This window comes from Bradyrhizobium sp. IC4060, assembly GCF_020193715.1.
GTDB classification, from domain to species: Bacteria; Pseudomonadota; Alphaproteobacteria; order Rhizobiales; family Xanthobacteraceae; genus Bradyrhizobium; species Bradyrhizobium yuanmingense.
The window spans coordinates 568322-620966 of sequence record NZ_JADYVJ010000002.1 but is presented as its reverse complement, the minus strand read 5'-3'; the positions used below and the strand labels follow the sequence as shown (position 1 = coordinate 620966).

Genomic DNA, 52645 nt, shown 5'->3' with positions numbered 1-52645 from the left:
TTACAGAGATTCGATGTAGACCGTGTGACATCATCATTTTGTCATGTGACGATGTGCAGCGGCGCGATGACGCACGAAAGACGCGTAAGCTCACGCCGCCTTGGCGACGTCGACCTTGCGGAAGCGCACCAGCGAGAAGTGTCCCAGCGGCGGAATCAAGCGGCGCTCGGCAAGCTCGATGCCGTGCGCGCCGGCGAGCCATTTGGCGTAGCGCGACCAGGCGAACTCGGCGGTGCGGAAGCCGAGCGGACGCACCACCGGCTGCAGCTTCTGCTCGATGAAGCGGCGCATGCCGGTGTCGGCGCTGACGCGGGTGAGGATGATCAATTCGCCGCCCGGACGCAGCACGCGGGCGAATTCGTCGAGCGCCTTCTCCGGGTTCGGCACGGCGGTGACGACGTATTGCGCCATCACGACGTCGAAGGAATTATCGGGGAATTCGAGCTTCTCGGCGTCCATCACCGCGAGGCCCTCGACGTTCTTCAGCTTCTGCTCCGTCACGCGGCGGCGCGCCTTGTCCAGCATCGCTTCCGAGATGTCGGTGCCGAAGATGCGCAGGTTCGGCGCGTAGAGCGGCAGCGAGATGCCGGTGCCGACGCCGACCTCGAGCACGCGGCCGCCGATCTTGTTGGTGGCCGCGATCGCGGCCTGCCGGCCCTTGGCGAACACGCCGCCGAACACGAGATCGTAGACCGGCGCCCAGCGGTCATAGGCCTGCTCGACCGTGCCGCGCGTGAGGTCGAGCTGCTGGGTGCCGTCAAGGTTCATGATCTTAGCCATCGATGAGGTTCTCGCTGTGGTTCGAATAAACGGTCAGCCGCGCACCGGCCGCCGCGCCATGCGAGGCGAGGCGCGCAAGGAGCGGCTGGGCTGCAGTGAGGTGAGGTTGCCGACGAACTGGCGCGCGCTGTTCTCCCAGGAGCGCTCCAGCGCGAAGTTGCGGCAGGTCTCGCGTGACATCGTGAGCGCGCGCAGGCAGGCGGTGCGCAGATCGTGGTCGATCGCGCCGATCGGGTGATCGGCAATGACGTCCTTCGGGCCCGTGACCGGAAACGCCGCAACCGGCGTGCCGCAGGCGAGCGCCTCGAGCTGCACCACGCCGAAGGTGTCGGTCAGGCTCGGAAACACGAATACGTCGGCCGCGGCGAGATGCGCGGTGAGATCCGCCCCCTTCTTCTCGCCGAGGAAGACTGCGTCCGGATATTTCTTCTCCAGCGCCGCCTTCTGCGGGCCGTCGCCGACCACGACCTTGGTGCCGGGCAGGTCGAGCGAGAGGAACGCTTCGAGATTCTTCTCCACCGCCACGCGCCCCATCGTCATGAAGATCGGGCGCGGCAGGTCGAGCTGTGCCGGAGCGTCGGGATGAAACAGCCCGGTGTCGACGCCGCGCGTCCAGAAGCCGAGCCGCTTGAAGCCGCGCTCGGACAGCTCCTGCCGCAGCGAGGGCGTCGCAACCATGGTCATGGCGGCGGCATCGTGGAAGTGGCGCAGCACCGCATAGCCGACGCCCGCCGGGATGCCGGTCCGCACCGAGACGTATTCCGGAAAACGCGTCGTGTAGGAGGTGGTGAAGGCGAGCCGGTTGCGGCGGCAATAGGCGCGCGCCGCCCAGCCGATCGGGCCCTCGGTCGCGATATGCAGCGCCTCCGGCGCGGCCTTCTCGATCCGCCGCGCGATCTCCTTCGCCGAAGGCAGCGCAAAGCGCAGGCCCGGATAGGTCGGCAGCGGCCAGGACGGAAAGCCGTCGGGGGTGAGGAAGTCGATCTCGACGTCGAGGGTCTTGGCCGCATTCGCCAGGGAGGTCAGGGTGCGGACCACACCGTTGACCTGGGGATGCCAGGCGTCCGTCGCGATTAATACCCGCATGGGAAAATCCCGAGAGTTTGATGATTCTCAGGCATCGACCATCAACGAAGGATATTTCAGGCGTGTGACGTCACAGAAGTGTCGGCGCGCTGTTTTGTTCGTTAACGAGCCGGCGGGCCACGAAACTGTCATGAAACAATTCTTGCCGCCGTGAAACCGTTTTCGGTTTTCCGCGCAAATGTCCCGAAACGTTTTGCCGTTAGGAATTCAGGCAACGGAGCGCCGCAACGGTGCCGCGGTGAGCAAAACACCGAGCAAACAGGGGCGATCACATGTTCAATCTGGACACGTTCAAGACGTTTTCGCGCGCCGTTGCACTCAGTGCCGTCGCGGTCTCCGCAATCACGTTCGCTGGCGCAGCCAAGGCCGCGCCGGTGCAGATCTTCCCGTTCTTCCAGCCGCTGCCGCCGATGACCGCGCCGCAGCCGCTGCAGCCGTATCAGCCGTCGTATCAGCCCTATCAGGCGCCGACCTACCAGACCGAGCCCGAGGATCAGGACGCGGTCGAGCTGCCGGCCCGCTTCCGCCGCCAGACCGTCTCTTACGCGACGCGCGAAGCGCCGGGCACGATCATCATCGATACGCCCAACACCTATCTCTATTACGTGCTCGGCAATGGCCAGGCGTTGCGCTACGGCATCGGCGTCGGCCGCGACGGCTTCACCTGGTCCGGAATCCAGTCGGTGAGCCGCAAGGCCGAGTGGCCGGCCTGGACGCCGCCGCCGGAAATGATCGCCCGCCAGCCCTATCTGCCGCGCCACATGGCCGGCGGCCCCGGCAATCCGCTTGGCGCGCGCGCCATGTATCTCGGCGGCACCATCTACCGTATCCACGGCACCAACGCCCCCGAAACGATCGGCAAGCGCGTGTCCTCCGGCTGCATCCGCATGACCAACGAGGACGTCACCGACCTCTATTCCCGCGTCAACGTCGGCACCAAAGTGATCGTGCTGCCGATGACCGAGCGCCGCGCAGACCTCGGCGCCGCGAGCCGCTGAAGCGACAGGACAACGTAACGCGAACGGCCCCGGAACCCACCGGGGCCGTTTTCGTTTGCCCTGACATCCCGTTGCGCCTGTTGCGGCGCAATCCCCGATGGAGGCGCAAATGCGACCACGAAGGCAACCCTCGTCAAGCCCATGGCTGCACGCCCTCGCCGGCGCCGGAGCACTGACGCTGCTCGTGTCCGCGCCCGCCTCGCTCGCGCAGCAACCCGCGCCTGACGACGCCGGCAAGCAGGCTTTCAACAATTCCTGCCGCACCTGCCATTCCATGAAGGAAGGCGACAATCGCCTCGGTCCCAATCTCAACAAGATCGTCGGACGCAAGGCCGGCTCGCTGCCGGACTACAATTACTCCTCGTCCATGAAAGAAGCCGGCTTCGCCTGGGACCAGGACAAGCTCACCCGCTTCATGGTCAAGCCGGACGAGGTCGTGTCCGGCCACAAGATGCAGCCCTATGGCGGCATCTCGAAGGACGAAGCGGGTAAGGTGGTTGCGTATCTGCAAGCGGCGGGCGGAACGCAATAGAAGGCGCCACCGTGGGGCAATTGGCTTGCGAGGTGCGGCCATCCTTCGAGACGCCCGCCTCCGGCGGGCTCCTCAGGATGAGGGCTGCGTGCGCGGCCTCATCCTTGCAGCAAGCCTGGAACGTCAGTTAGCCTCTTCCTGAGGAGACCGCGAAGCGGTCGTCTCGAAGGACGAGGCGTTCACGATGACAGACGGCGCATACCTCTACATTCTCCAATGCGCGGACGGCAGGTACTACATCGGCACGACCCGCACCGAGCTCGAGATCAGAGTCGCGCAGCACAACGCCGGCACGTTCGAGGGCTACACAAAGTCTCGTCGACCCGTCACTCTGGTCTTCTCTCAATGGTTCGATCGCATCACCGACGCAATCGAATGCGAGCGCAAGCTCAAGAAATGGAGCCGCGCGAAGAAGGAAGCGTTTATGCGCGGCGACTTCGCCAGGCTGCATGAGCTGGCAAAGCGAGGATCACATCATCCTTCGAGACGCCCGCCTCCGGCGGGCCCTCAGGATGAGGCCTGAGTGCGGGGCAGCTCTCTAGCCGCGGCTCCGATGTCGATTAGCCTCATCCTGAGGAGACCGCGGAGCGGTCGTCTCGAAGGACGAGGCGTTCACACCGGCGGCGCGCTTACCGGCTGACCGCGCCCCGCCATCAGCCTCAGCCACGCCGCGGCGTGGAACGCGCTCATCAAGAGATACATCGGCACCATCCCGCCGAGCAGAGAGCCCTGCCCGGCGCCGCACAGCATCTCCGCGGGCCCACCCCCGGGCAAAGCCGTCAGTACGGCCATGATGGCGAAGGTCGGCGTGGCCGCCAGCGCCAGCCATCTGGCGAGGTGGCGCGCGGTCGCGACGCCGTCGGGGCTGGCGCCGGGGACCGCGCTGACCGGACCGGTCATTTCCGCTCCCCCGCGGCCTCCTCGCGGAAGGCTTTCTCGCCGGCGTCCGAGATCTCCACCCATCGCTTGTCGGGCGCGGCGCCTTCGGTGTAGCTGTCGTGCCAATTCCACCATTTGTAGGTCGGGGTCTGGGGGTAACCTTCCGGCGAATCTTCCCACACCTCCTGGCGGCCGAGCGGGGTGATGTCGAGATAGTTCCAGGTCCCGCCCATCTGCTCGTCACCGCGGCTCTTGACGAAATAGGTGCGGAAGATGCGCGTCCCGTCGCGGTAGAACACATTCGTCCCGTGCCATTCGTCGACGCCGAAATCGGCATCGAAGCTGTCGGTGATGGTGACCCAAGGCATGATCCAGCCCATCCGCTGCTTCAGCCTGACGATGTCGGCTTGCGGCGCGCGCGAGGCGAACACCAGCGTGGTGTCGCGGGCATTCAAATGCGAGACATGGGCGACCTGGTCGGCCACCATGGAGCAGCCGCGGCAGGCCTGATCGGGCCAGCCGAACACGCCGGGCTCGAAGAAGGCGCGATAGACGATCAGCTGCCGCCGGCCCTGGAACAGGTCGTGCAGACTGAGCTTGCCGCCGGGCCCCTCGAACGCATAGGTTTTGTCGACAGCCATCCACGGCATGCGGCGCCGCTCGGCGGCCAGGGCGTCGCGGGCACGGGTATGCGCCTTCTCCTTTACGAGCAGCTGCAGACGGGCCTCCTCCCAGTCCTGCGGCGACACCACCGGTGGGGTCTGCATGGCGGTGTGTCCGTTGGTTCCTGCTTTTTCTGCTGATGTCATCATGACTCTCCAAAGCTTTTGCTCGACGTCCTGCCAACGATTTCTGGCACCAAGCGGTTGCGCGGTGGGAGTAACAAGTGTGGCGGGATTGACATGGAATCGCTGATCACTGCCGCTGCGCGCGCCTTAGAGGCCGGTGATCCGCTCGGCGCCCTGAACCGCGTCGCGCTGCGCAACGATGCGCCGTCGCTGGCGCTGCGCGGCATCGCAATGGCGCAGCTCGGCGATCTCGCCAAGGCCAAGTTGCTGCTGCGCACCGCCGCGCGCGCCTTCGGTCCGCGCGAGGCGGTGGCACGCGCAAGATGCCTGGTGGCCGAAGCCGAGATCGCGCTGGTCTCGCGCGATCTGAACTGGCCGGTGAAGACGCTCGCCGCGGCACGCGCGACGCTCGAACAGCACGGCGATCTCGTCAATGCCGCCCATGCGGGCCATGTCGAGGCGCGCCGCCTGCTTCTGGTCGGTCGCCTCGACGAGGCCGAGCGCACGCTCGCCGAAGTCCGTCCCGCCATGCTCCCGCCCGCGTCGCAGGTCGTCCGGGAGCTCGTGCTCGCCGGCATCGCCATCAGGCGGCTCAGAACGAACGACGCGCGCACGGCGCTCGGCCGCGCGGCTCACGCAGCGCGCCTTGCAGACATTCCGGCGCTCGTGGCCGAGGTCGACAGCGCGAGCCTGATCCTCGACACGCCGGCAGCGCGCCTGATCGCCCGCGGCAGCGAACATCCGCTGTTGCTGGGAGAGGTCGAACGTCTGGCGACCTCGACGGCGCTGGTCGTTGATACCTTTCATCACGTCGTGCGCAGGCAAGGCGTCGCGGTGTCGCTCGGAACGCGTCCCGTGCTGTTCGCGCTCGCGCGTCTCCTGGCCCAGGCATGGCCTGCGGATGTCTCGCGCGAGACGCTGATATCCGGCGCCTTTCAAGCCAGGCACGCCGACGAATCGCACCGCGCGCGCCTGCGCGTCGAGATCGGACGGCTCCGCACCAAGCTCGCACCGCTGGCCGACATCAGCGCGACGAAGCAGGGCTTCGTGCTGGCGCCGCGGAAGACGCGCGACGTCCTCGTGCTGGCGCGGCCCGTTGAGGAGAAGCACGCCGCCGTCCTCGCCTTTCTTACCGACGGCGAGCCATGGTCGAGCTCGGCGCTCGCGCTTGCGCTTCGCATCAGTCCGCGCACCGTGCAGCGCGCGCTCGAGGAGCTGGCGCGGTCGGGCAAGGTGCAGTCGTTCGGACACGGACGGGCGCGCCGCTGGATGACGCCGCCCGTTCCGGGTTTCCCGACAGGCTTGTTACTCCCCACGCCGCTCCTGAAGACGTAGGATGCGCGTTAAGCACAGGGAGCAAGCACATGAAACGTTCAGCCGCCGAGATCGTCACGGAGTATGGACCCTTTCCAGGCGTCGAGGCCGTGCATGGCGTCACCTATGACGGCACGCGCGTCTGGTTCGCTTCCGGCGACAAGTTGAACGCGCTCGATCCGGCCGACGGCAGGATCGACCGCTCCATCGACGTCGCCGCGCATGCCGGAACGGCGTTCGACGGACGACACCTGTTCCAGATCGCCGAGGACCGCATCCAGAAGATCGATGCGGCTTCGGGCAAGGTGCTCGGCACCATTCCGGCGCCGGGCGGCGGCGGCGATTCCGGCCTTGCCTGGGCCGAGGGTTCGCTCTGGGTCGGACAATATCGCGAGCGCAAGATCCATCAGATCGATCCCGAAACGGGCAAGATCCTCCGCACCATCGAGAGCAAGCGCTTCGTGACCGGGGTGACCTGGGTGGACGGCGAGCTCTGGCACGGCACCTGGGAGAACGAACAGAGCGATTTGCGTCGGATCGATCCGGAAACGGGACAAGTGATCGAGCAGATCGACATGCCCGCCGGCACGATCGTGTCGGGCCTGGAATCGGACGGCGGTGACCGTTTCTTCTGCGGCGGCGGCAATCGCGGCAAGGTGAGAGCGGTCCGGCGCCCGCGGCAAAGCTAGAGCACGATCCGGAAAAGTGCGAAGCGGTTTTCCGAAAAGATCATGCGCAAACAACAACCTAAAGCGCGATGACGATTCATCCTAATCGCATCGCGCGTTAGTCCTTGCGCCTGGCGTGACGGCACGCCGACGGCGCGTTCACAATCCGTAACCTGTTCGCCCCAATTCCACCCAACGGGTGCGCTCTAGCGCCCTCCTCGACCGCCCTGTAGAATCCCCGTCGGGGCGACTTGGGGGATTGATGCGTCTGACGTGGAATCTGAAGACTATCCTGATCGGTGTCGCGGTGCTCGCGGCGTCGTTCTTCATCAGCCTGAAGGCGATGGACTGGCTGGCGCCGCGCGCGACGAATTCGGCGCCGCCGGTCGCACAGCTGCCGCCGCTGCCGCCGGCCTCGAAGAGCTCCATCGTGATCGCGCCGGTCGCCATCGCGCTGTCGGCCATCCGCGAGCAGGCCGAGAAGGCCGCGCCGCGCAATTTCGCCGGCAAGGCCGACAACCCGATCTCGCAGATCCTGGAGAATGCCGATATCGGCTGGTCCGCCGTCCGGGGCCCGATGGCGGCAGCCGGCGACAAGGACGTGCTGACGATCTCGACCCCGCTCACCGGCAAGCTCAACGTGACCGGCTCGCTGTCGTCGAAAGCCACGGGCGCGCTTGGCGATGCGCTCGGCAGCGTGCTCGGCGGCGACGCCGCGAAGCGGATCGGCGCGGTCAACATCAAGAACCTGAACGCGAGCGCGGAGATCAAGGGCAACGTCGTCGTCACCTCGCGCCCGAAGCTCGCCGCCGCCTGGTATCTGGAGCCCAATCTCGGCGCCCAGGTCAATCTCGGCGACACCAACCTCAACGTCGCCGGCGCCAAGGTCAACGTGCCCGCGCAGGTCAAGCCGCTGATCGACAAGACCGTCGGCGAGCAGATCAACGCCGTCTCCGAGCGCATCCGCAACGATCCCAGCCTGCGCGAGAATGCCAAGGCGCAATGGATCAAGGCCTGCCGCTCGATCCCGCTGCAAGGATCCAGCGCCTCGGCGGCGCTGCCGCCGCTCTGGCTCGAGATGAAGCCGGTGCGCGCGATCGCGGCACAGCCGCGCGTCGATGCGCAGGCCGTGACCTTGCTGCTCGGCCTCGAAGCCGAGACACGCGTGACCTCGACGCCGACCAAGCCGGACTGCCCGTTTCCCGACAAGATCTCGATCGTGCCGCCGACCGGCACAGGCGTGAATATCGGCGTGCCGATCGACGTGCCTTTCACCGAGATCAACAAGCTGATCGCAGCGCAGATGGTCGGCCGCACCTATCCGGAGGACGGCTCCGGCCCGGTCGACGTCACCGTCAAGAGCGCCAACGTCATCCCGTCGGGTGACCAGCTGCTGATCTCACTTCTGGTGCGCGCCAAGGAGAAGAGGAGCTGGTTCGGCCTCGGCGCCGAGGCGAATGTGCACATCTGGGGCCGGCCGGTGCTCGACCAGGCGCAACAGACGCTGCGGCTCACCGACATCCAGCTCGCGGTGGAATCCGAGGCCGCGTTCGGCCTGTTGGGCGCCGCTGCACGCGCAGTCGTCCCGCAGATGCAGCAGGCGCTGCTGCAGAGGGCAACCCTGGATCTGAAGCCGATCGCCGCCAACGCCCGCGAGAAGATCGCCGCCGCGATCGCCGATTACCAGAAGAGCGAGGACGGCCTCAAGGTCGAGGCCAGGATCGACAGCCTCACTCTCGCCGACCTCGCCTTCGATTCCAAGACCCTGCGCGTGGTCGCGGAAGCCGGCGGCTCGCTGAACGTATTCGTGACGAAGCTGTCGGGGATGTAGCGCGTCCCTGCGCATCGCAGGGCCGTCGCATGTGAGAGCTCTTCCCTGCGGCCATCCTTCGAGACGCCCGCTTGGGCGGGCTCCTCAGGATGAGGGCGGAGTGCGCGGCAGCTGTTGCAACGAGCACGGACGCCGATGAGCCTCATCCTGAGGAGGCGCGCAAGCGCCGTCTCGAAGGACGAGGCGTGCGTGCAGGCGCCGCCACCCGTCAGAGGCGGTTGTCCCGCCACTCGCCGGACCCGCACAATTCCTCGTCGCTTGCGCCGCTGGCATTCTCGCTGCAGGATGCTAATCTCGCACGCGCATTGTAGGGGACAACGCGAGGACAACATGGAAGCCGGCATGGTCACGCCTGCGCCGGCGCTGGTGCGTTTTTCCGGCATTCAAAAGACCTATGATGGCGAGCATCTCGTGGTGAAGAACCTCGACCTCGACATCAGGAAGGGCGAATTCATCACCCTGCTCGGCCCGTCGGGATCGGGCAAGACGACCACGCTGATGATGCTGGCCGGCTTCGAGGTGCCGACCCATGGCGAGATCTACCTCAGCGAGCGGCCGATCAAGAACGTGCCGCCGCACAGGCGCGACATCGGCATGGTGTTCCAGAACTACGCGCTGTTTCCGCACCTGACGATCGCGGAAAACATCGCCTTCCCGCTCTCGGTTCGCAAGTCGAGCAAGGCGGAGACGCAAGAGCGCGTCAGCGCGGCGCTGCGCATGATCAAGATGGAAACTTTTGCGCACCGGCGGCCCGGGCAATTGTCCGGCGGTCAGCAGCAACGCGTGGCGCTGGCCCGCGCGCTGGTGTTCAATCCGCAGCTCGTGCTGATGGACGAGCCCCTGGGCGCACTGGACAAGCGGCTGCGGGAGCAGATGCAGCTGGAGATCAAGCAGCTGCACGAGACGATGGGCATCACGATCGTCTATGTCACCCACGACCAGAGCGAAGCGCTCACGATGTCGGACCGCATCGCCGTATTCAACGACGGCATCGTGCAACAGATCGACCGCCCCGACGCGCTGTATGAGCATCCCGTGAACAGCTTCGTCGCCCACTTCATCGGTGAGAACAATGTGCTCGCCGGCACCGTGGAAACCGTGGAGAGGGATTATTGCCGCGTCGCGCTGGCCGGTGGCGGCACAGTCGCCGCACGGGCGGTCAACGTGTCAGGCGCAGGCGCATCGACCTCTCTGTCGGTGCGGCCGGAGCGTGTCGCAATAATTCCCAATGGCAATTCCAGTGAGGGACCGAACCGGCTGCCGGCAAAAGTGCAGAACACCATCTATCTCGGCGACCACGCGCTGGCCGTGCTGGATGTGGCCGGCAACGCCGAGTTCATGGTCAAGCTTCAGCCGGGAGCGCATCACGGCCTAAGACCTGGCGAAAGCGTGTTCATCACCTTCCGCCCGGAAGACTGCCTCGCCCTCGATCCCGTCTGATCTGCCGGCGACGAAACTGAAACAATCAATGTCAACGCAACTCACATGAAGAAGGAACGAAGACCATGCTGAAGCGCAAGATTGCTCTGGGTTTCGCCGCGGCATTGGGCGCCGGTGTCGCGCTGACCAATGTCGCAGAAGCGCGTGACCTCACTGTCGTCTCGTGGGGCGGCGCGTATCAGGAGGCCCAGAAGAAGGTCTATTTCGAGCCGTTCAAGAAAGCATCCGGCATCGCGATGAACGACGAATCCTGGGACGGCGGCGTCGGCGTGCTGCGCGCCAAGGTGCAGGGAGGCGCCGCCACCTGGGACGTCGTCCAGGTCGAGAGCGATGAGCTCGCGGTCGGCTGCGAGGAAGGCCTGTTCGAGAAACTGGACTATTCCAAGATCGGCGGCGAGGCCGCCTACATCCCGCCGTCGGTCAATCCTTGCGGCGTCGGCGCCATCCTCTACGATTTCGTCCTCGGCTACGACAAGGACAAGCTGAAGGAGGCCCCGAAAGGCTGGGCCGACTTCTTCGACACCAAGAAGATTCCGGGCAAGCGCGCGCTGCGCCAGGGCCCGAAGACCACGCTGGAGATCGCCCTCATGGCCGACGGCGTCGCACCGAAGGACGTCTACAAGGTGCTGGCGACCGACGAAGGCATCGAGCGCGCCTTCAAGAAGCTCGACACCATCAAGGGCGACCTCGTCTGGTGGAAGGCCGGCGCGCAGCCGCCGCAATTGCTCGCCTCCGGCGAGGTGGCGATGACCTCGGTCTACAATGGCCGCATCGACACCGCGAACAAGAACGAGAAGAAGAACTTCGGCATGGTGTGGGACGGCGCGCTCTTCACCCTCGACAGCTGGGTCATCCTGAAGGGGAGCCCGAACAAGGATGCGGCCTACAAGTTCCTGGACTTCGTCGGAAAGGCGGAGAACCAGTCCAAGCTGTCGGAGAACATTGCCTATGGCACTTCGAACAAGGATGCCGCCGGCCGGCTCGCGCCCGCCGTCCTGAAGGACCTGCCGACGGCGCCTGATAACATCAAGAACGCGGTCGAGATCAACGTGGCCTTCTGGCTCGAGAACATCGACCGCCTGACCGAGCGCTTCAACAAATGGGCCGCGAAATAGCGGGAGCAGCTAGAGGTGCGCGCGGACAACTCGCCCGTGGCGCATCCTTCGAGACGCCCGCCTATGGCGGGCCCTCAGGATGAGGTCTGAGTCTGTGGCAGCGACGTTACTGGCACCAATGTCAATGAGCCTCATCCTGAGGAGACCGCGAAGCGGTCGTCTCGAAGGACGAGGCGCTTGCTCAGGCTGCTCCAAGAGGCTTTCTCCATGACAGCAGCGCCCGCGCTCGGCGCCGATAACAAGACTGAGGTGCCGCTCAAACGCCGATTGAGGCGTGCGGAGCGGACACGCCAGGTCAAGGCATTGGCGCTGGTCCTGCCGCTTCTGCTGTTTCTGCTCTTCACCTTCGCAGGTCCCATCGCCGGCATGCTGTGGCGCTCGGTCGAGGACTGGGAGGTGCGTCGGGTCCTGCCGCAAACGGTCGCTGCTCTTGCCAGTTGGGACGGCAAGGACTTGCCGGATGAAAACGCCTATGCGGCGCTTGCAAGCGACATCCTGGCGGCGCGCGCCGCCGGCACCCTTGCGATTGCGGCCAAACGGCTCAACTACGCGCTGAACGGCTTCCGCACGATCCTGACCAGCACAGGACGCAATCTGAAGGCGGTGCCTGAGCCCGGTACGGCCAGGGAGACGCTGGGCAGGATCAACCCCGCCTGGCGCGAACGCGCCACCTGGACCACGATCAAGGACGCCGGCGGCCCGATCACCGGCTTCTACCTGCTCGCCGCGCTCGACCTGACGCGAAACGCCGACGGCGCGATCGTCGCCGCACCACCGGATCAGGCCATCTACCGCGACATTTTCCTCCGCACCTTCCTCATCAGCCTCGCTGTCACGGCCCTCTGCCTGATTCTCGGCTTTCCGGTCGCCTACCTCCTGGCGACGCTGCCGCCCGGCCGGTCGAACCTCTTGATGATCTTCGTGCTGCTGCCGTTCTGGACGTCGCTCCTGGTTCGCACCTGCGCCTGGATCGTCCTGTTGCAGAGCAAGGGCGTCGTGAACGATAGTCTGCTCTGGCTCGGCATCATCGACGCACCCTTGCGCCTGATCTACAACCGCTTCGGCGTCTGCGTTGCCATGACCCACGTTCTGCTGCCGTTCATGATCCTGCCGCTGTACAGCAGCATGAAGGCGATCTCGCCCGCCTACATGCGTGCCGCCGCTTCGCTCGGTGCACCGCCCCTCACCGCCTTCCTACGGATCTACCTGCCGCAGACCCTGCCTGGCATCGGCGCGGGAAGCCTGCTCGTCTTCATCCTGGCGCTCGGCTACTACATCACGCCGGCCCTCGTCGGCGGCGCCGCCGACCAGATGATCAGCTACTTCATCGCCCTCTACACGACCGAGACGGCCAATTGGGGCCTTGCTTCGGCGCTGGGCGCGGTGCTGCTGCTCGCCACCGTTCTGCTCGCTCTCGTCTACGGCAAGCTGGTGCAGGGCCAGCAGGTCACGGGAGGGATGAAGAATTGAGCGACAATTCCTCCTTGCGCACCCCCAGCCAGCGCATCGCGTGGACCGCGACTATCGTTGTCTCCACGCTGGTGTTCATCTTCCTGATCGCGCCGATCCTTGCGATCATGCCGCTGTCGTTCAGTTCCAGCTCGTACCTCACCTATCCGCTGCCGGGCCTTTCCTTGCGCTGGTACGACGACTTCGTCAATTCGCCGCGCTGGATGAACTCGCTCAAGAACAGCGTGATCATCGGCGTCGCCTCGACGCTGTTGTCCATGGTCCTCGGCACGCTGGCCGCGCTGGGGTTGGCGCAGTGGAAGAGCCGGTTCAAGCCGCTCGTGCTGGCCTTCGTGCTGTCGCCGGTGGTTGTGCCCGGGGTCATCACCGCGGTCGGCCTGTACTTCTTCTTCGCGCCGATCGGGCTGACCGGCAGCTATCTCGGCCTGATCCTGGCTCACACCGCGCTGGCGACGCCCTTCGTAGTGATCACGGTCGGGGCGACGCTGCAGAGCTTCGACACTAATCTGGCACGCGCGGCCGCCTCGCTCGGCGCCTCGCCAATCTACGCGTTCCGTCGCGTGATCCTGCCGCTGATCCTGCCGGGTCTGGCATCAGGCGCGCTGTTCGCGTTCGCAACCAGCTTCGACGAGGTGGTGATCGTGCTGTTCATGGCGGGTCCCGAGCAGCGCACCCTGCCGCGCGAGATGTTCAGCGGCATCCGCGAGAACATCAGCCCGACCATCACGGCAGCGGCCGTGATCTTGACGACCGTCTCGGTCATCTTGCTCGCCACCCTGGAAGCCCTGCGCCGACGCAATGAACGGCTCAAGGGCAGCGGGGGTTGAGGAAGTTAAAGACATGACAGCGCGCCCGGTGAAAACCAGGCGCGCTTCGTTCAGGCAGTTACGCGAGCCGCATTACTCCGCGTACTTGAACTGCGGCATGTTCTTCAGCTCGTCCTTGCTGGCATTGAACACGGCGTGGTCCGGGTACCATTTTGACGCGGACGACGTCGATGCGGTCGCGGCAGGCCTGTCGGTACCGGTCGCAGCGCCGGTCGTCGTGCCGGCGGGCCGGGCGCCGGTGTTCGCGCCGGTGCCGGTATAGGCGACGGGCTCGTTGACGAACTTCAGCTTCTCATAGGGCACGGCGACCAGATGCTCGCCCATGCCGAGGAAGCCGCCGACGCCGATCACGGCGATCTTGATGTCACCGTTCTTGTCCATCAGCAGGTCATTGATCGTGCCGATGTTCTCGTTGGCCTCGTTGTAGACCTTCAGGCCATCCATCTTCGAGGTGCGCCACTGGCCGGAAGCCGTCGTGGTCGTTGCGGTGGCCGCAGGGGCCGCCTTGTCGGTGGTGGCGGCGGGCGGCGTTTGCGCGATTGCGACGGTCGCAAGTAGCGCGGTACCGGCGAGGCCGGTGACGATCGATTTCATCAACATTGTTGTCCTCTCCTTCACAAAAAACTCGTGCGGAGAAAACCGCTCTGATCGGGCGCAGTTCCGTGCGTGCCGCAATTTCGTCGCGCCATGCGCGAACTGTTCCTGCGTCACTCAGGAACATTTTGCGATGCACGGTTCCCCGCCGAGGATCATGCGCATTGCGGCAAGGCAGGACCGCGGCGAGGACCGCGCCGACCCGGCGTCGCCGAGGTCAGCTCTTGTAGTCGATCAGGAGCGCGGCGAAGCTCGAATTGCCGGTTGAGCTGCCATTGGCACCGTAGGAGGATGCTGACGATTGCGATTGCTGCAGCGCCTGGAGGAATTGCTGGAGGATCTCGGCGGTGGTCTGGTCCGTCGAGCTGCTGCTCGTCGAATCCGTCGTCGTCGAATCCGAAGAGCCGTCGTCCGGCGGCGGACCGCCTAGTCCACGCGCGAAGGCGGACTGAAACACGCTTTTCAGCTCCTCGGCCTGTTCGGAGGTCAGCGTCCCGTTCGACACTTCGCTCGAGATGAGGTCCTCGATCTTCGACTGCATCTCGTCCTTGGAGGGAGGCGCGCCGCTCGACTGGCCGCTCGATCGGCTCTGCTGGAGCGCCGTGTCGATATCCGTCAGCGCCGTCGAGAGCGCGGACTGGTCCGACGACGAGATCGTGCCGGCGGAGACTTGCGACTGCAATTCCTGCTGAAGCCGTTGCAGTGGCGATTGATAGCTGCCGGCGGAGGCCGCCGAGATTGAGGTCATGATGGCTCCCTTGGTTTTGCGGGTTTCGCCGCGGACCACGCCACGGTATGGTTAACGGCCTTAACGAGAGCTTGCCGCTCGGCGGTGGGGCGATTGCCGTCCGTTGCTGACCGCGCGGTAGAAACAATTCGAAACAAAAATCTTCGCCTTTTGGCCGGAATTTTGGACAAACAAGGTCCATGGCCATTCCCAATCCCAACATCCTGGTCGTCGAGGACGACCGCGAAACCCGGACGCTGATTGCGAAATACCTGCGCAGCAACGCCTGCAACGTCACCGCCGTCGCCGACGGCCGCGAGATGTCGCGCGCTATGGCCGACCACCGCGTCGATCTCATCATCCTCGACGTCATGCTGCCTGGCGACGACGGCCTCAGCCTGTGCCGCAAGGTGCGCGCCGAAAACCAGACGCCGATCATCATGCTGACCGCGCGCGGCGAGGACGTCGACCGCATCGTCGGCCTCGAGATGGGCGCGGACGATTATCTGCCGAAGCCGTTCAACCCGCGCGAGCTGCTCGCCCGCATCAACGCGGTGCTGCGCCGCCAGGCGGCCGCGCAAGCGGCGAGCTCGGTCGACGGTGCCTCCGCGCTCACCTTCGAAGGCTGGCGCATCGATCTGCGCTTGCGCGAGCTCCGCAATCCCGCAGGCGCGCGCGTCGCGGTGACCAGCGCCGAGTTCGACCTGCTGCGCACGTTCTGCGAGCGGCCCGGCCGCGTGCTGTCGCGCGACAGCCTGCTCGACCTCACGCACGGGCGCAACACCGGCGCGTTCGAGCGGTCCATCGACGTCTTGGTCAGCCGCATCCGCCGCAAGATCGAGCCCAATCCGGCCGATCCCACCCTGATCAAGACGGTGCGCTCCGGCGGCTATCTGTTCACGCCACGAACCGAGGTCGCGAAAACCGAGGCAGCAAGCGCCGAAGCGACCGCAGTGCCCGTGAGCAGCTGAGGGGGACGACGATGAAGCCGTTCTCGTTCTTCCACCTCAAGGGTATCGGCGGGCAGATCGCCGCGCTGGTGCTGGCCTCGACAGTGGCGCTCCATCTCGTCATCACCACCGCCTTCCTGATTATCCGGCAGGACCGCCCTGATGCCCCGCCGGACCGGGCGCATCAACTGGCCGATGCCGCGCTGCTGCTCGAGGCGGCGGAGGCGAGCGAGCGTCCGCGCCTCGTCACCGATCTCGCGCGCGCCTTCCCCGGGCTCGGCATCGAGATGCTGGCGCCCGGCACGGCCAATCTCGCGGAGAGCGACAGCCTGCATCTGCGCTGGATGCGCCGCCATCTCGGCCGCGCCTACAAGACCGGACGGCTGGCTTCAGGCAGCATCGAGCCCCGTATCGGCGTGCAATTGCCCGACGGCACCGTGATCGCGGGCCATGTCGATGGCGCCCCGCGGCCGTTGTTCTCTGGCGCGCCCTGGCTGATGGCACTGATGAGCGCCTTCATCTGCGTCACCGTGCTCGGCCTGTGGGCGGCGCGCGCGCTGACGAGACCGCTGTCGTCCTTCGCCGCGGCGGCGGAGAATTTCAGCCTCGAGGGCGCCGCCGAGCCGCTGCCCGAGCGCGGCCCGGAGGAGATCCGCGCGGTGGCGCGCGCGCTCAACCGCATGCACGAGCGGATCGTGCGGCTGATGTCGGACCGCACGCGGATGCTGGCCGCGATCAGCCACGATTTGCGCACGCCGATCACGCGGCTGCGCCTGCGCGCCGAGTTCATCGAGGACGAAGCCAACCGCAAGCGCATGCTGATGGATCTCGACCAGATGCGCGCGATGCTGGAATCGGTGCTGTCGCTCTTGCGCGACGACCGCAAGGTCGAGGCGGTGACGCTGGTCGACATCGCCAGCACGCTCCAGCTCGTCGCCGATCAGTTCGGCGACATAGGCCATGTCGTGCACTATGTCGGGCCGGCGTCCGCGACCGCCGCCGCGCGGCCCGACGATCTGCATCGCGGCGTCACCAACCTGGTCGAGAACGCGGTGCGCTTCGGCGCCGAGGTGACGATCCGCCTTGACGTCTCGGACACCATGCTCGTCATCGACGTCGAGGACGACGGCCCCGGCATTTCGGATGCGCGCAAGCAGGAGATGCTGGAGCCGTTCGCGCGCGGCGACGACGCGCGCACCATGGACTACTCCACCGGCTTCGGGCTCGGCCTGTCGATCGCGCGCGCAATCGCGCTCGGCCACGGCGGCGAGCTGTCGCTGCATGACCGCGCCCCGCGCGGCCTGATCGTGCGGATGCGATTGCCGGTCTCGCAGGCGCCGTGCCTTGCCGCCTGATCAAGCCGCGAGCGGCGGGTGCTCGATCGCCTCGTGCGGGAAGATCGCCACCGCCTCGAAGCGGTAATTGCAGGCGTGGCAGGTCCAGAGATAGGAGACGCGCCCTTCGCCCGGCTCGATCCAGTCAGGGAACGGGATCGGTGTGCCACATTGTGCACAAGGGTTCTGCTTGGGAATGTCGTCGATGTCTGCAGGGGTCATGGACGTCTCCCGAGTGCTGGCTTTGACTAGCGATTGTTGGGCGAATGCGCGAAATGGACAGACCCGCTGTCACGTAAGGCGCTCCACCAGCTCCGAGCTTAACCCAGGTTTAAGTCGCAAAAGCGACGAGCCGGCGAAAATCGCCGTTGGTGACATTTCGCCACATCATCGCCGTGTTCCCACGGCCTAACGCGCTGGGGCGCGGGTCCGTTCTGCCGAGGAATACTTCGATGAAAATCTTACGAATTGTCGCGCTGCTCGCGGCCGGATTGACGTTGCCGCAGGCAGCTTGCGCCGGGCAAGCCGAATATGCCGAGATGGTGGCCGCCCATGCCCGCGCCAACGGCGTGCCGGAAGCACTGGTGCATCGTGTCATCATGCGTGAGAGCCGCTATCAGCCGCATGTGGTCGGTCGCGGCGGCACTATCGGGCTGATGCAGATCAAGCTCGCGACCGCCCGCGGGGTCGGCTACACCGGCGATGCAGCCGGCCTGCGCGATCCCAACACCAACCTCACCTACGCTGTGAAATACCTCGCCGGCGCCTACCGCGCCGCCAATGGCGATCACGCGCGAGCCGTGCGTTATTTCGCGGGCGGCTATTACTATGCTGCAAAGCGCCAGCGGCAGGAGGCGGTCCAGGTCGCCCATGCGGGCGAGACCATGGGCCAAGGCACTATGGGCCAGCCCTGGCTCGAGCCGAACGGCAATCCGCAGCCGATGTTCGCCGCTCCGACCCACAGGAAGCTCGCCCAGCGCGTCCGTAACGCGCGGGCGCAGGTTCCCGCTCATTGATCTCCGTTATGGCCGGGCTTGACCCGGCCATCCACGTCTTGCATCTGCGCCAAGTACGTGGATGCCCGGGCCTTCGCCTCGCCGAAGCGGCTTCGGCCGCGCAGGCGGGACAAGCCCGGGCATGACGACTGTTACCGCGTTGACCACCCCATCCTGCTGGCATACATTAGCACCGTTCCGAGGGGTGCTCCGAGGAGGAGCTGAGATACCGCTAAATGGGCAATACCGCCCAGGACCGCGGTGACCCTTTGAACCTGATCCGGGTCATGCCGGCGAAGGGACAGGGATGTTGCAGACCATCAAGCGACCGGATTCACCGGTATCCATCATCGGCGCAGGCATCGCGGGCGCCTGGCAGGCCTTGCTGTTCGCGCAGGCCGGCCACGCCGTCACCTTGCACGAGCGCGGTGACGAGGCGATGACGGATGCCACCAGCCATTGGGCCGGCGGCATGCTCGCGCCCTATTGCGAGGCCGAGGTCGCCGAACCCATCATCAGCCGCCTCGGCCTGCGCTCGCTCGATCTCTGGCGGCGCGAGCTGCCCGACACGCCGTTCAACGGCTCGCTGGTCGTCGCCCACCCGCGCGAGCGCAACGATTTCGAGCGGTTTGCGCGCATGACCGCGGATCACCGCCGGCTCGATGCCGCCGGCCTTGCCGCGCTCGAGCCGTCGCTGGAGGGCCGCTTCCGCGACGCGCTGTTCTTCCCCGCCGAGGGCCATGTCGAGCCGCGCCGCGTGCTGCCGCAGCTGCACGAGCGCATCAAGGCTGCCGGCGGCACCATCAAGTTCTGCAGCGACGTCACCGCGAACGAGCTAGACGGCATCGTCATCGACTGCCGCGGCCTTGGTGCCCGCGACGAGCAGAGCGAGCTTCGCGGCGTCAAGGGCGAGATGATCCTGATCGAGACGGACGAGGTGCAGCTGGCGCGCCCGGTGCGGCTGATCCATCCGCGTTGGCCGCTCTACGTGATCCCGCGTGAGAACGGCCTGTTCATGCTGGGCGCGACCTCGATCGAGGCCGAAGACACCGGCGTCAGCGTGCGCTCCGCGCTGGAGCTCTTGGGCGCGGCCTATACCGTGCACCCGGCGTTCGGCGAGGCCCGCATCGTCGAATTCGGCTCGGGGCTGCGCCCCGCTTATCCCGACAATCTGCCGCGCATCGGCATTCGCGATCGTAAGATCAGCGTCAACGGCCTCTACCGCCACGGCTTCCTGATTGCGCCGGCGCTCGCCGAGCTGACGCTCGCCTATGTCGAGCGCGGCCAGATCGACAACGAGGTAATGCAATGCGCGTGATCGTCAATGGTGAGCAGCGCGAGGTCAGCGCAGCCAGCGTCGACGCGCTGCTCGCCGAGCTCGACTACGAAGGCAGCCATTTCGCCATCGCGCTCAATTACGACGTCGTGCCGAAGAGCCGCTGGGCGGAGACGCTGCTGCAAGCCGGCGACGAGATCGAGATCATCACGCCGCGGCAGGGAGGGTGAGCCGAATGACGGAGCGCGCCTTCCATCTGCCGCCCGTTCAGGGTTCTTTCCGTCATTGCGAGGAGCGCAGCGACGAAGCAATCCAGAGTGTCTCCGCGGATGAATCTCTGGATTGCTTCGCTTCGCTCGCAATGACGGCGGAGAGAGCCTTAATCGAGGAAACACCCACATGGTGACCTTCTACGGCAAAACCTTCGCCTCCCGCCTGCTGATCGGCAGCGCGCTCTATCCCTCGCCTGCGATCATGCAAGAGGCGATCCGCGCCTCCGGTGCCAACATCGTCACGGTGTCACTGCGGCGCGAATCCGCCGGCGGCAAGACTGGCGATGCGTTCTGGAAGCTGATCCGCGAGCTCGACGTGTCAGTGCTGCCGAACACCGCGGGATGCCGCACCGTGCGCGAGGCGGTGACGACGGCCAAGCTCGCACGCGAATTGTTCGGCACAAGCTGGATCAAGCTGGAGGTCATCGCCGACAACGACACGCTGCAGCCCGACGTCGTCGGCCTGGTCGAAGCCGCCGGCATCCTGATCAAGGACGGTTTTGAAGTCTTCCCCTATTGCACCGAGGACCTCTCGGTCGCGAGCCGCCTGGTCGAAACGGGGTGCAAGGTGGTGATGCCGTGGGCCGCGCCGATTGGCAGCGCCAAGGGCATCACCAACCGCGATGCGCTAAAACTGTTGCGCGAGCGGCTGCCCGACATCACGCTGGTGGTCGACGCTGGCCTCGGCGCGCCTTCTCACGCCGCGCAGGCGTTCGAGCTCGGCTATGATGCCGTGCTGCTCAACACCGCCATCGCCAAAGCCGCCGATCCCGTCGCAATGGCGAACGCCTTCCGCCTCGGCTGTGAGGCCGGCCGCACCGCTTACGAGGCCGGGCTGATGAACGCCCGCGACTTCGCCTCGCCCTCCACCCCTGTCGTTGGGACCCCGTTCTGGCATGCCGTATCCTGATCGCTTCTATCCCGTGGTTGATAGCCTGGCCTGGGTCGAACGCCTGACCAAGCTCGGCGTCGGCACCATCCAGCTGCGCGCCAAAGAGCTGAACGACGCCGACGCGCTGCAGATCGTCACCGACGCGCTGGCCATCACCAAGGACACGCAGGCCAAGCTGGTGGTGAACGATTATTGGCGCGCAGCGATCGTTGCGGGTGCACAATACCTGCATCTCGGCCAGGAGGATCTTGCAGACGCAGATCTCGGCGCTATCCGCGAGGCCGGCCTCAAGCTCGGCATCTCCACCCATGACGACGCCGAGCTTGAGACCGCGCTGGCGGCGAAGCCCGACTACGTCGCGCTCGGCCCGATCTTCTTCACGACCCTGAAATCGATGCGCTTCGAGCCGCAGGGCATTCCCAAGATCACCGAATGGAAGCAGCGCATCGGCACCATCCCGCTGGTTGCCATCGGCGGCATCAAGTTCGAGCACGCCGCGGAGATTTTTGCCGCCGGCGCGGATTCCATTGCTGTTGTCTCCGACGTCACCCAGAACCCCGACCCCGATGCCCGCGTGCGGCAATGGCTCGACGGTTCAAAGGAGGCGGCATGACCGAAACTCTCTCCACCGTCATTGCGAGGAGCCCTTGCGACGAAGCAATTCAGACTGTCTCCGCGGACGCAGTTCTGGATTGCTTCGCTGCGCTCGCAATGACGAAGAACTTCGTCACCAGCGTCGTCCCGGCGCCCAAGCATACGAATTAACCGGAGGATCCCATGAACATCCGCTCCAACCCCGATAAAACCGTCCCCGCCGTCACCACCGGCCCCCTGCCCTCCTCGCGAAAAATCTTCGCGACCCCCGACGCCGCGCCTGATATCCGCGTGCCCTTGCGCGAGATCATCCTGTCCGAAGGCGCGGGCGAGCCGAACCTGCCGGTCTATGATACCTCGGGCCCTTACACCGATCCCTCCGTCACGATCGACGTCAACGCCGGCTTGGCGCGCAACCGCAAGCAATGGGTGCTGGAGCGCGGCGGCGTCGAGGAATATGAGGGCCGCCAGATCAAGCCGGAGGACAATGGCAGCGTCTCCACGGACAAGGCCGCGCGCGCCTTCTCGGCCTATCACAAGCCGCTGCGCGGCCTCGACGGCCACAAGGTGACGCAGCTCGAGTTCGCCCGCGCCGGCATCATCACCAAGGAGATGATCTACGTCGCCGAACGGGAAAATCTCGGCCGCAAGCAGCAGCTCGAGCGCGCCGAAGCCGCACTCGCCGACGGCGAAAGTTTTGGCGCGTCGGTGCCCGCCTTCATCACCCCCGAGTTCGTCCGCGACGAGATAGCGCGCGGCCGCGCCATCATCCCCTCCAACATCAACCACTCAGAGCTCGAGCCGATGATCATCGGCCGCAACTTCCTGACCAAGATCAACGCCAATATCGGCAACTCGGCGGTGACCTCGTCGGTCGAGGAAGAGGTCGAGAAGATGGTATGGGCGATCCGCTGGGGCGCCGACACCGTGATGGACCTCTCGACTGGCCGCAACATCCACACCACGCGTGAGTGGATTTTGCGCAACTCGCCGGTGCCGATCGGCACCGTGCCGATCTACCAGGCGCTGGAGAAGTGCAACGGCGATCCCGTCAAGCTGACCTGGGAGCTCTACAAGGACACCTTGATCGAGCAGTGCGAGCAGGGCGTCGACTATTTCACCATCCACGCCGGCGTGCGCCTGCAATACATCCACCTCACCGCCAGCCGCGTCACCGGCATCGTCTCCCGCGGCGGCTCGATCATGGCGAAGTGGTGCCTGGCGCATCACAAGGAGAGCTTCCTCTACACCCATTTCGACGAGATCTGCGACCTCATGCGCAAGTATGACGTCTCGTTCTCGCTCGGCGACGGCCTGCGTCCGGGCTCGATCGCCGACGCCAACGACCGCGCGCAGTTTGCGGAGCTGGAGACGCTCGGTGAGCTCACAAAGATCGCATGGGACAAGGGCTGCCAGGTCATGATCGAAGGCCCCGGCCACGTGCCGATGCACAAGATCAAGATCAACATGGACAAGCAGCTCAAGGAGTGCGGCGAGGCGCCGTTCTACACGCTCGGGCCGCTGACCACCGACATCGCGCCGGGCTACGACCACATCACGTCAGGCATTGGAGCAGCCATGATCGGCTGGTTCGGCTGCGCCATGCTCTGCTACGTCACGCCGAAGGAGCATCTCGGCCTGCCCGACCGCAACGACGTCAAGACCGGCGTCATCACCTACAAGATCGCCGCCCACGCCGCCGACCTCGCCAAGGGCCACCCCGCCGCGCAACTGCGCGACGACGCCCTCTCCCGCGCGCGGTTCGAATTCCGCTGGACCGACCAGTTCAACCTCGGCCTCGATCCCGACACCGCGAAAAACTTCCACGACGAGACGCTGCCGAAGGAAGCCCACAAGGTCGCCCATTTCTGCTCGATGTGCGGCCCAAAATTCTGCTCGATGAAGATCACGCAGGACGTGCGGGATTACGCGGCAACGCTGAACGACCCGAACAGCGTGGGGATGTCGATGAGCGGCACCGCCGAGGACGGCATGGCGAAGATGAGCGCGAAGTTCAAGGAGATGGGCGAGAGCTTGTACCTGGATGCGGAGAAGGTGAAGGAGAGCAATCGCGTGTTGTAAGGGACTCGTGCTGCGCTCGTCATGCCCGGGCTTGACCCGGGCAGCCATCCGAAATTGAGAGGCCGGGCAAAATGCCCGGCTTTTTTTTTGCGAAGCATCCCTTCAAGCAACCATTTTCTTTAACAGCGGCTGATCCTTTTTGACATCGGGTGAGCATTCCGCCTCCCAGGGGAAACGCCTATTGACGTCTTGCCAGATGACTTGGAGACACGGGAATGCGAACCGCGACTTCTGGTAAAACCAGATCGCCGTGCCGAGATATTCGCGATAGACACCGAGCGGCACCTGCCAGAATCCGAGCTTGTAGCCGTTCTCCAGCATGTCATCGGCGACATCGCCGTCGACGAATTGATGCCCTGTTGCGACGCGGTCGCGGATAAGGTTGATGATGGCCTGCGCCGTTTCGGCTCTCTGGCCGAAAATGATGAGTTCGGGATGCCCATAGTTCAGATACAGACCGATTGAAAATGCAAACGGCGGGTTGGCGTCGGGTATGCCTGTGATATGACAGCCGTGGTTGCGGACGTTGCGCAAAATGACCTTGTCGGCTTCGTGTTCGGGCTCGGGCCACTCAAACTGATCTTGCATTCTTCCTTCAACCGGCCTGAGGCGCACGGCGCTCGCACACCCCTGACAATATCGACGGCAGATTCAGGAAAGAAGCAAGTCAATAGTCGCATCGAAGATGTCCAACACCATCCACCGCCTCCCCGACCAGCTCCGCCCCAACATCCGCCTCGTTTTCGTCGGCACCGCCGCCTCGACCCGCTCGGCCGAGCTCGGGCACTATTACGCCCATCCCGGCAACCGCTTCTGGCGCGCGCTCCATGAGGCCGGGATCACGCCGCGCCGCTATCAGCCGGGCGAGTTCGCATCGCTGATCGCGCTCGGGATCGGCTTCACCGATCTCTGCAAGACGGGCGCCGGGATGGATCACCAGATCGCGGCGGGGACGTTCGACGTGCCGGGCTTCAGGGCGAAGATGGAAAAGTACCGGCCGCGGACGATTGCCTTCACGAGCAAGAAGGCGGCGAGCTTGTTTTACGGCCGGCCGTCGGCTGCGATTGCGCCGGGGCGGCAGGCGCGCGACGGAAGCTGGCCGGAGACATTCGTGCTGCCCTCGCCATCAGGAGCTGCGTCCGGGCATTGGACGCTGGAGCCGTGGCGGGAGTTAGCCAAGTGGATCGCTGCGTAGGGTGGGTTAGACGTGCGGATGCGCGAAGCGCAGTCCGCCCGTCGTAACCCACCACTTCTGTCGCCGCGGACGCAGACGTGGTGGGTTACGCCTTGCCCCGTCCCGTGGGGATGGACCGCGTATGGAAACGGCTAACCCACCCTACAAGACGAGTGTCGGAATCCGTCTCCGCCAATCGTCCTCCGGACCAAGCGCGACGCACATGGAGCCCCCCATGCCCACCATCACCGCCTTCGAATCCTCCCCCGACCGCGGCAAGGGCCACGCGCGCGACATGCGGGTGCGCTGGGCGCTGGAAGAGGTCGGCCAACCCTACGACGTTCGCCTCCTCTCCTTCGCCGCGATGAAACAGCCGACGCATCGCGCGCTGCATCCGTTCGGGCAGATCCCGACCTATGAAGACGGCGATCTCACTCTGTTCGAGTCCGGCGCGATCGTGCTCCACATCGCCGAACACCACGATGGCTTGCTGCCGAAGGATGCCAACGCGCGCAGCCGCGCCATCGCATGGATGTTCGCCGCGCTAAGCACGGTGGAGCCGCCGATCGTCGAGCTCTCCATGGCGATGCTGTTGGAGCGCGACAGGAGCTGGCACGCCGAGCGCCTGCCCGGCTTGCAGGAGCGTGTGCGCATCAGGCTCGGCGAATTGTCCGGCCACATCAGTAATGCCGACTGGCTCGACGGCGCCTTCAGCGCCGGCGATCTCATGATGGTGACCGTGCTGCGGCGGCTGAATACGTCAGGCCTGCTCGATGAATTTCCTGAGATCGCTGCCTATGTCGCGCGCGGCGAGGCGCGGCCGGCATTCAGGCGGGCGTTCGAGGCGCAGCTCGCGGTGTTCACGGCCGCGCCGCGTTCGTAGGCGGGTCAGCCCGCTTCAGCTCAGCTTGGCCAGCTCGCGGGCGAGGTTGGCACGGGCTTGCCGATCGAACATCGCGGCGAAGGCCGGATCGGGAAAGATGACCTCGCGTGCCGCGAAACGGCGCAGCACGCGGGCGCGGCCGGCCCGATAGTCCTCCTCGGCGACATGGCTGAACTCCCGGCGGATCGCGGCGGCATAGGCATCGTAGCGGGCGGGATCGGCGCCGAGAATGCTGAGGTCGATCGAGATCAGGATCGCCCCGAGACGATCGCCGGGCGGAACGTCGTGCGTTTTGGTCAAGCGGATCAGGCGGCCGACCTCCTGGCGAAGCTCGGCGCGGACGTGCTGCTCGGCGAGCTCCGCGCTGCGCTCCTCGTTGTCCGTCCGCGTCGGATCGTAGACGGCGTCGTGCCACCAGATCGCTTCCGACAGCGTCTCGCGCTCGGCGACCGAGAGACCATCGATCCGCGCGAGCGCCGCCAGGCAATCCTCGATATGCGCGAGATTGTGATAGTGGCGGCCGGGCGCCGCATAGGCAGCGACCAATTCGTCGCGGGTCATGGGCGAAGTCTCACGTCGTCGATCTTGTCCTTGTTGATGGCCATCGTCATCTCCCGGACCAGAGGATCGCGGTCATCCTATTGCGCAAAAGGCAATTCGCAAATGGCGCTCTGACGTAGCCCGGATGAGCGCAAGCGATATCCGGGGACCCCATTCCCGCATGTCGCTGCGCTCATGCGGGCCACGAGGATTGCATCCGTTTCCACTCCCTAGCATGCTGGCCTCCGCCACCCCGGAGGAGCCCGCCCATGCTGACCCTCTACTCCTACCCAGAACTCTTCGGCGTCGCCGACAACAACGGCTACGGCCTCAAGGTCTATGCGTTCCTCAAGCTCGCGGGCGTGCCGTTCGTGCATGAGCACGTCTTCGATGCCTCGGCCGCGCCGCGCGGGCAGCTGCCTTACATCGTCGACGACAGCGAGATCATCGGCGACAGCGAGACCATCATCGCGCACGCGACTAAGAAATACCGCCTCACGATCGACGCCGGCTTGTCATCGGAACAGCGCCGCACCGACCATCTCGTCACGCGCATGCTGGACGATCTCTACTGGGTGATGTCCTATTCGCGCTGGAAGGACGAGCGCTTCTATCCGGCGTTCCGCGACGCCTTCATCGCGCAGCATCCGCAGATCGACCCTACCGGCTTCGAGAAGGCCAAGGCCTACAACGCGCAGCGCTATCACTTCCAGGGCATCGGTCGCTACACGCCCGAGCAGGCCTACGCGCGGGGGCTCGCTGACTTGCAGGTGCTGGCGGACATCGCGCCGGCGCAAGGCTTCGTACACGGCGCGGCGCCGACGAGCGTTGATGCCGGCATCTACGGCTTCATCGCCAACATCTATTACTTTCCGATCCCGACGCCGCTGAAGGCCTTCGTCGATGCGCACGCCAACATCGTCGCGCATTGCGAGCGGGTGCATGCGAGGGTCGAGAAATCGTAGGGTGGGTCAGCTTCGGGCGGCGCGAAGCGCTGTCCGAAGCGTAACCCACCACTGTTCGTCTCCGGAGACGCCAAAGAGGTGGGTTACGCCCCGCGGATTCGCTGCGCGGATCCGCAGGGCTAACCCACCCTACGGCACCGTCTTCTACCGCATCGTGATCGCAAGCCCGCTGAGATCCGCATTCGCCATCAACCCCACCTGCGTGCCCGACAGCTCCAGCACTGCGCCCTTCTGGTTGGTCAGCACGATGGCGCGGGCGCCGGAGCCGACGGCGATGCCGGCACCGGCGGCGCCGTAGACGCCGGCAACGTCGGAGGGACGGTTGATGTTGGAGACGCGGCCGCGCAGCACGGTCTTGGATCCCCCGAACACGAGGCCGTAGTCGAGGCCACCCGTGGAAAGCCCGTAAGAGCGGCCGCGGAAGTTGAGCACGCCCGAGCCGCCGGAGCCGCCGATGATCCAGCCCGCCTTGTAGATCGTCAGCGTCACGAAGCCGCTGTCGGCCTGCGCCGTCGTCGAGAGGCCAGCCAGGGCGACGATGGCGACGCACGCGGCGCGGAGGGTGGATGCGAGCTTCATGGGGGTCTCCGGGGGCTGTTTTTTAAAGGAGGATTCGAATCAGACGGAGCGAATGTACCTGATCGATCGCGGCGGCAACATGATGGGGCGGAGGGCTCAAGGCGAAGCGGCAGGATTCCCCGCAAGCACGGTGCGCTCCCTCTCCCCGTTCTTGCGGGGAGAGGGCTGGGGTGAGGGGCCGCCTCCGCACATGCACTGGCAGTCGGACTCGCGGAGACTCCCCCTCACCCGAAATTTGCTCCGCAAATTCCGGCCTCTCCCCGCACGCGGGGAGAGGCGAAGACCACCAACCGCCAGCATGCCATAATGCCCCTGTTTTGCCCGACGGAGCAACCGAATGCTTCGCGTTTGGCGAATTCTGGAAAACATCAATGATTTCCGTGCGGCGCCTACTGTGCATGGGGTTGTTTTCGCACTTTTGTTTTGAGCATCCCCGCGCCAGCCGCTACGCTCCTGCGTCCGCCCCCGTCCTGAGGTGATCCCATGCCGATCCAGCATTTCGCGCCCCCGCCGCACGTCAAGGCGCCGCCGCTGTCCTTTGCGACGCGGGTTGGCGACCTCCTGTTCGTCTCCGGCATTCCCGGCTTCGATGTATCAGGCGCGTTGCCTGATGGCTTCGAGGCGCAGTTCGCCAATGTCGTCGTCAACATCAAGCGCGTGCTGGGCGAGGCCGGCGCCGGCATGCATGATCTCGTCAAGGTCAACGTGCTCCTGACCCGCGCCTCGGACGTCGCCGCGATGAACGCGCTCTATGCCGGCGCCTTCGGCCCGCCGCCGTACCCGGCGCGCACGACTTGCGTGGTGCAGGCGCTGCCCGATCCGAAGATGCTGATCGAGATCGAGGCGGTCGCTTCGCTGGCCAAGTAGGAGCCTAGTCAGCTGCGTGTGACCTATCGGGCACGCGTCCAAACCAAATGCGTTGGGCACAGCTGACATGTCCGTGAATGGCGGCCCCCCGGCTTGCAAAGGACCTGCTTTTACCGCACGAATTTTTTCGGTCCCATGTCCCACCACCCATGTCCCACCAGGAGATACTTCATGCGTCGCCTTCTCGCGCTCAGTGCCGTTGCCGGCATCGCTAGTTCCGTGTTCGCCGTGCCCGCCTCCGCGAAGGTCGGCTATTACGTGATCCGCTGGGACAACACCGGCATCTGCCAGGTCTGGAACGAGGACCTGCAGTACAAGCCGTTCCAGTTCGGGGTCTCTACCTACAAGGTCGTCAGCAAGCCGTTCCCGACCTTCCAGCAGGCCTCGGACCTGCAGATCAAGATGCGCGCCGAGCGGAAGTGCACGCTCTGAGCCGGACGCGAGAGTAGCGCTTGAAGGGCGGGTCGCGCGGGCGATCCGCCCTTTTGCTTTGAGTGGCCTGAAGCGTTTCCCCGGCCGCCATCAGACCTGTCCCACGCACATTTTTTGAACCTCGGCGGCGGGTGGAACTACTCACATCTTGTCCGGGGCGCGTGCCAAGCGCGTCCCGCACCACCCCTCCCCGTCATTGTCGGGAGGCGCATCACATCATTCATTTGAGGAGCTGATCATGCGTCGTATTTCCATGCTGTGCGCTGCCGCCGGTCTTGCCGTCACCGCGTTCGTCGCCGCGAGCCCGGCCGAAGCCAGCTATCATCTGATCCGCTGGCAGGACACCGGCTTCTGCCAGATCTGGGACGAGAGCATCCCGACCACGCCGTGGCCGGCCGGCTATCACCGCGCCAGCGCCAGCGTGCCGACCTTCGTCGATGCACTCATGGTCAAGGACGCCGCGCTCAAGAGCGGCAGCTGCAAGTGGTAAGATAATCGATCGGCGGACGAAGAACCGGGCAAGGACGAGGGCGTCCTTGCCCGGTTTGCTTTTCGAAGGCCCGAGACGCTCACGCGTCCTTGTACGCGCGGGGATGGATCAGGATGTCGCGCGCGGCGGCGAGGTCGATGAAGGCTTCGGCGCTGCCGCCCTGGTCGGGATGCAGGCCCTTGGCGGCGCGGCGATAGGCCTGGTTGATGTCCTCGCAAGTGAGCTGCACCGCGAGCGGCAGGCCGAGCACCTTGCGCGCGCGGTCCTCGCTGGAGAGCTTCTTCGGCGCGGCGTTACGGCGGCCGAAGCGCGGCGCGGTCAGATCGTGCACGACCTCGAGCACCACACTGATACGGCGCTGGGCCGCCAGCGTCACGCTGTGATCGTCGTTGTCGACGGCCTGGCGCAGCACCGGCAGCGCCTGCTCGGCAGCCTGGCGCAGCGTGACGTCGCTGCTCATCCGCGCGATCTCGGCCACCAGCCGGCCGGCCTCGGCCCAGTCAGGCGCTTGCGCCGACCGCAGCCGCTCCAGAGCGAGTTTCCAGGTTTCGAGCCGTTCCATCATGCGCGCAACGTTTAGCAATCAGGATCAGTATGCCAAGGCCGCCGTTTCCGACCCCTTAATTTCGCGTTAGCGTTTCGTGAAACTTCGAAACGAAAACGGGAGGAAACTGCCATGGCGCTGCTCGCAAACCACATCGCTGTCGTCACCGGCGCCGGTTCCGGAATCGGCCGGGCGATCGCCACCGGCTATGCGCGGGAGGGCGCGCAGGTCGTGCTGCTCGACGTCAACGCCGAGACGGCGGCGGAGGTGGCGCAGGAGATCCGGCAAGCGGGCGGCAAAGCCGAGAGCTTTGCCCTCGACGTTGTCAGGCGCGAGGATTGCTTCGCGCTCGCCAGGCAGATCGCGGACGAGATCGGGCAGGTCTCGATCCTCGTCAACAATGCCGGCATCACCCGCCGCAACGCCTTCACCGCGGAGACCGAGACGGTGGCGAAGGACTGGAACGACATCATCTCGCTCAACCTCAACGGCGTGTTCAACGTGACGCAGGCGTTCCTCGCGCCCTTGCGCGCCAGCAAAGGCCGCATCGTCAACATCGGCTCGATCCAGTCCTTCGTGCATCTGCGCACGCCGAGCTCGGCGGCCTACACCACCTCGAAACACGGCGTGCTCGGCTTCACCAAGGCGCTCGCGGTCGAGCTCGGCAAGGAAGGCGTGCGCGTCAACGCGATCGGCCCCGGCTTCATCGAGACCAACATCAACGCCAACGTGCGCGCGACCAATCCGGCGCTGGTGCAGGCCTTCATCGATCACACCCCACTGGCGCGCACCGGCAAGCCCGAGGACATCGTCGGCCCCGCGGTGTTCCTCGCCTCCGATCTGTCGGCCTATGTCACCGGAACCATCGTGATGGTGGACGGCGGCTATCGCACGGTGTGAGGGACGCGAGGCTCGCACCAATCGCGGCGGCATCTGGGCATTCTCAAGATCAATTCGGTGCAGCCCCTCCAATTAACCTTTCATTAACCAAACCGGACCACCGTAGATTCACGGCTTGGGGGTCGTTGGTTCTCGATCCGCTTCCGACGATGGAAGCGGGCGTTGATCGGGAGGTGTTTTGATGACCACTGTTCATGTCGCCGCGTCCGGGCCGGACGCACAATTCCTTGCCCCGAACCAGATCGTTCCGCTTCTGATCGGTGCCACCGTCGACGAGGTCGAGCGTGAGCTCGTGATCCAGACGCTGGCGCGCTGTGACGGCAACCGCACGCGCGCCTCGCGCGTGCTCGGCCTTTCCGTACGCACGCTGCGCAACAAGATCAGGCTCTATGCCGCCTCCGGCATCGAGGTGCCCGCATGTCAGGATTAGCGCACGACATCAATCGGCCAGCGACGACGCGCTGCGCAGCCACGCGCGATCGATGAGGCGGCCGCTCGCGCCGCCGATTGATGTTGATCAAGCCCGGCACGAAGCGCGGGCGGAATTGCTGCTGTCGTCAAACGCCGCTAAGTAGCTTGCTCCAGGTGAAGGGAGCGGTGGCGTGGCAGACGACCAGGGACGACGGCCGGGGCCTCAGGGGCCTCGCGGGCGGCAAGGCGAGCCGGGACGGCCGGGGCCACAGGGGCATCCGGGCCGGCGCGGCCCCGACGGCGCACGCGGCAAGCCCGGGCCGCAGGGCAAGCCGGGCCCGGTCGGAAAGGCCGGGCCGCCCGGCAAGCCCGGTCCGCAAGGCAAACAGGGCGAAGCCGGTCCGCGTGGGCCAGCCGGCGCACTGGGACCTGCCGGGCCGCAGGGACCGGCGGGGCCGCAAGGCCCGCGCGGCGAGCCGGGTCCGCCCGGCCAATTGCCGTCGATCGAGCAGGTGCTGCCCTGGCTCGACCAGCTCTTCGATGCCTGGGACGAACGCCGCCGCCAACGCGAGCGCGAAGCCGCCGAGCGCGAAGCGCTCGAAGCCGCCGTCCAGGAGACCGACGAGGCAATCGTCGATGACGAGAGCGATGATGGCGACGATCACAGGAAGAAAAAGAAAAAGAAGAAGCAGGGCAAGGATAGCCGACGGGTCTAGTCGGGCCGATCCTCGCGCCGCGGCAGCATGCCCATGCGCTCGAATTGCCAGCGCATGGCGCGATACCAGAAATAGCCGACCGCCGCGCCGCACAGGGCGAGGATGATCACGTTCGCGCTCGAGAACGAGCCGCCCCACCACATCATCCACGCGGTCCACAGCAGCGTGAAGACGATGGCACCTGCTTTCAAAGGAAGAAGGGGGCGGCTCATATCGTGCTCCGGGCGATCAAAACCCCGGCCGCCACCATCGCAAGCCGAGGCAGCAGATACCGTGAGCCAGATCACGGAGCACGCTGCCTGACCTCACGTACCGAAGCGCAGCCGCGAACGCTCTTTCGCCTTCTCCGCCTCAACCTCGCGGTCGCGCGCCGGCGCGTTCGTATGCAGCGAGGTCAGGAGTTTTCGCGCCGCCTCGGAGACCTCGGCCACCGCACGATCGAACGCCGCCTCGTTGGCCTGCGACGGCTTGTTGAAACCCGACAGCTTTCGCACGAATTGCAGCGCGCTGGCGTGGATCTCATCCTCCGTCGCCGGCGGCTCGAAGTTGAACAGCGTCTTGATGTTGCGGCACATGCACTTTCTCCCGGCGTTTTCCTTAAGACGAAGGTCCGAGCCGAAATCCTACATCCGCCTTCTCGCTTCTGCGACCAACTTGGTGGATGCGCATCGCCACAAGCTGATCTCGCAGCGCATCATAAGCGGGGGCGCCGGCATCGCATATTATTTGAGCATGCATTGCAGTGACGGCTCAGGCTTAATCCGTGCCAACGATAGGGAAAGACGCGCAGGACAATCGCGCGCCCATGGCACGATACGCGACGAGGAGGATCGCATGCACAGGCTCGCACTGTGCGTTTGGTTGGTTGCGGCGACAGCGCTGGCAAACGTTGCGTTCGCGCGCGACAATGGCCAATACGACCACGTTCCGCCCGACATCCGCGCCTGGTTCAAGAGCGTGATCGCGCCGAACGGGGTTCCCTGCTGCGACATCTCCGACGGCCATCGCACCGAGTATGACGTGCGCAATGGCGCTTATTGGGTGCCGATCGAGGGACAATGGATCGAGGTGCCCGGACGCGCCATCATCCGCGACCAGGGCAATCCGATCGGCCAGGCCGTGGTGTGGTACGTCCACCACCGCGGCTCCATCATCATCAGCTGCTTCGTGCCGGCGGATGCGGTGTAACGCGCCTTGGTAATTTCCATTGGCTGGCGACGGCCCGATCGGGTAGCTTGAAGCCAGCTGAAGCGGAGGCACGCCGTTGACCGATCTTAGCGCCGAAGACCTCGCCACCATCTATGCCAAGCCGAGCCCGCGCGTGATAGCGAAGGCACGGCCCGCGATCGATGCGCATGCGAAGAAATTCATCGAGATGTCGCCATTCTGCGTGCTCGCGACATCGGGAGCGGACGGCAGCGTCGACGCTTCGCCGCGCGGCGGCGGCATCGGCTTCGTCCGCGTCGCCGGCCCCAACCAGCTGCTGATGCCCGACCGCTCCGGCAACAACCGCATCGACAGTTTCCGCAACGTCGTCGAAGGCTCAGGCTTCGTGCATTTGCTGTTCTTCGTGCCGGGCATCGAGGAGACGCTGCGCGTCGGCGGCCGCGGCACGCTGTCGGCCGACCCGGATCTGCTCGCCTCGATGGTGGAATTCGGCAAGCCGCCGCGCGCGGTGCTGAACGTCGCGGTCAGCGAGGTCTATTTCCATTGCGGCAAGGCGCTGATGCGCTCGAATCTGTGGAGGTCGGAGAAGGTGCAGCGCTCGGTGATGCCGAGCATCGTCACGGTCATTCACGAGCAGACCGGCCTCGGCGAACCGGCGAGCCAGGAGGCCGTGGAAGAGCTCTACAAGACGCAGCTGTAGCCGAGAGCGGTTCCGCAAAACGAAACGACGTGCGGCAACACGTGGATGGCCGGGGTCAAGCCCGGCCATGACGATGGAGGGAGCCGGGCCCGAGCTTAGTGCCCCTCGCCCTCGAGCCCGCCGACATGCTTCTGGGTGTAGAGCTCGAGGCCGATGCGGCCGATCAGATCGAGCTGGGTCTCGAGGAAGTCGATGTGGTGCTCCTCGTCGCTCATCAGCTTCTCGAACAGGTCGCGTGTGACATAGTCCTTGGCGCTGTGACAGTAGGTCGCCGCTTCCTGATAGAGCGCCCGCGCGCTCATCTCGGCGGCGAGATCGCACTCGATGATCTCCTTGACGTTCTGGCCGATGCGCAGGGGATCGAGCACCTGCATGTTCGGAAAGCCGTCGAAGAACAGGATCCGCTCGGTGAGCTTGTCGGCGTGCTCCATCTCCTCGATGGATTCCTTGCGCCAGACCTTGGCCATGTCCAGCAGGCCCCAATTGTCGAGGAAGCGGTAATGCAGCCAGTACTGATTGATCGCAGTCAGCTCGTGACGCAGCGCCTTGTTGAGATAGTCGATGACTTTTGCGTCGCCCTGCATGGTTCACTCCAGCTCTTGCAGTCCAAATCGGTCCCAAACCGAGTTTAGAACGCTTCTAAATCACTTTGCGAGCGAGAGCAACCGGCTACGGGAACCCAGCCGGGGAAAAGCTCAGCCGGAATTGCGGAAGTTTTCAGCAGGCCGCGAGGGCGAACTCGGCGGGTTCGGCGGTCTCGTCGTTGGCGGCCACGGTGTGGCTATGCGGGCAGCCGGCGCAGCAGGACTGCGCACAGGGGCCGAGCGCTTCGTCGATGATACTCTTGATCGTCCGGGCGCAGCGCCCGCATTCGGCGCTGCAGCCGAGACAGCCATAGACCTGTTTGGCATGCCGCACGGCGTCGTCGGACTCGGCGACGGCGGCGCGGATATCATCATCGCTCAGCACGTTACAGGAACAAACGATCATGGAAGCGGAAGGCCCTTCGGTGATGCGCCATCATCGATATTTAACAGGCCGGCCGGATGCAAAAGGAAAAACAGGTATTTGAAGCTATTCCAAACTGGCCTGATCAAAGCCTAGAACGGCTCTAAATCAAGCTCTTGCGCTGGATCAAGATTGTAGCCCACTAGTCGCCGCCACCGCCGCCTCCTCCTCCGCCGTCGCCACCGCCTCCGCAGTCGCCGCCGCTACTGCTGCTATCGCTGCTGGAACAGCTTGCGCCGTCGCCAGAGCTCCCCGAACTGCCGCCGGAAAACCAGCTTCCCAGCGAGAAGCCGTCATTCGTCCCGGAATAGGTGCTCTCCCCCCTACTCCCTCCGTGGCTGCCGGCGGTAGCGCGGGAGCGCCGTGCGCGGTTCTGGAGATGTGCGATCCAGCCGTAGCCGACCGCGAAAACGATCCCGGCCGCAATCAAAGCATTAACCATCGCGTTGCCCATCATCGTCTCCCGGTGGGACCCATACCAATTGGTCGTCTCCGGCAAAGGTGCCGTTCATTGATCATTCAAGCGGAATATGGAACCTTGCGGCCCAAGGGTTCCCGCGTGTTCGTCTGAAAGGTCAAGCAATGAAGAAGTCGCTCCTGGCGGTCGCTGCCGTCGTTATTCTGGCCCTGACGGCCGGAACGCCGGCCCATGCCCAGCGCGGTGTCGCGGCAGGCGTGGCCGCCGGGATCATCGGCGGCGCCCTTGTCGGCGGCGCGCTGGCTTCTCCGTATTATTACGGGCCTAGCTATGGCTACTATGGGCCGGGCTACTACCCGCCGCGCTACTACGCCCCGGGTCCAGGCTATGTTGCCGACGACTATTACGGCGGCTGCGTCTGGCAGAAGCAGCGCTTCTGGGATGGCTATGCCTGGCGCGTCCGTCGCGTCCGAGTCTGCGGCTGAGGCGCGCCAAGCCGGTTCACTACGGATGCGCCGTTCACCTCAGGGCCTGAAAAAGACCGCTTTTTCTCGTCACAGCTCCGTGTGCGTTTACCGTGGATTGACCATTTGCGCGCTTCCTAGCTGCAAGGCCAATTCCATCAGAGTGTGCGTGAACCTTTGAAACCCGGGCGCCTCTAGCAGGAGGAACCCATCTCCCAGGAGAGCCAAGAGCATGAACAAGACTTTAGTTGCCGCCCTCACGGTCGCGACGGTCGCCGGTTCGCTGGTGACCGCCGCTCCGTCCGCGAAGGCCCATGACGGCGTCGGCGCCGGTATCGCAGCCGGCCTGATCGGCGGCGCCATCGTCGGCGGCGCAATCGCCTCCAGCCGTCCGGCCTATGGCGGCCCCGTTTACATCGCCGAGCCCCCGCCGCCCGCGCCCTGCTACTGGCGCCGCGAGCGCTATTGGGACGGCTACGGCTGGGTCAGCCGCCCGGTTCGCGTCTGCTACTGATCTGATTGCCTGGCGCATGCGCGCCGCGATCGGAAAGCCCGGCCGAGAGCATCGGCCGGGCTTTTTGTTTGCGCACGCTAAAGCGCGATGCGGTTAGGATGAAGCGTCATCGCGCTTTAGGTTATTGTTTGAGCATGATCTTTTCGGAAAACCGCTTCACACTTTTCCGGATCATGCTCTATCGCGCCGCCTGGATCGAACGCAGCACCTCTTCGCTCGGCCAGCAATCGAGCTTGAGGCCCGCCGACTTCTGATAGGCGCCAAGCGCCGCACGCGTCTGCATGCCGGCCTTGCCGTCGATCTTGTCCTTGTAGAGCCCGATCCGCGTCAGCTCGCGCTGCATGGTCTCGACGTCCTTGGTGCGCAGCTGTTTCGAGGCCGCCCATGGCGTCGCGAACGGCAGCGGGTTTGTCATGCGGTCGGCAAGGTGGCCGACGAACAGCACGTAGAGATCGGAGAAATTGTATTCCTTGATGACGAAGTAATTCTTCGTGGTCAGGAATGACGGGCCGTAGATGCCTTCGGGCTGGAGCAGCGAGGCCGGCTGCGCCTGCTCGGCGGCGCTGAGCTTTTGGCCGCGTACCGGGACAAAACCCTCGCGCAGCCATTGGCCGATCGGCTTCGTCACCTCCGGCACGCCCGTCGTGCAATCGACCTTCGCCGGCGCCTGCACCTCGTAAGCCCAGCGCACGCCGCTCTGCCAGCCCTTGTTGACGAGCTGCTGCGCAGCCGAGGCCAGCGCATCCGGCACCGAGTGCCAGATGTCGATGCGGCCATCGCCGTCGAAATCGACGCCATGCTTGTAATATTCGGACGGCAGGAACTGGGTGAGGCCGGTCGCGCCTGCCCAGGACGAGCGCATGTCCTTGCGCGTGACGACGCCTTCATCGAGGATCTTGAGCGCGGCAATGAACTCGTTGCGATACTGATCCTTTCGGCGTCCGACATAGGCCTGCGTCGCCAGTACGCGCACCAGATCGTAGGGCAACGTGTGCCGGCCATAGTCTGTCTCGCGGCCCCAGATGGCGAGCATGACGGTCGCCGGCACCCCGGACTTCTTCTCGATCTCGTCCAGCGAGGTACGATGCTTTTGGAGCAGCCGCTGCCCCTCGCCTGCAAGCCGCGCGATCGAGGCTTCCTTGACGTAGTCGGCCGGCACCTGCACGAACTCGGCCTGCGACGGCGCACCCGTTGCCGGCCGCCCGGGCAAGAGCAGATCGGGCAGCTTGTAGTCGGGCTCCAGCCCGCGCGTTTGCGCATCGAACGTTGCGCGCGAAACGCCGGCCTGTTGGGCCTCCGGCCACAACGAGGCGATGAACTGGGTGAAAGCGGCGTCGGCAGCACGGACGGGCGACCAGCTGCAGGCGATGACGATCCCCGCAGCGATGAGCGCCCGTCGCATCATGCCGCCATCACCGCGTCAGCTTCTTGTACTTCACGCGGTGCGGGATGATGCTGTCCTGGCCAAGCCGGCGCATCTTGTCCTTCTCGTAGTCCTGGAAATTGCCTTCGAACCATTCGACGTGGCTCTCGCCCTCGAAGGCGAGGATGTGCGTCGCGATGCGGTCGAGGAACCAGCGATCGTGGCTGATGATGACCGCGCAGCCGGCAAAATCCTCCAGCGCCTCTTCGAGCGCGCGCAGCGTATCGACGTCGAGGTCGTTGGTCGGCTCGTCGAGCAGCAGGACGTTGGCGCCGGACTTCAGCATTTTCGCCAGATGCACGCGGTTGCGTTCACCGCCCGAGAGCGCGCCGACCTTCTTCTGCTGGTCCGCGCCCTTGAAGTTGAACGACGAGCAATAGCCGCGCGAGTTGACTTCCTTCTTGCCGAGCAGGATCAGTTCGTTGCCGCCAGAGATCTCCTCCCACACGGTCTTCTTGCCGTCGAGCGCGTCGCGCGACTGGTCGACGTAGCCGAGATGCACGGTCTCGCCGACCGTGATCGTGCCGGAGTCCGGCTTCTCCTGAGCGGTGATCATCCTGAACAACGTGGTCTTGCCGGCGCCGTTGGGACCGATCACGCCGACGATGCCGCCGGGCGGCAGCTTGAAGGTGAGGTTGTCGATCAGGAGACGATCGCCAAAGCCTTTGCTGAGCCCCTCGAAATCGACCACGTTGGCGCCGAGCCGCTCGGCCACTGGAATGATGATTTGCGCGGTCTGGGTCTGCTTCTCGCTCGCCTTCTTCAGCAGCTCCTCATAGCGCTGGTAGCGCGCCTTCGACTTGGCCTGGCGGGCCTTCGGCGACGAGGCGACCCATTCCTGCTCGCGCGCGAGCGTCTTCTGGTGCGCCGCATCCTCGCGGCCCTCCTGCTCCAGACGCTTCTGCTTCTGCACCAGCCAGGACGAGTAATTGCCCTCGTACGGGATGCCGCGGCCGCGATCGAGCTCGAGGATCCAGCCCGTGACGTTGTCGAGGAAGTAGCGGTCGTGGGTGACGATCAGGATCGCACCGGGATAGTTGCGCAGGTGCCCTTCCAGCCACGACACGGATTCCGCGTCGAGATGGTTGGTCGGCTCGTCCAGCAGCAAGAGTTCGGGCTGGTCGAGCAGCAGGCGGCACAGCGCGACGCGGCGGCGCTCACCGCCCGAGAGTTTCGTCACGTCGGCATCGTCGGGCGGACAGCGCAGCGCGTCCATGGCCTGGTCGACCTTGCTGTCGAGATCCCACAGGCCCTGGGCCTCGATCTCGTCCTGCAGCTTGGTCATCTCGTCGGCGGTCTCGTCCGAATAGTTGACCGCGAGCTCGTTGTAACGGTCCAGGATCGCCTTCTGCTTGGCGACGCCCTGCATGACGTTTTCGCGCACGGTCAGCTTGGAATCGAGCTGCGGCTCCTGCTCGAGATAGCCGACGCGGGCGCCCTCGGCGACCCAGGCCTCGCCGGTGTATTCCTTGTCGAGACCGGCCATGATCTTGAGCAGGGTCGACTTACCCGAGCCGTTGACGCCGAGCACGCCGATCTTGGCGTCCGGGTAGAAGCTCAGATGGATGTTATCGAGCACCTTCCGGGTCGGGTAGCTCTTGGTCAGGCCCTGCATGAAATAGATGAACTGGCGCGCCATCGGTCCCGTGAAACCTTCGATTTGAGGAAATTTGCTTCGCCAGCGATGTAGCGATCCCGCCCCCAAAGGGCAACGTTTTCCGTCCGTTCACCACGGATGAATACGGTCAGGAAACCATCCGGCCACCGATCCGGACAATTGAAACCATCTTTTAATAAATCAGGCCAAAGCTCGGTTTCGCGCGGAAACAGCGCCACCCGCTCAGAACGAACGGGGAGCACAGCGAGGCCGCATCATGGCTCTGATCGAGACCCATTCTCTTCCTGTTCCGGCAGGAGCCGGGCGCGACTCCGGGTTCGCCTCGGAGATCAAGGCCTTCTGGAAGCGCTTCTTCGTCACCGCCTTCAATCCCTACCGGCCCGAACTGCATTACATGCGCGGCCCCGGCCCCGCCTGGCGCGCCAAGCACGGCATGGATGCACCATTCCGCCTGAAGCCCCGCGACGTCTGAGCGACGATCCCTATCGGACTTTTGAAGACGCAGGCTGCTTGCGCGCCGGCGCGATTGCGCGCAAACCATGGCCAGGTTCCGATGACGGCGCCCGCCTGGCGCCTTCACCTCTCGCCATGGATGAACGCTGATGAGCCGGCTGCGCTGCGCAATCCTCGACGACTATTTCAATCTCGCCCTCGACGTCGCCGACTGGCCGAAATTGTCGGATCGCGTCGACGTCACCGTGTTCAGCCATCCCTTTGCCTCCGAGCAGGCCGCAGCCAGTGCGCTCACCGACTTCGAAATCATCTGCGCGATGCGCGAGCGCACGGCGTTTCCCAAGAGCCTGTTCGATCGCCTGCCGAAGCTTAAGCTGCTGCTGACCTCGGGCATGCGCAACGCTGCGATCGACATCGAGGCCGCGAAAGCGCGCGGCATCGCTATCGGCGGCACGCAATATTCCCGCGATCCGACGGCGCCGCTCACGATGGGCCTGATCCTGGAATTGACCCGCGGCATCGGCCGAGAGAACGCGCGCATGCATGCGGGCGAGTCCTGGCAGACATTTGCCGGAGTCGAGATCGAAGGGCTGACGCTCGGCATCGTCGGGCTCGGCAAGCTCGGCAGCAAGATGGCGGGCATTGCGAAAGCGTTCGGCATGAACGTGATCGCCTGGAGCCCGAACCTGACGCCGGAAAAGTGCGCTTCTGTTGGCGTCGGCTACGCCTCCAAGGAGGAGCTGTTCGCCAAGGCCGACATCGTCACCATCCACGTGGTGCTGAGCGAGCGCTCGCGTGGCCTCGTCAGCCGCGCGGATCTTGCGCGGATGAAACCGACGGCCTTCCTGGTCAATACCGCGCGCGGGCCGATCGTGGATGAGCAGGCGCTGCTGGACGCTTTGCAGCAGCGCAAGATCGCAGGCGCCGGCCTGGACGTGTTCTCGGTCGAGCCGCTGCCGGTCGACCACCCCTTCCGCAAGCTCGACAATCTCGTGCTGACGCCGCATCTGGGCTACGCGACCACGGATGGTCTACGCATCCATTACGGCCAGATGGTCGAGGCGATCGACGCCTTCACCAAAGGCGGCGAGCTGCCGCGGAAGCTGGCCTGAAACGAAAAGGGCGTGCCGACGGCACGCCCTTCGCAATCTCATCGAGTTGAGGCCCTCAGCGCACGGTGACCGGCGCGGGCAGCGGCGGCACAACGGTGGGCTGCGTCCCCGGGACCGGGCCCGCCTGGGCGGACATCGGAGCCGGCCCGGCAGCGCTCTGCGTCGGCGCGGCGGAGGCCGTCGCCGTTCCCGGCGGCGGACCACCCGGCATCACGACAACGCGGGTGCCGACCTTGACGCGCTCGAACAGGTCGGAGACGTCCTCGTTCAGCATGCCGATGCAGCCGGAGGAGACGAACTTGCCGATCGTCGAGGGCTGGTTGGTGCCGTGGATGCGGTAGACGGTCGAACCTAGATACATCGCGCGGGCGCCGAGCGGATTACCCGGGCCGCCGGCCATGAAGCGCGGCAGATAGGGCTGACGCTCGATCATCTCGGTCGGCGGATGCCAATCCGGCCACTCGGCCTTGCGGGTGATCTTCTGCACGCCCGTCCAGGTGAAGCCGTCGCGGCCGACTCGGACGCCGTAGCGGATCGCACGGCCGCCTCCGAGCACGTAATAGAGGTAGGTGTTGGGCGTATCGACCACGAGCGTGCCGGCCGGCTCCTTGGTCTGGAACGCAACCTCCTGACGGCGCAGGTTCGGCGGCAGCTGCACCGGCGCAGCATCGGGCTGCTCCTCGGGCGGCAGCGCGGCCAAGGTCACCGGGCGGCCATCCGTGCCCACGGGCGGCTGTCCGGCCTGGACCGTCCCAGTCGCGGAGGGACCGCCCACAGACTCGGGCGGACGCAGGCCATCGTTGGCGGGCGATTGCTGAGGCGGACGGTCGGCGTAGATCACCGCCGGCGGACCGGCGGGGCGGCCGTAGCGGGGATCGTCGGGCGACATCACGGGGCCCTGCGGCGCGGCCGAATAGACCGGCGGGGCGCCAGCCGGGCGCCCATAGCGCGGATCATCCGGCGACATCACCGGACCTTGGGGTGGGGCGGCCGAATAGACCGGAGGCGCGCCCATCGGACGACCGTAGCGCGGATCGTCGGCCGGACCGGGCGGGGGCAGCGAGGCATGCGGCATCGCCTCGTCGTCTTCATCCAGCGCGTCGAAATTCGGCATGCGGTCACCGGGCCGATATTCGGCCGGCGCGCCATAGCTTGGCACCTGCTGGATCGGATAGCTCTGAGCCTGAGCGAGCGAGGTTCCCGCCGCAGCGACTGTTGCGGCAGCGCATATCGTCAGAAAGTGTTTGATCATCATCGCTCTTGTATAGTCCCCAAGCCCGACCGGACCGTTAACGGCCAGATGACGGAAGATAGCGGCACATTCAAGACATATCAGGCGTATTTGCGCCGGATTTGCCGATTTGTGATCCGCAAGACTACCGTTGCCCCGTTGCATCACGGGGCTGAAATCGTATCGCGCCTTCGATGGCCGCGATGTTGGACCGCGATTTTAACGGAACGATGCGGAGACGTTGCGATATGGTCGAATTAGCCTGATTCGCCACCTTTTTGAGCTCCGATCCCGCGTGGCGAACGCGGCAAGCAGTACCGTCACCGCGTTCAGATGGCTCTTGAGCCCCGGCTACTTCCGCCGCCGGGGCGGAAATTCGCAATCGCTCAATGCTTCCCGGCTTTCGCTTCCTGTTTGCCGCGATCCTGCTGTCAACCTCCATCCTGGTGTTCGGCCTAGGGGCCGCCGCGCTGCTCCGGGCGACCCATCAGCAATATGTCAACAACCCCGGCTGGCGGAACGGGCCGCAGGAGCAAATGTTTGCGCAGGCGCCCGAGCCGGCCCGGCCGGTGCTCGCGGTGCTGCGAGCCGAGCCGGAGCCGCCCGCCGAGACCACGCCATCGCTGCGCGACCAGGTGCCGACCATCGCTCTGCCCCTGAGCGAGCCCGAACAGGTTGCTGCACTGACGACCGAGACCGACGTCCAGCCCGAGGCCGCCGCGCCCCTGGCTGAAGTGCCGGCCATCGAAGCAGCCAAGCCCGAACCGACCGTGACGGCCGCAGCGCCGGCTTCCATCGATACGCTGACCCCCGCCGACACCACGGCCGGGATTCCCGAGGCCCAGCCTGCCGCAATCGCCAGCGAGCCGGAACCAGCTGACCCGGCCCTCGCCGCCGCGGCGCTCGATGTCGCCTCCGCAAGGCTCGCTGCGCTGAACGCCGCCACAGCGGCGACGGACGCGCCGGCGAAGGTCAAGGCCGAGAGCAGCAAGGCCGAGAGCACCAAGTCGGACAGCAAGGCGACCAAGCGCAAGGCGAAAGCCAAGAAGCGAGCCCGCGTGGTGCGGCGCCCGCCGCCTCAGCAGTTGCAGCAGCAGCTCGATCCGTTCGGTCAGCAGCAGCCGGCCTTCGCGACAACGACGACCGCACGCACGCGGTGATCTTACTTCTTCACCTCTCCCCGCTTGCGGGGAGAGGTCGGAATACGCGCGTCGCGCGGATTCCGGGTGAGGGGGTACAGGTCCCTCGATAATCTCATCCTGCGGAGAGAGGCCCCTCACCCCAACCCTCTCCCCGCAAGAACGGGGCGAGGGAGCGCACCGTCATCGTGGCTGCAACCTCAAGCCGGGCCGGTCGCGATGGCCGGGCCGCCGGCCTGGCCCCATTCCGACCACGAGCCGTCATAAAGCGCGGTGTCGGTGATGCCGAGGCGGTAGAGCGCGAGCGTCAGCACGCCGGCCGAGACGCCGGAGCCGCAGCTCGTCACGATCGGCGCATCCAGCTTGACGCCGGCATTGGTGAAGGCGGCGCGGAGCTCGTCGAGCGGCTTCATCTCGCCGGTCGCGGCGTCGAACAGCAGATTGTAGGGCACGTTGCGGGCGCCGGGGATGTGACCGGAGCGGATGCCCGGGCGCGGCTCGGGCGCGCGGCCTTCGAAGCGATCGGCGGCGCGCGCGTCGATCACCTGCTCGTTGCGGCTTTCGACATTGGCGATCAGTTGCTGCATGCTGCGCACGCGGTTTGCGTCATAGCTCGCCGTGAAGGTCTCCGGCTTCGGCTTGACCTCGCCGCTCTCGGTCGCGCGTCCCTCAGTGCGCCACTTCTTCAGGCCGCCATTGAGAATGCGTACGTTGCTGTGGCCATAGGACAGGAACATCCACCACGCACGCGGCGCTGCGACCCAGCCGCCGGCATCATAGAGCACGACGGTGTCCGCGTTGGAGATGCCGAGATTGCCGACGTCGCGGCCGAACTGCTCCGCGCTCGGAAACATGTGCGGCAGCGGGTTGGAATGATCCGACACCGCATCGACGTCGAAGAACACGGCGCCCGGCAGATGCGCGGCGAGATAGTCGTCCTTCGGCAGCGGCAGCACGCCCGGCAGCTTGAAGCTGGCGTCGAGGATCTTGACGTTGGCATCGCCGATGTGAGCGGCGAGCCATTCGGTGGAGACGAGGGGGTCGGTGGCGGTGGTCATTGAAGCATTCTCCGTTGGTCATTCCGGGGCGTGCGAAGCACGAGCCCGGAATCCATCGTGCCTCAGACTCTGTGGATCAATGGATTCCGGGCTCACGCTTCGCGTGCCCCGGAATGACGGGTGGAGAGGGCAAGGCCCTCACCCCTTCTTCTTCGGCTCCCACTTCTCCGTGGGCCCGCCGGCATCGCGCCAGGCGGCGTAGCCGCCGGCGATATGGGCGACGGGCTTGAGGCCCATGTCCTGCGCGGTCTTGGCCGCGAGCGCAGAGCGTAAGCCCCCCGCGCAGTGGAACACGAACTTCTTGTCTTCCTGGAAGATCGGTTTTGCGTACGGGCTCTGCGGGTCGATCCAAAATTCGAGCATGCCGCGGGTGCAGGCGAAGGCGCCGGGGATGCGGCCGTCGCGCTCGATCTCGCGGGGATCGCGGATGTCGACGATGACGACGTCGCCGTTCTTGGAGATCTCGATGGCGTCCTTGGCGGTGAGCGTCTCGATCTCGGCATTGGCCTCGTCGATCAGCGCCTTGATGCCGCGGGTGATGGTCTGGGGCACGTGCTTCTCCCTCTTGTTGTCATTCCGGGGCGCGCGTAGCGCGAGCCCGGAATCTATTCCTCTACATGCACTGCGGCCCGATGGCTTCTGGGTTCGCCCTTCGGGCGCCCCGGAATGACGACGGGAGGCATCAATGCGTCAATTCTTTCATCGCAGCTTCCAGCCCCTCGATCGTGATCGGATACATCCGATTGGCGAAGATGCGCTTGATGATGGTGGTGGATTCCGAATAGTCCCAGTGCTTCTGCTGCACCGGGTTCAGCCACACCGTATGCGGATAGGTGCGGATGATGCGGTCGAGCCAGACCGAGCCGGGCTCCTCGTTGACGTGTTCGACCGAGCCGCCGGGCACCATGATCTCGTAAGGCGACATCGAGGCATCGCCGACGAACACGACCTTGTAGTCGTGCGGGTATTTGTGCAGCACGTCCCAGGTCGGCGTGCGGTCGGTGAAGCGGCGCTTGTTCTGCTTCCACACGCCCTCATAGAGGCAATTGTGGAAGTAGAAATACTCCATGTGCTTGAACTCGCTCTTCGCCGCCGAGAACAGCTCCTCGACCTGCTCGATATGCGCATCCATCGAGCCGCCAATGTCGAAGAACACCAGGAGCTTCACCGCGTTGCGCCGCTCGGGTCGCATGTGCACGTCGAGATAACCGTGATTGGCGGTCTCGCGAATGGTGGTGTCGAGATCGAGCTCGTCGGGCGCGCCGGTGCGCGCAAATTTGCGCAGGCGGCGCAGCGCCACCTTGATGTTGCGGATGCCGAGCTCGACATTGCCGTCGAGATCCCGAAACTCGCGCTTGTCCCACACCTTCACGGCGCGGTTGTTGCGGTTCTTCTCCTGGCCGATGCGCACGCCTTCGGGGTTGTAGCCGTGCGCGCCGAACGGCGAGGTGCCGGCGGTGCCGATCCATTTCGAGCCGCCCTGGTGCCGGCCCTTCTGCTCCTCGAGGCGCTTCTTCAAGGTCTCCATGAGCTTGTCCCAGCCCATGGCCTCGATCTGCTTCTTTTCTTCTTCGGTCAGGTATTTCTCGGCGAGCTTCTTCAGCCACTCCTCGGGGATCTCCGCCTTCTCCATGGCGTCGAGCAGGCTTTCCAGCCCCTTGAACACCGTGCCGAAGACGCGGTCGAACTTGTCGAGATTGCGCTCGTCCTTCACCAGCGAGGCGCGCGACAGGTAATAGAAGTTCTCGACCGTGTAGTCCGCAAGGTCGGCGTCGAGCGCCTCCATCAGCGTGAGGTATTCGCGCAGCGTCACGGGGACCTGCGCATCGCGCAGAGAGGTGAAGAATTGCAGGAACATGGGTGACAGATTGCCCGTCGGGTGGCGAACGTCAAGGGGCGGAGGCCGCTGCGGGACGCTGGACCGGCAGGCTTTTTGCTCTAGAATTGGCGACGTCAAGGGGTTGTTTGGGGGACGTTTGCAATGGGAATTCTCGCAGCACTGATCATCGGTGCCATCGCCGGCTGGCTTGCGGGCAAGATTGTCCACGGGGCGGGATTTGGGCTGGTCGGCAACATCGTCGTCGGCATCATCGGCGCGCTGGTGGCGAGCTGGGTTCTGCCACAGCTGCACATCCAGCTGGCAACAGGCACAATCGGCGCCATCGTCAACGCCACGATTGGCGCGGTGATTGTGCTCGTCATCCTTTCGCTGATAAAACGGGTCTGAAAGCCTGACCGAACCAGGAACGGCCGCCGCGAGCGGCCGTTCGCTTGTCGTGACCGAGGCCATTGATACTGGCAATGCGTTGCGGCGACGACCAACAAGGACGCGCGATGAAATTTACCGGCACCAAGGACTATGTTGCGACCGACGATCTCAAGGTCGCCGTCAATGCTTCGATCGTGCTCGAGCGTCCGCTCCTGGTGAAGGGCGAGCCCGGCACCGGCAAGACGGTGCTGGCGGAGGAAGTGGCGAAGGCGCTGAACGCGCCGCTTCTGACCTGGCACATCAAGTCCACCACCAAGGCGCAGCAGGGCCTCTACGAATACGACGCGGTGTCGCGCCTGCGCGACAGCCAGCTCGGCGATGCGCGCGTATCCGACATCCGGAACTACATCAAGCGCGGCAAGCTGTGGGACGCCTTCACCAGCGAGCAGCGCCCGGTGCTCCTGATCGACGAGATCGACAAGGCCGACATCGAATTCCCCAACGATCTGCTGCTCGAGCTCGACCGCATGGAATTCCATGTCTACGAGACCGGCGAGACGATCAAGGCGAAGCAGCGCCCGATCATGATGATCACCTCCAACAACGAGAAGGAGCTGCCCGACGCGTTCCTGCGCCGCTGCTTCTTCCACTACATCAAGTTCCCCGACGCCGACACGATGGGCCGCATCATCGACGTGCACTTCCCCGGCATCAAGAAGCGCCTGGTCGAGGAAGCGCTGCGCATCTTCTTTGAGGTGCGCGAGGTCCCGGGCCTGAAGAAGAAGCCGTCGACCTCGGAGCTGCTCGACTGGCTCAAGCTGCTGCTCAACGAAGACATGAGCGCCGAGCAATTGCGGGAGCGCGACCCGCGCAAGCTGATCCCGCCGCTGCACGGCGCGCTGCTCAAGAACGAGCAGGACGTGCATCTGTTCGAGCGGCTGGCGTTCTTGAGCAGAAGGGAAGTGTAGGCCTCGAGTCCCGGGCGCGCCGTAACGCGTCGCACGGTGCCGTAGGGTGGGCAAAGGCGCATAGCGCCGTGCCCACCATTCCTCCGTGATGGATGCAGATCGTGGGCACGCTTCGCTTTGCCCACCCTACGATATCGAGTGTGTCGCGAGCAGCCTCCCGCTCCCGTCATTGCGAGCGCAGCGAAGCAATCCAGTATCCCTCCACCGCAGTAGTCTGGATTGCTTCGCGGCGCTCGCAATGACGGAGCAAGGAGCAACGGCGTCGTTCTCCGCTGGCAATTCAATTTGCAGACACACCTTCGCAGCCTCGCGGCTCATCTCGCCCGAGCTTTGCTTCATTCCGTCGCCCCAAAAGAAAGAGGGCGCAGGGAAGACCGGGTGCCGACGGGCACCCGCGGTCCGCTGCGCGAAAAGCACACGCAGAGAAACCGCACAGCAGCATACAGGTGTCGCCGATCACTCGGCCTTCCCTGCGCGATGGTCGGACGGCTTATGCCGTGCTCTCCCGGGAGCCGAATTCCTTCTGGCCTCCCTCGCCCCGCGAATTGACGATGCCGTCCGCCCGGTTGGGCTCGCGCGCATCTCCGCAGCCAGCTTGACCGTAGCAACGACGGCCAGGACCACACGGTTTTGCCGTACGCAGCTCATCCGGCTTCGCCAAGAGGCTTCGCCGGACTTCAGCGCCGTTCGTCTGCACGCGGCCTCGGGCTCACAGGGACTACCCGCCCTGCCCGCACCCATCGTGCCGACGCTGCCGCGTCCACCGCAACCCGGCCCGCGTTTCGAACGACTCGCGAACCGCCCCTCTTTCGTGAGCCGGGCTGGTTCGATCTATGCCGCAATTCCGAATTTCGGTAAAGCGGAATATTTTATGGAGAGGGGTTGACGGGGTGACGGGGTGTTTTGCCCGACGGGCTACGGGCCGTGAAGCGTCGCCGCCCACTCCAGCGCCGGCAGCACCGTGCCTACGAGCAGACCATATGAGAAGGCCTTTTGAACTGGTGTGGGCCGAGGAAACCATCCTATTCCGCCCATGAAGTACATTATCGCCCAGAGGCCGGCAAGGAGGGTCCAATCGCGCCAGCCCACGCGGAGCAGCAGACCGAGCGGAATAGCGGTGCAGAGAAAGACGATGCCGCAGATGGCAATCTGGCCAACGGATTGCCGCTCAGCGCCGGATTGGGGCATTTGGCGTTTTGCCTATCGGTGAAGCGCGTAGGGCGGATTGGCCGAAGGCGTAACCGCCACGGCTCGTTTTCACATCGAAAGAAACGGTGGGTTACGCCTACGGCCGCGCTTCGCGCCGCCGCTGGCTAACCCACCCTACGAAGATATCACGCCACCGCTGCGTCCGGAATCCTTGCGGCTTCCAGCGGCTGCTTACCGCGGATGAGGTCGGAGGCGCGGTCGGCGATCATCATCGTTGACGCATTCAAATTCGCCGAGATCATGCGGGGCATGACGGAGGCGTCGATGACGCGGAGGCCTTCGAGGCCGTGGACGCGGAGGTGGTCGTCGACGACCGCCCAGGTGGAACCCGCCGGGCCCATGCGGCAGGTGCAGCCGGGGTGGAAGGTGGTGGTGCCGCGCTGGGTGGCGGCGTGCAAGAATTCGTCGTCGGTGTTGACGTTGGGGCCGGGGAAATCCTCGTAGGCGTAATAGGGCGATAGCGGCGCGGACTTCAGCAGCTTGCGTGCGAGCTTCATGCCGCCGACGATGACGCGGCGGTCGAGCTCGGCGTCGAGATAATTGGTCTGGATGATCGGCGGCGCGAACGGATCGCTGGAGCGGATGCGGACATAGCCGCGGCTCTCCGGGCGCTGCTGCCAGGACGCCACGGTCATGCCGGGCTCGTCCTCGAGCTGACCCTGCACGCCCTCCTTGTAGGACGCCGGCGTGAAGGTGAGCTGCAGGTCGGAGCTCTCGGCGCTCTCGCCAGAGTGCCAGAAGCAATAGACCATGGTCGGCGACAGCGACAGCAGGCCGCGGCGCGCGGTCGCCCATTTCATCGCCTCGATCCATAGCGAGAAGCCGCGGCGGAGCTCGTTGATGGTCTTGATGTCCTTGACTCGCGCCACCGTGCGCGGGGCGTAGTGATCCTGCAGGCCCTCGCCGACGGGCAGCGCGTGACGCACGGCGATGCCGTGCTGCTGCAACAGATCGGGCGAACCGATGCCGGAAAGCTGCAAGAGCTGCGGCGAATTATAACTGCCGCCGGAGAGGATCACCTCCTTGTTGGCGCGCACTTCGACGGGATGGCCGCCGCGGCCGCCCTTCATGTAGCGCACGCCGACGGCGCGCTTGCCCTCGAAGATGATCTCGGTCGCGTGCGCATGGGTGTGCACATGCACGTTGGGCCGCTTCATCGCCGGCTTGAGGAACGCGGTCGCGCCGGAGACGCGCAGGCCGTTGTTGATGGTGCGCTGGCAGTAGGAGACGCCTTCCTGGGTCTTGCCGTTGTAATCGGGGTTGCGGGGAATGCCGAGCGAGACCGCGCCTTCCATGAAGGCCTCGCAGAGCGGATCGCGCCAGTTCATGGTGGTGACGATGAGGTTGCCGTCGCGGCCGCGATAGGTGTCCTCGCCCTCGCCGATCCGCTTCTCCAGCCGCCGGAAGTAGGGCAGCACGTCGGCATAGCCCCAGCCGCGATTGCCCATCTGCGCCCAGGTGTCGAAATCCATGCGCTGGCCGCGATTGTAGATGTGGCCGTTGATCGAGGACGAGCCGCCGAGCGTCTTGCCGCGCGGCGCGTAGATGCTGCGCCCGCCGGTCCACGGTCCGGGCTCCTGCTGATAGGCCCAGTTGATGCTCTTCATGTGGAAGGTTTTGATGAAGCCCGCCGGCAGATGGATGTAGGGATGCCAGTCGGAAGGGCCCGCCTCGAGCACGCAGACGCTGGTGTTGGGGTCCTCGCTGAGCCGGCTGGTGAGCACGCAACCGGCGGAGCCCGCGCCGACGATCACATAATCAAATCTATCCATGGTCCCTCGGCCGCCCCTAGCGCGGCTTGTCGTTGAGTTGGAATTCCAGATGCGCCTGCACCGTCGGCCATTCGGCGGCGGTGATGCTGTAGACGACAGTATCGCGCAGCGTGCCGTTCGGCGCGATCTGATGGCTGCGCAGGATGCCGTCCTGCTTGGCGCCCAGGCGCTCGATGGCGCGGCGGCTCTGGTGGTTGAAGAAGTGGGTGCGGAACTCGACCGCAATGCAGTTCAGCGTCTCGAAGGCGTGGCGCAGCAGCAGCAACTTGCACTGCGTGTTGAGCGGGCCGCGCTGCGCGCTCTTGCCATACCAGGTCGAGCCGATCTCGACGCGGCGATTGGCGGCGTCGATGTTCATGTAGGTGGTCATGCCGACGATGGTGCCGCCGGCATCGAACACGGTGAAGGGCAGCATCGAGCCCGCGGCCTGCAGGCCGAGCCGACGGTCGATCTCCTTGCCCATGTTCTCCGGCAGCGGGATCGCAGTGTACCACAGCTTCGACAGCTCGCCGTCCTTGACGGCCTCGACCAGCCCCTCGCCGTGATCATGCGCCAGCGGCTCGAGACGGGCGTGCTGTCCGCGCAGGGTGATGGGATCGGGCCAGGGCATTGATGTTATTCTCCGTTGTCATTGCGAGGAGCGAAGCGACGAAGCAATCCAGACTGTCACCGCGGACGCATTCCTGGATTGCTTCGCTTCGCTCGCAATGACGGTCACTAGCACCGTTTACGTGTTTAGGAAATTGAGCGGCAATCCGCCGCGCGGCCAGTCCATGGCAATAAGCTCGCCCTTGCCCGACAGCGTGATGTAGGCGGTCTTCAGCTCGGGGCCGCCGAAGGCGATATTGGTGGTCACGCGGTCGCCGGTCGGGACCTGTTCCACCAGGGTGCCGTCGGGCGCGATTACCGAGATGCAGCCGGAGACGAGGGTGGCGACACAGACATTGCCGCCAGCTTCCACCGCAAGCGAGTCGAACATCTGGTAGCCGCCGAGGCCGCAGATCGGCTGGCCGCGCTCGCCGCGATAGATCGGATCGCGCGGCTTGAGCGTGCCCGGCGCCGCGAGCTCATAGGCCCAGAGCCGCCCGGTCGGCGTCTCCGCGATGTAGACAATGTTCTCGTCCGGCGACAGGCCGATGCCGTTCGCCGGCAATACGCCATGCACGATTTCGACGATCTCGCTCATGCCGGGCTTGAGGTAATACATGCCGCCGACATCCATCTCGCGCGCGCGCCGCTTGCCGAGGTCGGAAAACCAGAGGCCGCCGTGCTTGTCGAAGACGAGGTCGTTCGGCCCGCGCAGATCGTGCGCGCCACATTTGGTCACGACGGTCTCGACCTTGCCGGATTGCAGATCGACGCGCTGGATCGCGCCGCCGAGATAATCGTCCGGCTGCGGACCCGGCATGATCATCTTGCCGGCCGGAATCCAGGAGAAGCCGCCATTGTTGCAGATGTAGATCTTGCCGTCGGGCCCGAGCCCGGCGCCATTCGGGCCGCCGGGAATCTTCGCCACGATCTCCTTGCGGCCGTCGGGATAGACGCGCGTCAGCCGCTGGCCGCGGATCTCCACCAGCACCACCGAACCGTCCGGCATCACGACCGGCCCTTCGGGAAATTCGAGGTCGGTGGCGAGAACGCGGACGTTGGACATTGGAGACCCTCCCGGCTGCTTGTTATGGCTTGCACGGGATGTCCGGCACGGGCCCCCGCAGGCAAGATTTGCCTGCGGTTATGGCAAAGTCGCCGGAGCTTGCCAAGCAAGCGGGACGGTATGCCAGCGTTGCGTGTTACTCTCTCACCGGTACCCAGATTTCAAAGCCGCCATGGCCGGTCGCCGGATCGAATTTTTCGTCATAGCGCTCGAAGTTCGGCGCGTCCGCGGCTTTCAGGCCAGACGCCGGCAGCCATTGATTCCAGATCGTGTTGACGGTGCGCCGGATCGAGGCGACGTGATCCTTGTGCGTGAACACCGCATAGCGCTGCTCCGGAGTGCGGATGCGACCGAAGTGGCGCGGCAGGTCGGAGAAATCGGCGACCTCGACGCCGGCAATGTAATCGAAATTGCCGGCATCATCGCCGTTGCAGCAGACGCCGTAGGCGACTTGATCTTTTCCTTGGCCGACGCGCGCGGGAATGTCGGCGACCTCCCGATTGAAGCGCTGCCATAGACCGGGGATCATGGCACCGTTGTCGCAGGAGATGCGCTCGGCGGGGCCGGCGACGAGGAAGGCCTT

General features: G+C 65.2%; 61 protein-coding genes and 1 riboswitch (1 of these 62 only partly in view). Of the genes, 36 read left to right on the top strand and 25 right to left on the bottom strand.

Translation table 11 applies throughout. The features are described from left to right. Window positions 1–90: 90 nt before the first annotated feature. Together I6F16_RS09765 and I6F16_RS09760 are read right to left on the bottom strand one after the other, a co-directional pair. Window positions 91–780, bottom strand: a complete 690-nt coding sequence (locus I6F16_RS09765; protein ID WP_036003432.1) for a methyltransferase domain-containing protein — start codon at window positions 778–780, stop codon at window positions 91–93. 33 nt (window positions 781–813) lie between these two features. After that, window positions 814–1866 (bottom strand): glycosyltransferase family 1 protein, encoded by a 1053-nt coding sequence (locus I6F16_RS09760; protein ID WP_057026948.1) that lies wholly within the window; start codon window positions 1864–1866, stop codon window positions 814–816. 272 nt (window positions 1867–2138) lie between these two features. Between I6F16_RS09760 and I6F16_RS09755 the strand changes: the two genes are divergently transcribed. The 3 genes from I6F16_RS09755 to I6F16_RS09745 all read left to right on the top strand — a co-directional run bounded on the left by I6F16_RS09755 (window position 2139) and on the right by I6F16_RS09745 (window position 3919). Then, entirely contained in the window at window positions 2139–2864 is a 726-nt protein-coding gene (locus I6F16_RS09755) for a L,D-transpeptidase (protein WP_109144693.1), read from the top strand. Window positions 2865–2961: 97 nt separating this feature from the next. Then, window positions 2962–3396 (top strand): c-type cytochrome, encoded by a 435-nt coding sequence (locus I6F16_RS09750; protein ID WP_225173644.1) that lies wholly within the window; start codon window positions 2962–2964, stop codon window positions 3394–3396. Window positions 3397–3580: 184 nt separating this feature from the next. Further along, a complete protein-coding gene (locus I6F16_RS09745) occupies window positions 3581–3919 on the top strand; it encodes a GIY-YIG nuclease family protein (protein ID WP_225173643.1) in 339 nt (112 codons plus the stop codon). Window positions 3920–4008: 89 nt separating this feature from the next. Here the strand turns inward: I6F16_RS09745 and I6F16_RS09740 are convergent, their stop codons facing one another. Both I6F16_RS09740 and I6F16_RS09735 read right to left on the bottom strand, forming a co-directional pair. Continuing rightward, window positions 4009–4296 carry a hypothetical protein gene (locus tag I6F16_RS09740; protein WP_225173642.1) on the bottom strand — a complete coding sequence of 96 codons (288 nt, stop codon included), beginning with the start codon at window positions 4294–4296 and terminating at the stop codon, window positions 4009–4011. Then, the gene (locus I6F16_RS09735) at window positions 4293–5087 is read right to left on the bottom strand and encodes a thioredoxin family protein (protein ID WP_225173641.1); all 795 of its coding nucleotides are present in this window, start codon (window positions 5085–5087) and stop codon (window positions 4293–4295) included. Before I6F16_RS09735 ends, I6F16_RS09740 begins: the two co-directional genes overlap by 4 nt. 90 nt (window positions 5088–5177) lie before the next feature. On the opposite strand from I6F16_RS09735, the gene I6F16_RS09730 reads away from it, so the two are divergent. The 7 genes from I6F16_RS09730 to I6F16_RS09700 all read left to right on the top strand — a co-directional run bounded on the left by I6F16_RS09730 (window position 5178) and on the right by I6F16_RS09700 (window position 13728). Next, window positions 5178–6398: a helix-turn-helix domain-containing protein gene (locus tag I6F16_RS09730; protein ID WP_225173640.1), complete on the top strand. Its 1221-nt coding sequence runs from the start codon at window positions 5178–5180 to the stop codon at window positions 6396–6398. A gap of 29 nt (window positions 6399–6427) precedes the next feature. Next, a complete protein-coding gene (locus I6F16_RS09725; RefSeq protein ID WP_225173639.1) occupies window positions 6428–7066 on the top strand; it encodes a glutaminyl-peptide cyclotransferase in 639 nt (212 codons plus the stop codon). A 241-nt stretch (window positions 7067–7307) separates the two neighbouring features. Beyond that, on the top strand, window positions 7308–8876 hold the full coding sequence (locus I6F16_RS09720) for a DUF4403 family protein (protein WP_225173638.1): 1569 nt from the start codon (window positions 7308–7310) through the stop codon (window positions 8874–8876). 330 nt (window positions 8877–9206) lie between these two features. Further along, entirely contained in the window at window positions 9207–10316 is a 1110-nt protein-coding gene (locus I6F16_RS09715) for an ABC transporter ATP-binding protein (protein WP_225173637.1), read from the top strand. 65 nt (window positions 10317–10381) lie between these two features. Beyond that, window positions 10382–11431, top strand: a complete 1050-nt coding sequence (locus tag I6F16_RS09710; protein ID WP_036013275.1) for an ABC transporter substrate-binding protein — start codon at window positions 10382–10384, stop codon at window positions 11429–11431. Window positions 11432–11638: 207 nt separating this feature from the next. Next, window positions 11639–12901, top strand: a complete 1263-nt coding sequence (locus I6F16_RS09705; RefSeq protein WP_225112554.1) for an ABC transporter permease — start codon at window positions 11639–11641, stop codon at window positions 12899–12901. Beyond that, window positions 12898–13728 (top strand): ABC transporter permease, encoded by an 831-nt coding sequence (locus tag I6F16_RS09700; protein ID WP_036013270.1) that lies wholly within the window; start codon window positions 12898–12900, stop codon window positions 13726–13728. The genes I6F16_RS09705 and I6F16_RS09700 overlap by 4 nt, the downstream gene beginning before the upstream one ends. 72 nt (window positions 13729–13800) lie before the next feature. Here I6F16_RS09700 and I6F16_RS09695 read toward each other — a convergent pair whose 3' ends face one another. Next, window positions 13801–14328 (bottom strand): PRC-barrel domain-containing protein, encoded by a 528-nt coding sequence (locus tag I6F16_RS09695; protein WP_036013268.1) that lies wholly within the window; start codon window positions 14326–14328, stop codon window positions 13801–13803. Between the two features lie 211 nt (window positions 14329–14539). After that, window positions 14540–15070 (bottom strand): hypothetical protein, encoded by a 531-nt coding sequence (locus tag I6F16_RS09690; RefSeq protein ID WP_225173636.1) that lies wholly within the window; start codon window positions 15068–15070, stop codon window positions 14540–14542. Between the two features lie 179 nt (window positions 15071–15249). Between I6F16_RS09690 and I6F16_RS09685 the strand changes: the two genes are divergently transcribed. Both I6F16_RS09685 and I6F16_RS09680 read left to right on the top strand, forming a co-directional pair. After that, on the top strand, window positions 15250–16020 hold the full coding sequence (locus I6F16_RS09685; RefSeq protein ID WP_225112552.1) for a response regulator: 771 nt from the start codon (window positions 15250–15252) through the stop codon (window positions 16018–16020). Between the two features lie 11 nt (window positions 16021–16031). After that, a complete protein-coding gene (locus I6F16_RS09680; protein WP_225173635.1) occupies window positions 16032–17354 on the top strand; it encodes an ATP-binding protein in 1323 nt (440 codons plus the stop codon). Here I6F16_RS09680 and I6F16_RS09675 read toward each other — a convergent pair whose 3' ends face one another. Beyond that, complete coding sequence (locus I6F16_RS09675) at window positions 17355–17555, bottom strand: hypothetical protein (RefSeq protein WP_036013259.1); 201 nt, start codon at window positions 17553–17555, stop codon at window positions 17355–17357. A 230-nt stretch (window positions 17556–17785) separates the two neighbouring features. Between I6F16_RS09675 and I6F16_RS09670 the strand changes: the two genes are divergently transcribed. The 6 genes from I6F16_RS09670 to thiC all read left to right on the top strand — a co-directional run bounded on the left by I6F16_RS09670 (window position 17786) and on the right by thiC (window position 23444). Next, complete coding sequence (locus I6F16_RS09670; protein ID WP_225139103.1) at window positions 17786–18349, top strand: lytic transglycosylase domain-containing protein; 564 nt, start codon at window positions 17786–17788, stop codon at window positions 18347–18349. Window positions 18350–18519: 170 nt separating this feature from the next. Continuing rightward, a riboswitch (TPP riboswitch) is annotated at window positions 18520–18648 on the top strand. Beyond that, window positions 18636–19646, top strand: coding sequence for an FAD-dependent oxidoreductase (locus I6F16_RS09665; protein ID WP_225139104.1), 1011 nt, complete (start codon window positions 18636–18638; stop codon window positions 19644–19646). Its footprint overlaps the riboswitch before it by 13 nt. Further along, complete coding sequence (thiS, locus tag I6F16_RS09660; protein ID WP_225139105.1) at window positions 19637–19834, top strand: sulfur carrier protein ThiS; 198 nt, start codon at window positions 19637–19639, stop codon at window positions 19832–19834. Before I6F16_RS09665 ends, thiS begins: the two co-directional genes overlap by 10 nt. A gap of 169 nt (window positions 19835–20003) precedes the next feature. Beyond that, window positions 20004–20786 carry a thiazole synthase gene (locus tag I6F16_RS09655; protein ID WP_109145910.1) on the top strand — a complete coding sequence of 261 codons (783 nt, stop codon included), beginning with the start codon at window positions 20004–20006 and terminating at the stop codon, window positions 20784–20786. Continuing rightward, window positions 20773–21381, top strand: a complete 609-nt coding sequence (locus tag I6F16_RS09650; protein ID WP_036013245.1) for a thiamine phosphate synthase — start codon at window positions 20773–20775, stop codon at window positions 21379–21381. Before I6F16_RS09655 ends, I6F16_RS09650 begins: the two co-directional genes overlap by 14 nt. Before the next feature lie 164 nt (window positions 21382–21545). Next, window positions 21546–23444, top strand: coding sequence for a phosphomethylpyrimidine synthase ThiC (thiC, locus tag I6F16_RS09645; protein WP_225139106.1), 1899 nt, complete (start codon window positions 21546–21548; stop codon window positions 23442–23444). A 102-nt stretch (window positions 23445–23546) separates the two neighbouring features. On the opposite strand, the gene I6F16_RS09640 is transcribed toward thiC, so the two are convergent. Beyond that, window positions 23547–24032 (bottom strand): DUF4262 domain-containing protein, encoded by a 486-nt coding sequence (locus I6F16_RS09640; RefSeq protein ID WP_225139107.1) that lies wholly within the window; start codon window positions 24030–24032, stop codon window positions 23547–23549. Between the two features lie 97 nt (window positions 24033–24129). On the opposite strand from I6F16_RS09640, the gene I6F16_RS09635 reads away from it, so the two are divergent. Both I6F16_RS09635 and I6F16_RS09630 read left to right on the top strand, forming a co-directional pair. Beyond that, a complete protein-coding gene (locus I6F16_RS09635; RefSeq protein ID WP_225139108.1) occupies window positions 24130–24639 on the top strand; it encodes a mismatch-specific DNA-glycosylase in 510 nt (169 codons plus the stop codon). Window positions 24640–24853: 214 nt separating this feature from the next. After that, window positions 24854–25501, top strand: a complete 648-nt coding sequence (locus I6F16_RS09630; RefSeq protein ID WP_225139109.1) for a glutathione S-transferase family protein — start codon at window positions 24854–24856, stop codon at window positions 25499–25501. A gap of 15 nt (window positions 25502–25516) precedes the next feature. Here the strand turns inward: I6F16_RS09630 and I6F16_RS09625 are convergent, their stop codons facing one another. After that, entirely contained in the window at window positions 25517–26062 is a 546-nt protein-coding gene (locus I6F16_RS09625; RefSeq protein ID WP_225139110.1) for a phosphohydrolase, read from the bottom strand. 248 nt (window positions 26063–26310) lie between these two features. On the opposite strand from I6F16_RS09625, the gene I6F16_RS09620 reads away from it, so the two are divergent. Then, window positions 26311–27006: a glutathione S-transferase family protein gene (locus tag I6F16_RS09620; protein ID WP_225139111.1), complete on the top strand. Its 696-nt coding sequence runs from the start codon at window positions 26311–26313 to the stop codon at window positions 27004–27006. Between the two features lie 144 nt (window positions 27007–27150). Here the strand turns inward: I6F16_RS09620 and I6F16_RS09615 are convergent, their stop codons facing one another. After that, a complete protein-coding gene (locus tag I6F16_RS09615; RefSeq protein ID WP_036013234.1) occupies window positions 27151–27585 on the bottom strand; it encodes a hypothetical protein in 435 nt (144 codons plus the stop codon). Between the two features lie 483 nt (window positions 27586–28068). Here I6F16_RS09615 and I6F16_RS09610 point away from each other — a divergent pair, with 483 nt between their 5' ends. The 3 genes from I6F16_RS09610 (at window position 28069) to I6F16_RS09600 (ending at window position 29374) form a co-directional block, all read left to right on the top strand. Further along, window positions 28069–28452: a RidA family protein gene (locus tag I6F16_RS09610; RefSeq protein WP_036013230.1), complete on the top strand. Its 384-nt coding sequence runs from the start codon at window positions 28069–28071 to the stop codon at window positions 28450–28452. A gap of 171 nt (window positions 28453–28623) precedes the next feature. Beyond that, the gene (locus I6F16_RS09605) at window positions 28624–28884 is read left to right on the top strand and encodes a hypothetical protein (protein ID WP_057026969.1); all 261 of its coding nucleotides are present in this window, start codon (window positions 28624–28626) and stop codon (window positions 28882–28884) included. A 238-nt stretch (window positions 28885–29122) separates the two neighbouring features. After that, on the top strand, window positions 29123–29374 hold the full coding sequence (locus tag I6F16_RS09600) for a hypothetical protein (RefSeq protein WP_036013225.1): 252 nt from the start codon (window positions 29123–29125) through the stop codon (window positions 29372–29374). A 79-nt stretch (window positions 29375–29453) separates the two neighbouring features. Here I6F16_RS09600 and I6F16_RS09595 read toward each other — a convergent pair whose 3' ends face one another. After that, window positions 29454–29939 (bottom strand): J domain-containing protein, encoded by a 486-nt coding sequence (locus I6F16_RS09595; protein ID WP_225139112.1) that lies wholly within the window; start codon window positions 29937–29939, stop codon window positions 29454–29456. A 111-nt stretch (window positions 29940–30050) separates the two neighbouring features. Here I6F16_RS09595 and fabG point away from each other — a divergent pair, with 111 nt between their 5' ends. From fabG to I6F16_RS09580, 3 genes are all read left to right on the top strand, one after another. After that, complete coding sequence (fabG, locus tag I6F16_RS09590; protein WP_225173634.1) at window positions 30051–30818, top strand: 3-oxoacyl-ACP reductase FabG; 768 nt, start codon at window positions 30051–30053, stop codon at window positions 30816–30818. 181 nt (window positions 30819–30999) lie between these two features. Beyond that, window positions 31000–31248, top strand: a complete 249-nt coding sequence (locus I6F16_RS09585; RefSeq protein WP_225115104.1) for a helix-turn-helix domain-containing protein — start codon at window positions 31000–31002, stop codon at window positions 31246–31248. A gap of 172 nt (window positions 31249–31420) precedes the next feature. After that, window positions 31421–31945, top strand: coding sequence for a collagen-like protein (locus I6F16_RS09580; RefSeq protein ID WP_225115105.1), 525 nt, complete (start codon window positions 31421–31423; stop codon window positions 31943–31945). On the opposite strand, the gene I6F16_RS09575 is transcribed toward I6F16_RS09580, so the two are convergent. Both I6F16_RS09575 and I6F16_RS09570 read right to left on the bottom strand, forming a co-directional pair. Further along, the gene (locus tag I6F16_RS09575; RefSeq protein ID WP_036028500.1) at window positions 31942–32157 is read right to left on the bottom strand and encodes a hypothetical protein; all 216 of its coding nucleotides are present in this window, start codon (window positions 32155–32157) and stop codon (window positions 31942–31944) included. The two genes, I6F16_RS09580 and I6F16_RS09575, sit on opposite strands and share 4 nt — an antisense overlap. A gap of 93 nt (window positions 32158–32250) precedes the next feature. Continuing rightward, entirely contained in the window at window positions 32251–32520 is a 270-nt protein-coding gene (locus tag I6F16_RS09570) for a DUF2277 domain-containing protein (protein ID WP_036013210.1), read from the bottom strand. A 259-nt stretch (window positions 32521–32779) separates the two neighbouring features. Between I6F16_RS09570 and I6F16_RS09565 the strand changes: the two genes are divergently transcribed. After that, window positions 32780–33133 carry a hypothetical protein gene (locus I6F16_RS09565; RefSeq protein WP_036028558.1) on the top strand — a complete coding sequence of 118 codons (354 nt, stop codon included), beginning with the start codon at window positions 32780–32782 and terminating at the stop codon, window positions 33131–33133. Window positions 33134–33209: 76 nt separating this feature from the next. Then, complete coding sequence (locus tag I6F16_RS09560) at window positions 33210–33812, top strand: MSMEG_1061 family FMN-dependent PPOX-type flavoprotein (protein ID WP_225115106.1); 603 nt, start codon at window positions 33210–33212, stop codon at window positions 33810–33812. A gap of 95 nt (window positions 33813–33907) precedes the next feature. Here the strand turns inward: I6F16_RS09560 and bfr are convergent, their stop codons facing one another. Together bfr and I6F16_RS09550 are read right to left on the bottom strand one after the other, a co-directional pair. Beyond that, on the bottom strand, window positions 33908–34396 hold the full coding sequence (gene bfr / locus I6F16_RS09555) for a bacterioferritin (RefSeq protein ID WP_036013205.1): 489 nt from the start codon (window positions 34394–34396) through the stop codon (window positions 33908–33910). Between the two features lie 133 nt (window positions 34397–34529). After that, window positions 34530–34802 carry a (2Fe-2S)-binding protein gene (locus tag I6F16_RS09550; protein WP_036013202.1) on the bottom strand — a complete coding sequence of 91 codons (273 nt, stop codon included), beginning with the start codon at window positions 34800–34802 and terminating at the stop codon, window positions 34530–34532. Between the two features lie 600 nt (window positions 34803–35402). On the opposite strand from I6F16_RS09550, the gene I6F16_RS09540 reads away from it, so the two are divergent. Further along, a complete protein-coding gene (locus tag I6F16_RS09540; RefSeq protein ID WP_225112156.1) occupies window positions 35403–35723 on the top strand; it encodes a hypothetical protein in 321 nt (106 codons plus the stop codon). Window positions 35724–35934: 211 nt separating this feature from the next. Beyond that, on the top strand, window positions 35935–36216 hold the full coding sequence (locus I6F16_RS09535) for a hypothetical protein (protein WP_036013199.1): 282 nt from the start codon (window positions 35935–35937) through the stop codon (window positions 36214–36216). 178 nt (window positions 36217–36394) lie between these two features. Here the strand turns inward: I6F16_RS09535 and I6F16_RS09530 are convergent, their stop codons facing one another. Together I6F16_RS09530 and ettA are read right to left on the bottom strand one after the other, a co-directional pair. Beyond that, a complete protein-coding gene (locus I6F16_RS09530; RefSeq protein ID WP_036028508.1) occupies window positions 36395–37621 on the bottom strand; it encodes a lytic murein transglycosylase in 1227 nt (408 codons plus the stop codon). A gap of 7 nt (window positions 37622–37628) precedes the next feature. Beyond that, window positions 37629–39278 (bottom strand): energy-dependent translational throttle protein EttA, encoded by a 1650-nt coding sequence (gene ettA / locus I6F16_RS09525; protein ID WP_036028509.1) that lies wholly within the window; start codon window positions 39276–39278, stop codon window positions 37629–37631. A 235-nt stretch (window positions 39279–39513) separates the two neighbouring features. Here ettA and I6F16_RS09520 point away from each other — a divergent pair, with 235 nt between their 5' ends. Further along, window positions 39514–39729: a hypothetical protein gene (locus I6F16_RS09520; protein ID WP_036013194.1), complete on the top strand. Its 216-nt coding sequence runs from the start codon at window positions 39514–39516 to the stop codon at window positions 39727–39729. Window positions 39730–39859: 130 nt separating this feature from the next. Then, window positions 39860–40822 carry a D-2-hydroxyacid dehydrogenase family protein gene (locus tag I6F16_RS09515; RefSeq protein WP_225112155.1) on the top strand — a complete coding sequence of 321 codons (963 nt, stop codon included), beginning with the start codon at window positions 39860–39862 and terminating at the stop codon, window positions 40820–40822. 55 nt (window positions 40823–40877) lie between these two features. Here I6F16_RS09515 and I6F16_RS09510 read toward each other — a convergent pair whose 3' ends face one another. Beyond that, the gene (locus I6F16_RS09510) at window positions 40878–42074 is read right to left on the bottom strand and encodes a L,D-transpeptidase (protein WP_036013287.1); all 1197 of its coding nucleotides are present in this window, start codon (window positions 42072–42074) and stop codon (window positions 40878–40880) included. A 368-nt stretch (window positions 42075–42442) separates the two neighbouring features. Here I6F16_RS09510 and I6F16_RS09505 point away from each other — a divergent pair, with 368 nt between their 5' ends. Continuing rightward, complete coding sequence (locus I6F16_RS09505; RefSeq protein ID WP_225112154.1) at window positions 42443–43213, top strand: hypothetical protein; 771 nt, start codon at window positions 42443–42445, stop codon at window positions 43211–43213. A gap of 179 nt (window positions 43214–43392) precedes the next feature. Here I6F16_RS09505 and sseA read toward each other — a convergent pair whose 3' ends face one another. The 3 genes from sseA to I6F16_RS09490 form a co-directional block, all read right to left on the bottom strand. Then, window positions 43393–44250 (bottom strand): 3-mercaptopyruvate sulfurtransferase, encoded by an 858-nt coding sequence (gene sseA, locus I6F16_RS09500; RefSeq protein ID WP_225173632.1) that lies wholly within the window; start codon window positions 44248–44250, stop codon window positions 43393–43395. 138 nt (window positions 44251–44388) lie between these two features. Further along, window positions 44389–44802 (bottom strand): rhodanese-like domain-containing protein, encoded by a 414-nt coding sequence (locus I6F16_RS09495; RefSeq protein WP_028179894.1) that lies wholly within the window; start codon window positions 44800–44802, stop codon window positions 44389–44391. A 130-nt stretch (window positions 44803–44932) separates the two neighbouring features. Continuing rightward, window positions 44933–46108 carry a VWA domain-containing protein gene (locus I6F16_RS09490; protein WP_036028524.1) on the bottom strand — a complete coding sequence of 392 codons (1176 nt, stop codon included), beginning with the start codon at window positions 46106–46108 and terminating at the stop codon, window positions 44933–44935. Window positions 46109–46231: 123 nt separating this feature from the next. On the opposite strand from I6F16_RS09490, the gene I6F16_RS09485 reads away from it, so the two are divergent. Together I6F16_RS09485 and I6F16_RS09480 are read left to right on the top strand one after the other, a co-directional pair. Next, entirely contained in the window at window positions 46232–46477 is a 246-nt protein-coding gene (locus tag I6F16_RS09485) for a GlsB/YeaQ/YmgE family stress response membrane protein (protein ID WP_036013183.1), read from the top strand. Window positions 46478–46584: 107 nt separating this feature from the next. Next, window positions 46585–47427, top strand: coding sequence for a MoxR family ATPase (locus tag I6F16_RS09480; RefSeq protein ID WP_036013181.1), 843 nt, complete (start codon window positions 46585–46587; stop codon window positions 47425–47427). 1334 nt (window positions 47428–48761) lie between these two features. Here I6F16_RS09480 and I6F16_RS09475 read toward each other — a convergent pair. The 4 genes from I6F16_RS09475 to I6F16_RS09460 form a co-directional block, all read right to left on the bottom strand. Beyond that, complete coding sequence (locus I6F16_RS09475) at window positions 48762–50408, bottom strand: GMC family oxidoreductase N-terminal domain-containing protein (protein WP_225173631.1); 1647 nt, start codon at window positions 50406–50408, stop codon at window positions 48762–48764. A gap of 16 nt (window positions 50409–50424) precedes the next feature. Further along, window positions 50425–51018, bottom strand: a complete 594-nt coding sequence (locus I6F16_RS09470) for a GNAT family protein (RefSeq protein ID WP_225173630.1) — start codon at window positions 51016–51018, stop codon at window positions 50425–50427. A 117-nt stretch (window positions 51019–51135) separates the two neighbouring features. Beyond that, complete coding sequence (locus I6F16_RS09465) at window positions 51136–52062, bottom strand: SMP-30/gluconolactonase/LRE family protein (protein ID WP_225173629.1); 927 nt, start codon at window positions 52060–52062, stop codon at window positions 51136–51138. 136 nt (window positions 52063–52198) lie between these two features. After that, window positions 52199–52645: the 3' portion of an AraC family transcriptional regulator gene (locus I6F16_RS09460; protein ID WP_225173628.1), read on the bottom strand. It continues 399 nt past the right edge of the window; the window shows 447 of its 846 coding nt (coding positions 400–846); its start codon lies beyond the right edge, outside the window; the stop codon is at window positions 52199–52201.

What these genes read in the sequence shown, in the direction of transcription:
- I6F16_RS09765 (WP_036003432.1), bottom strand. Translation starts at nt 780, where the DNA reads ATGGCTAAGATCATGAACCTTGACGGCACCCAGCAGCTCGACCTCACG.
- I6F16_RS09760 (WP_057026948.1), bottom strand. Translation starts at nt 1,866, where the DNA reads ATGCGGGTATTAATCGCGACGGACGCCTGGCATCCCCAGGTCAACGGT.
- I6F16_RS09755 (WP_109144693.1), top strand. Translation starts at nt 2,139, where the DNA reads ATGTTCAATCTGGACACGTTCAAGACGTTTTCGCGCGCCGTTGCACTC.
- I6F16_RS09750 (WP_225173644.1), top strand. Translation starts at nt 2,962, where the DNA reads ATGGAGGCGCAAATGCGACCACGAAGGCAACCCTCGTCAAGCCCATGG.
- I6F16_RS09745 (WP_225173643.1), top strand. Translation starts at nt 3,581, where the DNA reads ATGACAGACGGCGCATACCTCTACATTCTCCAATGCGCGGACGGCAGG.
- I6F16_RS09740 (WP_225173642.1), bottom strand. Translation starts at nt 4,296, where the DNA reads ATGACCGGTCCGGTCAGCGCGGTCCCCGGCGCCAGCCCCGACGGCGTC.
- I6F16_RS09735 (WP_225173641.1), bottom strand. Translation starts at nt 5,087, where the DNA reads ATGATGACATCAGCAGAAAAAGCAGGAACCAACGGACACACCGCCATG.
- I6F16_RS09730 (WP_225173640.1), top strand. Translation starts at nt 5,178, where the DNA reads ATGGAATCGCTGATCACTGCCGCTGCGCGCGCCTTAGAGGCCGGTGAT.
- I6F16_RS09725 (WP_225173639.1), top strand. Translation starts at nt 6,428, where the DNA reads ATGAAACGTTCAGCCGCCGAGATCGTCACGGAGTATGGACCCTTTCCA.
- I6F16_RS09720 (WP_225173638.1), top strand. Translation starts at nt 7,308, where the DNA reads ATGCGTCTGACGTGGAATCTGAAGACTATCCTGATCGGTGTCGCGGTG.
- I6F16_RS09715 (WP_225173637.1), top strand. Translation starts at nt 9,207, where the DNA reads ATGGAAGCCGGCATGGTCACGCCTGCGCCGGCGCTGGTGCGTTTTTCC.
- I6F16_RS09710 (WP_036013275.1), top strand. Translation starts at nt 10,382, where the DNA reads ATGCTGAAGCGCAAGATTGCTCTGGGTTTCGCCGCGGCATTGGGCGCC.
- I6F16_RS09705 (WP_225112554.1), top strand. Translation starts at nt 11,639, where the DNA reads ATGACAGCAGCGCCCGCGCTCGGCGCCGATAACAAGACTGAGGTGCCG.
- I6F16_RS09695 (WP_036013268.1), bottom strand. Translation starts at nt 14,328, where the DNA reads ATGTTGATGAAATCGATCGTCACCGGCCTCGCCGGTACCGCGCTACTT.
- I6F16_RS09690 (WP_225173636.1), bottom strand. Translation starts at nt 15,070, where the DNA reads ATGACCTCAATCTCGGCGGCCTCCGCCGGCAGCTATCAATCGCCACTG.
- I6F16_RS09685 (WP_225112552.1), top strand. Translation starts at nt 15,250, where the DNA reads ATGGCCATTCCCAATCCCAACATCCTGGTCGTCGAGGACGACCGCGAA.
- I6F16_RS09680 (WP_225173635.1), top strand. Translation starts at nt 16,032, where the DNA reads ATGAAGCCGTTCTCGTTCTTCCACCTCAAGGGTATCGGCGGGCAGATC.
- I6F16_RS09675 (WP_036013259.1), bottom strand. Translation starts at nt 17,555, where the DNA reads ATGACCCCTGCAGACATCGACGACATTCCCAAGCAGAACCCTTGTGCA.
- I6F16_RS09670 (WP_225139103.1), top strand. Translation starts at nt 17,786, where the DNA reads ATGAAAATCTTACGAATTGTCGCGCTGCTCGCGGCCGGATTGACGTTG.
- I6F16_RS09665 (WP_225139104.1), top strand. Translation starts at nt 18,636, where the DNA reads ATGTTGCAGACCATCAAGCGACCGGATTCACCGGTATCCATCATCGGC.
- thiS (WP_225139105.1), top strand. Translation starts at nt 19,637, where the DNA reads ATGCGCGTGATCGTCAATGGTGAGCAGCGCGAGGTCAGCGCAGCCAGC.
- I6F16_RS09655 (WP_109145910.1), top strand. Translation starts at nt 20,004, where the DNA reads ATGGTGACCTTCTACGGCAAAACCTTCGCCTCCCGCCTGCTGATCGGC.
- I6F16_RS09650 (WP_036013245.1), top strand. Translation starts at nt 20,773, where the DNA reads ATGCCGTATCCTGATCGCTTCTATCCCGTGGTTGATAGCCTGGCCTGG.
- thiC (WP_225139106.1), top strand. Translation starts at nt 21,546, where the DNA reads ATGAACATCCGCTCCAACCCCGATAAAACCGTCCCCGCCGTCACCACC.
- I6F16_RS09640 (WP_225139107.1), bottom strand. Translation starts at nt 24,032, where the DNA reads ATGCAAGATCAGTTTGAGTGGCCCGAGCCCGAACACGAAGCCGACAAG.
- I6F16_RS09635 (WP_225139108.1), top strand. Translation starts at nt 24,130, where the DNA reads ATGTCCAACACCATCCACCGCCTCCCCGACCAGCTCCGCCCCAACATC.
- I6F16_RS09630 (WP_225139109.1), top strand. Translation starts at nt 24,854, where the DNA reads ATGCCCACCATCACCGCCTTCGAATCCTCCCCCGACCGCGGCAAGGGC.
- I6F16_RS09625 (WP_225139110.1), bottom strand. Translation starts at nt 26,062, where the DNA reads ATGACCCGCGACGAATTGGTCGCTGCCTATGCGGCGCCCGGCCGCCAC.
- I6F16_RS09620 (WP_225139111.1), top strand. Translation starts at nt 26,311, where the DNA reads ATGCTGACCCTCTACTCCTACCCAGAACTCTTCGGCGTCGCCGACAAC.
- I6F16_RS09615 (WP_036013234.1), bottom strand. Translation starts at nt 27,585, where the DNA reads ATGAAGCTCGCATCCACCCTCCGCGCCGCGTGCGTCGCCATCGTCGCC.
- I6F16_RS09610 (WP_036013230.1), top strand. Translation starts at nt 28,069, where the DNA reads ATGCCGATCCAGCATTTCGCGCCCCCGCCGCACGTCAAGGCGCCGCCG.
- I6F16_RS09605 (WP_057026969.1), top strand. Translation starts at nt 28,624, where the DNA reads ATGCGTCGCCTTCTCGCGCTCAGTGCCGTTGCCGGCATCGCTAGTTCC.
- I6F16_RS09600 (WP_036013225.1), top strand. Translation starts at nt 29,123, where the DNA reads ATGCGTCGTATTTCCATGCTGTGCGCTGCCGCCGGTCTTGCCGTCACC.
- I6F16_RS09595 (WP_225139112.1), bottom strand. Translation starts at nt 29,939, where the DNA reads ATGATGGAACGGCTCGAAACCTGGAAACTCGCTCTGGAGCGGCTGCGG.
- fabG (WP_225173634.1), top strand. Translation starts at nt 30,051, where the DNA reads ATGGCGCTGCTCGCAAACCACATCGCTGTCGTCACCGGCGCCGGTTCC.
- I6F16_RS09585 (WP_225115104.1), top strand. Translation starts at nt 31,000, where the DNA reads ATGACCACTGTTCATGTCGCCGCGTCCGGGCCGGACGCACAATTCCTT.
- I6F16_RS09575 (WP_036028500.1), bottom strand. Translation starts at nt 32,157, where the DNA reads ATGAGCCGCCCCCTTCTTCCTTTGAAAGCAGGTGCCATCGTCTTCACG.
- I6F16_RS09570 (WP_036013210.1), bottom strand. Translation starts at nt 32,520, where the DNA reads ATGTGCCGCAACATCAAGACGCTGTTCAACTTCGAGCCGCCGGCGACG.
- I6F16_RS09565 (WP_036028558.1), top strand. Translation starts at nt 32,780, where the DNA reads ATGCACAGGCTCGCACTGTGCGTTTGGTTGGTTGCGGCGACAGCGCTG.
- bfr (WP_036013205.1), bottom strand. Translation starts at nt 34,396, where the DNA reads ATGCAGGGCGACGCAAAAGTCATCGACTATCTCAACAAGGCGCTGCGT.
- I6F16_RS09550 (WP_036013202.1), bottom strand. Translation starts at nt 34,802, where the DNA reads ATGATCGTTTGTTCCTGTAACGTGCTGAGCGATGATGATATCCGCGCC.
- I6F16_RS09540 (WP_225112156.1), top strand. Translation starts at nt 35,403, where the DNA reads ATGAAGAAGTCGCTCCTGGCGGTCGCTGCCGTCGTTATTCTGGCCCTG.
- I6F16_RS09535 (WP_036013199.1), top strand. Translation starts at nt 35,935, where the DNA reads ATGAACAAGACTTTAGTTGCCGCCCTCACGGTCGCGACGGTCGCCGGT.
- I6F16_RS09530 (WP_036028508.1), bottom strand. Translation starts at nt 37,621, where the DNA reads ATGATGCGACGGGCGCTCATCGCTGCGGGGATCGTCATCGCCTGCAGC.
- ettA (WP_036028509.1), bottom strand. Translation starts at nt 39,278, where the DNA reads ATGGCGCGCCAGTTCATCTATTTCATGCAGGGCCTGACCAAGAGCTAC.
- I6F16_RS09520 (WP_036013194.1), top strand. Translation starts at nt 39,514, where the DNA reads ATGGCTCTGATCGAGACCCATTCTCTTCCTGTTCCGGCAGGAGCCGGG.
- I6F16_RS09515 (WP_225112155.1), top strand. Translation starts at nt 39,860, where the DNA reads ATGAGCCGGCTGCGCTGCGCAATCCTCGACGACTATTTCAATCTCGCC.
- I6F16_RS09510 (WP_036013287.1), bottom strand. Translation starts at nt 42,074, where the DNA reads ATGATCAAACACTTTCTGACGATATGCGCTGCCGCAACAGTCGCTGCG.
- I6F16_RS09505 (WP_225112154.1), top strand. Translation starts at nt 42,443, where the DNA reads ATGCTTCCCGGCTTTCGCTTCCTGTTTGCCGCGATCCTGCTGTCAACC.
- sseA (WP_225173632.1), bottom strand. Translation starts at nt 44,250, where the DNA reads ATGACCACCGCCACCGACCCCCTCGTCTCCACCGAATGGCTCGCCGCT.
- I6F16_RS09490 (WP_036028524.1), bottom strand. Translation starts at nt 46,108, where the DNA reads ATGTTCCTGCAATTCTTCACCTCTCTGCGCGATGCGCAGGTCCCCGTG.
- I6F16_RS09485 (WP_036013183.1), top strand. Translation starts at nt 46,232, where the DNA reads ATGGGAATTCTCGCAGCACTGATCATCGGTGCCATCGCCGGCTGGCTT.
- I6F16_RS09480 (WP_036013181.1), top strand. Translation starts at nt 46,585, where the DNA reads ATGAAATTTACCGGCACCAAGGACTATGTTGCGACCGACGATCTCAAG.
- I6F16_RS09475 (WP_225173631.1), bottom strand. Translation starts at nt 50,408, where the DNA reads ATGGATAGATTTGATTATGTGATCGTCGGCGCGGGCTCCGCCGGTTGC.
- I6F16_RS09470 (WP_225173630.1), bottom strand. Translation starts at nt 51,018, where the DNA reads ATGCCCTGGCCCGATCCCATCACCCTGCGCGGACAGCACGCCCGTCTC.
- I6F16_RS09465 (WP_225173629.1), bottom strand. Translation starts at nt 52,062, where the DNA reads ATGTCCAACGTCCGCGTTCTCGCCACCGACCTCGAATTTCCCGAAGGG.